This is a genomic window from Streptomyces sp. NRRL WC-3626 (assembly GCF_000718785.1).
Classification (GTDB): Bacteria; Actinomycetota; Actinomycetes; order Streptomycetales; family Streptomycetaceae; genus Streptomyces; species Streptomyces edwardsiae.
In genome coordinates this window covers 283827-335813 of record NZ_JOCA01000004.1, presented here as the reverse complement: position 1 = coordinate 335813, position 51987 = coordinate 283827, and the positions used below count along the sequence as shown (strand labels likewise).

Below are 51987 nucleotides of genomic sequence, written 5' to 3'. Positions count from 1 at the left end.
CTCGGGCTTTCCTCCGGGCGCTTCCCTTCGGTCTTGCGTTTCCGACTCTATCAGATCTTTCCGATCCGATTTCCTCGGTGCTTTCCAGGTTCTCGCTTTTGCGTTTCCCTTTCCGGCGGTTCCGACTTTATCAGAAGTTTCAGGGCGGACTGACCGGCCTTCGTTTTTCCGATTCATCGGGAGGGTGCTTCTTCGAAATCTGCGTCTCGATCAGAAGCCGACAGACACTCACTGTCGCCTTGCGGGTGAGAACCCGCCTCCAGGCAACTGTTCGAATCTACCTCCCCGCTTCGTCCGTGTCAACGGCTCCGGCGGGGCAAAGAGGAGACTAGCAGCTCAGCGGGCGCCCTCGCACATCAGGCGGCCACGGGTACGTCGGCGCTTCGTTCGGCTTCCTCCAGGTCACCGGTTTCGCCGTCGCGCGCCGCACGTCCGCCCACGACATAGACGTAGGCCAGGAAGGCCAGCTCCGCGACGACCCCGATGGTGATGCGGGCCCAGGTGGGAAGGCCCGACGGGGTGACGAAACCTTCGATGGCGCCGGAGATGAAGAGGACCAGGGCGAGGCCGATCGCCATGGCTAGGGCCGCCCGGCCTTCGGCGGCCAGGGCCGCGCGGCGGGTGCGGGGGCCCGGGTCGATGACGGTCCAGCCGAGACGCAGGCCGGTGCCGGCCGCGACGAAGACGGCGGTGAGTTCCAGGAGCCCGTGCGGCAGGACCAGGCCGAGGAAGGTGTCCAGACGGCCGGCGGAGGACATCAGGCCGAAACCGACACCCAGGTTGAGCATGTTCTGGAACAGGATCCAGAGAACCGGCAGGCCCAGGAAGACGCCCAGGATCAGGCAGAGGGCCGCGGCCCACGCGTTGTTCGTCCACACCTGGGCGGCGAAAGAGGCCGCGGGGTTGCTCGAGTAGTAGGTCTCGTACTGGCCGCCGGGACGGGTGAGCTCCCGCAGTTCGGCGGGGGCCGCTATGGACGCCTGAACGTCCGGGTGGGTGCCTATCCACCAGCCGAGCAGGGCCGCCACCGCCGTGGAGAGGAGTGCCGTCGGCACCCACCAGTGGCGGGACCGGTAGACGGCGGCCGGGAAGCTGTGGGTCAGGAAACGGGTGACGTCACGCCAGGAGGCGCGGCGGGCGCCCGTCACGGCCCCGCGCGCGCGGGCGACCAGCTGGCTGAGCCGGCCGGTCAGCTGCGGGTCGGGAGCGGCCGACTGGATCAGGGAGAGGTGGGTGGCGGTGCGCTGGTAGAGGACGACGAGTTCGTCGGTCTCCGCGCCGGTGAGCCGGCGCCGTCGGCGGAGGAGGGCGTCGAGGCGGTCCCACTCCGCGCGGTGGGCGGAGACGAAGACGTCGAGGTCCATCGGTGTGCCTGCTCCTCGGCTGCTCGTCGGCGGTCGGCCGGACCGGTGGAATGATGATCGGCTTGATCAGCTGGTCCTACTGCGGTGCGATGTGCCATCAGCTTGGCAGACTGGCGGTGTTCGGGGCAGGCCAGGGAAGGGCGGCGGGCGTGAGTGAGCTGGTGACGGGCGAGGCGGTGGCGTTGGAGCTGCGCCCCGCGAGGCTGCCCAGCAGGGCGCTGGCGGTGCTGCTCGATCTGGTGGTCGCCGTGGCCGTCTATGTCGCGGTGACCATCGCTCTGGTGGCTGCGACGGCCTCGCTGGACGAGGCGGCGCAGACCGCGATCTCGATCGCGTTGTTCGTTCTCGTGCTGGTGGGTGGGCCGATCCTGGTCGAGACGCTCAGCCATGGGCGGTCGCTCGGGAAGATGGCGTGCGGGTTGCGGGTGGTACGGGACGACGGGGGGCCGATCCGGTTCCGGCACGCGCTGGTGCGTGGCCTGATCGCGGTGATCGAGATCCTGATGACGTTCGGGGTGGTGGCCTGCATCGCCTCTCTGGTGTCGGCGCGCGGGCGGCGGCTCGGGGATGTCTTCGCGGGGACCCTGGTCGTGCGGGAGAGGGTGCCGGCCGGGCAGGCGGGGTTCGTGCCGCCCCCTCCGCCGTGGCTGTCCGGGCGCTTTTCGGGGCTGGATCTGTCAGCGGTGCCCGATGGGCTGTGGCTGGCCGTCAGGCAGTACCTGACACGGATGGGACAGCTGGATCCGCAGGTCGCCTGGTCGATGGCGGGACGGCTGGCCGCGGATCTGGCGGATCGCACGGGGGCCCCGGTGCCGCCGGGGGTGCCGCCGGCGGCATATCTCGCCGCGGTGCTGCAGGAACGGCAGGTCCGGGAGGCGCGGCGGGCGTTCGGTCAAGCGCAGGCCAGGGGCGGCGGGCGGGTGGCCGGTGCCGGGGGTACGGCCGGGTCACCGGGGGGTTATGCGCCGCCGGTGGATCCCGCCGCCGCTGTCGTGCCCGATGTGCGGCCCGTTGTCCATCCGGTCGCCGGTGCGGGCGGGGAGCAGGCTTCGCCGCCGCATGACGGACCGGGTGGCGGGCCTTCGACGGGGTTCGCGCCACCGGCGTGACCGGCTTCGGGCGGCGTGCCCGTCAGTCGAAGACCGACGGGGGTGATTCGAGGTCCTCCAGCTCGATGCCGGGGGCCGCGAGCACCACGTCGCCGGCGAGGTGCACGGAGTGCTGCTCGCCCGTGTCCAGGGCTGTGACCTGGTATTCGTCCACGGTCAGGGGGCCGTTGTCAGTGGGGTGTGCTTCGCTTCTCACCAGTGCCCAGGACTGGTCCAGGGTGCGCGGGGCGAGGACCGGGTCCGTGAAGGCGACGAGGCGTACGCGGGTGGCCGCGGCGGAGGGGGTGAGGCGCAGGAGCCGGGCGGTGGCGACGAGGAAGGCCGGGGACGAGCCGGTGAAGCTGTGGGCCTGCACATTGCCTTCGGTGGCGTGGGTCCCGGTGGGGTCCGTGCGGACCCAGGTGACGCCGTCGAGGGCGGCGCCGCGGACCTGCCAGCTCGCGGCGTGGAGTTCGAGGCGGATGGGGCGGCCGAGTTCGTCGAGGGCGAGGTCGACCGAGCCCAGGTGATCGCCGGACGGGGCGGTGAGCTGGGAGACGTAGCGCCAGCCGGAGGGGCCGGGGGCGCAGTGGAAGTGTTCTTCGGCGAGGGGGGTGTGATCGTGCGGATCGTGGAGCGAATAGCGGCCGCGGGGCATGGGGGTCCTGGGTCGTGACGGGCTGGGCCGGTCTCCGGTCCATCAATGGGGCAGGCCCCCGGCACGGGGGTGCGGGGGCCTGCCTCGATGGACCTGCTGCCGGGGAGCGCGTCCGCTGCTCGGGCGCGCTTCCCGCGGCGGGAGCGGGGCTCAGTAGCGGTAGTGGTCCGACTTGAACGGGCCCTCGACCTGCACGCCGATGTAATCGGCCTGCTCGGGGCGGAGCGTCGTCAGCTTCACGCCGAGCGCGTCGAGGTGGAGGCGGGCGACCTTCTCGTCGAGGTGCTTGGGCAGCACGTAGACGCCGGTCGGGTACTCGTCGGGCTTGGTGAACAGCTCGATCTGGGCCAGGGTCTGGTCCGCGAACGAGTTGGACATCACGAACGACGGGTGGCCGGTGGCGTTGCCCAGGTTCAGCAGGCGGCCCTCGGAGAGGACGATGAGCACCTTGCCGTCGGGGTACGTCCAGGTGTGAACCTGCGGCTTGACCTCGTCCTTGACGATGCCGGGGGTGTTGGCGAGGCCGGCCATGTCGATCTCGTTGTCGAAGTGGCCGATGTTGCCGACGATGGCCTGGTGCTTCATCTTGGCCATGTCCGAGGCCATGATGATGTCCTTGTTGCCGGTCGTGGTGACGAAGATGTCGGCCTTGTCGACGACCTCGTCCAGCGTCGTGACCTGGTAGCCGTCCATGGCCGCCTGCAGGGCGCAGATCGGGTCGATCTCGGTGATGATCACGCGGGCGCCCTGGCCGCGCAGGGACTCCGCGCAGCCCTTGCCCACATCGCCGTAGCCGCAGACGACGGCGGTCTTGCCGCCGATGAGGACGTCGGTGGCGCGGTTGATGCCGTCGATCAGGGAGTGACGGCAGCCGTACTTGTTGTCGAACTTCGACTTGGTGACCGCGTCGTTGACGTTGATCGCCGGGAACAGGAGGGTGCCGTCGCGGTGCATCTCGTACAGGCGGTGGACGCCGGTGGTGGTCTCCTCGGTCACGCCGCGGATCTCGGACGCCAGCTGGGTCCACTTCTGCGGGCTCTCGCCGACCGTGCGGGTGAGGAGTTCGAGGATGACGCGGTGCTCGTCGGACTCGGCGGTGTCGACGGAGGGGACCTTGCCGTCCTTCTCGTACTCGACGCCCTTGTGGACGAGGAGGGTGGCGTCACCACCGTCGTCCAGGATCATGTTCGGGCCGCCGGTGGGGGTGTTCGGCCAGGTCAGCGCCTGCTCCGTGCACCACCAGTACTCCTCGAGGGTCTCGCCCTTCCAGGCGAAGACCGGGACGCCCCGGGGGTCGTCCGGGGTGCCGTTCGGGCCGACGGCGATGGCGGCGGCCGCGTGGTCCTGGGTGGAGAAGATGTTGCAGGACGCCCAGCGGACCTCGGCGCCCAGGGCGACCAGGGTCTCGATGAGGACGGCGGTCTGCACCGTCATGTGCAGTGAGCCGGTGACCCGGGCGCCGGCCAGCGGCTGGGCCTCGGCGTACTCCTTGCGGATCGACATCAGGCCGGGCATCTCGTGCTCGGCGAGGGTGATCTCCTTGCGGCCGAACGCGGCCAGGGAGAGGTCGGCGACCTTGAAGTCCTGTCGGCTGTCGACAGTCGTCATTGCGAGCTGCTCCTCGGGGTGTGGGTCGAGGTGGGTACGGCTGGTCTGAGCGGCGGCGGACACAGGGGTGCCCTGAGGAGGACACAGGCATGCCCGCGTGCGCGCAGCGCAGTCCGTCGGAGGCCCTCTCTCCCTCGGCCGGTCCCGGTGGGACCGCCCGACCGCCATCAGCAGCGACGTCTGGCTCCGTCCCAAGCTACACCGCCGGGCCCGGCCGTCCCCAGTCCGGCCGCGTACACATCAGGCCGTTCTGGGCCGGTGACGGCGAAGGGCCCCGCCGGTCGTTCGGCGGGGCCCGGTGACCGGTGGGGGTCAGTGGCCGGCGTCCTGGGTGGTGGGGCCGCCGGGGGTGGCCTCGGAGTCGGCGCCCTTGGCGGCTTCGGTCTCGCTGTAGATGTCGGGCTCGAGGTAGATCACCCGGGCGATCGGCACGGCCTCGCGGATGCGGGTCTCGGCGGCGTCGATGGCGGCGGCGATCTCGGTGGCCGTGTCGTCGTGCCGGACGGCGATCTTCGCGGCGACCAGCAGTTCCTCGGGGCCGATGTGGAGGGTGCGCATGTGGATGATGCGGGGGACGGTGTCGCCGTCGACGACGGCGGCCTCGATCTTCCGGGTCTCCTCCGGGCCCGCGGCCTCGCCGAGGAGCAGCGACTTCGTCTCGACGGCGAGTACCAGGGCGATCACGATGAGGAGGACACCGATGCAGAGGGTGCCGATGCCGTCCCAGACGCTGTCGCCGGTGGCCAGGGCGAGGCCGACACCGCCGAGGGCGAGGACCAGACCGACGAGCGCGCCGAGGTCCTCCAGGAGGACGACCGGCAGCTCAGGCGCCTTGGCACGGCGCACGAACTCCTTCCAGGACTGCTGCCCGCGCAGGGGGTTGGACTCCTTGATGGCGGTGCGGAAGGAGAAGCTCTCGGCGATGATCGCGAAGACGAGGACGCCGACCGGCCAGTACCAGTGCTCCAGCTCGTGCGGGTTCTTGATCTTCTCGTAGCCCTCGTAGATGGCGAACATGCCACCGACGGAGAACAGCACGATGGAGACGAGGAAGGCGTAGATGTAGCGCTCACGCCCGTAGCCGAAGGGGTGCTGCGGGGTGGCCTGGCGCTGTGCCCTCTTGCCGCCGACCAGCAGCAGGGCCTGGTTGCCGGAGTCGGCGAGCGAGTGGACGGACTCGGCGAGCATCGACGAGGAGCCGCTGAAGAGGAACGCCACGAACTTCGCTACCGCGATCGCGAGATTGGCGCCCAGTGCCGCCACGATCGCCTTGGTGCCGCCTGACGCGCTCATGTGTTCGCGTTGTCCCTTCGTACGCCGTGTGGGGCCCGGGCAGGCGCGTGCGTGCGCCGCCCGGGACTTTGCCCGTCCTTTGACGGTGGGACATTGTTGCAGCCCCGTGCGGCGACGGTGTGTCAGGTGGCCGTCACCGGGTGGTCAGGCGACGACGGTGGACCTGAACAGCGTTCCGGTACCCGACACTTCGGCCTTCTCGCCGGCGGGGACGAACACGGACGTCCCCGGGGTCAGTTCGTGCTCGCCCGCGCGTACGGAACCGGCGGTGCAGAGCAGGATCTGCGGGGTGGCCAGGGTGAGGTCGCGGGTGGCGCCGCCCTCGGGGAGGACGTAGCGGGAGAGCCGGAACTCGTCGATGGGGGTCTCGTAGACCTCCTCGCCGTCCGGTCCTGCCTCCGGGCGCAGTACGCCGGCGTCGCGGGACTCGAAGCGGACGATGCGCAGGAGTTCGGGGACGTCGACGTGCTTGGGGGTCAGGCCGCAGCGCAGGACGTTGTCCGAGTTGGCCATGATCTCGACGCCGAGGCCGTCGAGGTAGGCGTGCGGGACGCCGGCGCCGAGGAAGAGGGCCTCGCCGGGCTGGAGCCGTACGTGGTTGAGGAGCATCGCTGCGATGACGCCGGGGTCGCCCGGGTAGTGGTGGGCGATGTCGGCGTACGGGGCGTAGGCGCCGCCGAGGCGGTCGCAGGCGGCGGCCGTCTCCGTGACGGTGCGGGCCATCTCGTCGGGGTCGGCGGTGAGGATCGCGGTGAGGACCTCGCGCAGGGCCGCCTCTTCGGGGTGGGCGTGCAGCAGATCGACGTACGGCTTCAGGGAGTCGACGCCGAGGCCGTCGAGGAGTTCGGCGGCGCGCAGCGGGTCGCGGAAGCCGCACAGGCCGTCGAACTCGGTGAGCGCGCAGACCAGTTCGGGCTTGTGGTTGGCGTCCTTGTAGTTGCGGTGCGGGGCCGTCACCGGGACGCCGCGGCGCTCCTCGTCCTCGTAGCCCTCCTGGGCCTGTGTCAGGTCGGGGTGGACCTGGAGGGAGAGCGGGGCTCCTGCGGCGAGGAGCTTGAGGAGGAAGGGCAGGCGGGGGCCGAACTTGGCGACCGAGTCCGCGCCGAGTTCCGTCTCGGGGTCGGCGTCGATGACCTCGACGAGCGTGCCCCGGCCGGTGCGTGAGGGTGCGCCGGGGTGGGCGCCCATCCACATCTCCGCCTGCGGCTCGCCGGTCGGCTCGGTGCCGAGCAGCCGCGGGATGGCGGTGGTGGAACCCCAGGCGTAGGGGCGGATGGTGTTGTCGAGGCGGTCCATGGGGTTCTCTGCGTCCTTCTGCCGGTTCTCGTGCGGGCGCGCGGTGCGGTGCGGGTCGGTCGTGCGCGTGCTGCGTGCCGTACGCGTGCCGTGCGTGCGTTGTACGTCGTGTGTCTGTGGGGAGGGTGGGTCAGGGGGTTCCGTGCATGATCAGGCTCCCGAGGCGAGCGCCAGGTAAACGGCGGCGAAATCCGTGACGGCGATCAGTTCCGCGAGGGTCTCCAGTTCGCCGCCCGCCTCCGGCTCCAGCTCGCTGATCGGTGTGTCGTGGGTGAGGGCGAGTTCGCGGGCGGCGGTGGCCGCGGTGAGGCCGCCGAGGGGACGGTCGCGGAGCAGCACCACGCGCGCGTGCATCGCGGGTTTCTCGGCGACGCGGTCGCGGAAGAAGTCGTCCGGGTCCGCGCCGGCGGCGAGCCGGCCGGCCAGCAGGGCGCTGTGGGCGGCGAGCGCCTCGGGGAGTTCGGCGACGACGGCGGGGGTGCCGGACAGTTCGGCGAGCGCGGCGGCGAACCGGCGGCCGGCCGGGCCCGCGGAGACGCCCTCGGTCCATACGACGGGGAGCGCGTCCGCGAGTTCGGCGGCCAGGGTCTTGGCGGGGTTGCTGTACGCCGCGATGGCGGGCCCGCAGCGTTCGGCGATCGTGTCGAGGCGGTCGGCGATCTTCTGCAGGGCGTCCGGCGGGGCGGTGAGCAGGCCGGTGCGGTCCAAGAGCGCGAGCAGCGGGGTGAGCAGTGCCCACAGGACGCCGGGCGCGGAGGCGGCGAGCGGTTCGTCCTGGTCGTAGGGCGCGGTGGCCATGGGGACGAACAGGCCGTGGGAGCCGGCGACCGCGTCGGCGAGCGGGGTGCGGGCGGGGGCCACGGCGACGACGCTGCAGCCGCGGCGGTACGCCTGCTCGGAGAGCAGGGACAGGCCCGGTTCGGTGCCGTCGGGGGTGGCGATGAGGAGCAGGTCCACGGAGCCGGCCCAGCCGGGGAGTTCCCAGCGCAGGGCGCCTGCGGCGGGGGCGACGCCGGTGGGGGCGAGGCGGGTGACGGGGCTGCCGGCGCCGGCCAGGGTGCCGAGGAGGTCGGCGGTCTGGGTGGCGGCGGCGCCGGGGCCCGCGATGAGTACGGCACGGGGGCGGCCGTCGGGCTTGAGGTCGTTGACGCCGGCCTCGACGGCGTGCCGTGCGGCGGTGCGGACGCGGGCGCCGGCTTCGGCGGCGCCGCGGAGGAGGGCTCGGCGGTCGGCCCGGGCGAGGCCGTCCGGTGAGTCGAGCAGCGATTCGTCGAGCATGGGCGGCAGGCTCCGATCTCCGATTCTGCGATCGGCGGGGCGGCGTCGCGGTGCGTGGGTGGTTGCGCGGATGCGTGGTTGCGCGGTTACGCCGGGCGGCGGGCCTCGTCGACGAGGAGTACGGGGATGCCGTCGCGGACGGGGTAGGCCAGGCCGCAGGTCTGGTTGGTGCAGGTCAGTTCCGTGTCCTGCTCCTTGAGGGGGGAGTGGCAGGCCGGGCAGGCGAGGATCTCCAGGAGGCCGGCTTCGAGAGGCATGGGGGTGGGATCCCTTCGCTGGGTGGATGTGCTGGTCAGGGTACCGCCGGTGGGGTGGGGCGTGCGGGTCGGCTGTGGTTGCGGGTTCGCCGCGCTGGAATCGGCCGGGGTTCGCGCGGGCCGGGGCTGACGGGGTGCCGTCGCGATCGGGGTGGGGCGGGGGTGGGTGGCGCGGCCCGGCGCTTGCGGGGTGCCGTCGCGCCCACCCGTGCCGCCCCAGCGGCACGACTGCCCGCGGGAGCGGAGGGAACGGCCCAACCGCGCGGGTGCCCGCGGAGTGCGGAGGGAACGGAAGGGCTGGGGGGGGGCTTGCCGGCCCAACCGCGCGGGTGCCCGCGGAGTGCGGAGGGAACGGAAGGATCAGGGTGGGTTTCGCCGCCCCCAGCGGCGCGGGTGCCCGTGGGGGGCCCGGGGGTGCGGGTGTGCGTGCCGGGCGGGGGGTGTGGCGCGGGGGCGGGGGCCGGGTGTCGGGGGACTGGGTTGCGGGGTCAGGATCTGATGAGGGTTAGGGCCTCGTCTCGGATTTTGGTCATGGTCGCGTTGTCGCGGGCCTCTGCGTTCAGGCGGAGGAGGGGTTCCGTGTTGGACGGGCGGACGTTGAACCACCAGTCGGCGGAGGTGACCGTGAGACCGTCCAGGTCGTCGAGGGTGATGCCGTCACGGCCCTCGTACGCGGCCCTGATCGCGGCGAGGCGGGCGGTCTGGTCGTCGACGGTGGAGTTGATCTCGCCCGAGCCGGTGTAGCGGTCGTACTGCGCGACCAGCGCGGACAGTGTGCCCTGCTGCCCGCCGAGGGCGGCGAGGACGTGCAGGGCTGCCAGCATGCCCGTGTCGGCGTTCCAGAAGTCGCGGAAGTAGTAGTGCGCGGAGTGCTCGCCGCCGAAGATCGCGCCGGTCCTGGCCATCTCGGCCTTGATGAAGGAGTGGCCGACGCGGGTGCGCTCGGGGGTGCCGCCGTGCTCCCGTACGACCTCGGGGACCGACCAGGACGTGATCAGGTTGTGGATGATCGTGCCCTTGCCGCCGTTGCGGGCGAGCTCGCGCGAGGCGACCAGGGCGGTGATCGCGGACGGGGAGACCGGTTCGCCCCGCTCGTCGACGACGAAGCAGCGGTCGGCGTCGCCGTCGAAGGCGAGGCCGAGGTCGGCGCCCTCCTCACGGACCCGCTTCCGCAGATCGACGAGGTTGGCCGGGTCGAGGGGGTTGGCCTCGTGGTTGGGGAAGGTGCCGTCGAGCTCGAAGTACATCGGGACGAGGGTGAGCGGCAGACCGTCGAAGACCGTCGGGACGGTGTGCCCGCCCATGCCGTTGCCCGCGTCGACGACGACCTTCAGGGGGCGGACGGAGGTCAGGTCGACGAGCGAGCGCAGGTATGCCGCGTAGTCCTCCAACGTGTCGCGCCGGGTGATCGTTCCCGGCGCGTCGGCCGTCGGCTCGGGGGCGCCCGACTCGCTCCACCGCTCGACGAGTTCCCGGATCTCCGCGAGGCCCGTTTCCTGGCCGACCGGTGCGGCGCCCGCGCGGCAGAGCTTGATGCCGTTGTACCGCGCGGGGTTGTGCGAGGCCGTGAACATCGCGCCGGGGAGCCCCAGCGCGCCGGAGGCGTAGTAGAGCTGGTCCGTGGAGCACAGCCCGATCTCGGTGACGTCCGCGCCCTGGGCCGCCGCCCCGCGTGCGAAGGCGCCCGACAGGCCGGGGGACGACGGCCGCATGTCGTGGCCGGTGACGACGGCGTCCGCGCCGGTCACCCGGACGAAGGCGGCGCCGAACAGCTCGGCCAGAGGCTCGTCCCACTGGTCGGGGACGACTCCGCGCACGTCGTACGCCTTCACGATCTGCGACAGATCAGCAGCCACGGCCAGCCTTTCCACAAGTCCCGTCGGTCACCACAAACTACCCGTAGCGGCCGGCGCGGACGTCGGGAGGCTCAGGGCAGCATCCAGCCGAGCGCCGCCGTGCTCTGGCCCACCACGATCAGGCACATCACGAGCAGCAGACCGAGGCTCCAGGGCAGCACCTTGCGCAGCAGGTCGCCCTCGCGGCCGGCCAGGCCGACGGCCGCGCAGGCGATGGTGAGGTTCTGCGGCGAGATCATCTTGCCGAGGACTCCGCCGGAGCTGTTGGCGGCGGCGAGCAGTTCGGGCGAGAGCCCGGACTGCTGGGCGGCGGTGACCTGGAGGGCGCCGAAGAGGGCGTTGGAGGAGGTGTCCGAGCCGGAGACGGCGACGCCGAACCACCCCAGCACGGGTGAGAGGAAGGCGAGTCCGGCTCCGGCGGCGGCGACGAAGTGGCCGATCGTCGCCGCCTGACCGGAGAGGTTCATGACGTAGGCGAGGGCCAGGACGGACGTCACCGTGAGGATCGCGAACCGCAGTTCGTGCACCGTCGCCAGCCACTCCTTCACCGCCGTACGCGCGTGCACCCCGATCACGGCCGCCGTGAGGACTCCGGCGATCAGGACGAGGGTGCCGCCGGTGGAGACGATCGGCCAGCTGAACACATTGCCGCCGACAGGGTCGCCGTCCGGGTTCGCGACGTCCAGGAAGGGCCAGTCGAACGTCCGGGTGGCACCGGCCAGCCAGTCCTTCACCGCCGGGATCTGCGCGATGGAGAAGATCACCACGATCAGCGCGTACGGGGCGTAGGCGCGTACCACCTCTCCGCGCGGGTCCTCCTCGTCCAGTTCCTCACTGCGCGCGCCGGTCAGCACGGAGGTCCGTACGGCCTCGGTGGCGGGCACACGCGCGTGCGGTACGGCGACCAGGGCGCCCGCTCCGGCCAGGGCGGCGCCGATGTCGGCGAGCTGCGCGGAGACGTAGTTGGAGGCGGCGAACTGGGCCACCGCGAAGGCGACTCCGCAGACCAGTGCGGGGATCCAGGTCTCGCGCAGGCCGCGGCGTCCGTCCACCAGCCAGACGAGTACGAGCGGGACGACGAGGGCGAGCAGCGGGGTCTGGCATCCGACCACCGACGCCACGGAGTCCAGCGGCAGTCCGGTGACCTGGGCGAGGGTGACGACCGGGGTGCCCATCGCACCGAACGCGACCGGGGCGGTGTTGGCGACCAGCGCGACGACGGCGGCGCGTACGGGGTCGAAGCCGAGGGCGACCAGCATCACGGCGGAGATCGCGACGGGGGCGCCGAACCCGGCGAGGGCCTCCAGCAGGGCGCCGAAGCAGAAGGCGACGACGAGGGCCTGGATGCGGGGGTCGTCGGAGAGCCGGCCGAAGGAGCGGCGGAGGATGTCGAAGTGCCGGGTGCGGACGGTCATGCGGTAGACCCACAGGGCGTTGATGACGATCCACATGATGGGGAACACGCCGAAGACGGCGCCCTGGACGCCGCTGGAGAGCGTCTGGTCCAGCGGCATCCCGTACGCCAGACAGGCCACCAGGACGGCCGTCAGCAGGCCGGTCAGGCCCGCGAGGTGCGCCTTCATCCGGACGCCGCCGAGCAGGACCAGGACGATCAGCAGGGGAAGGGCCGCCACCAGGGCGGAGAGGCCGAGCGAGCCGGCGACGGGTTCCAGTTCCTGGACGTACACGGGCGCCTCCCGGATTCCGCCATGCGAAAGCGATTTCTCGCCGCGTTCCAGGGAATGGTCGTGTCCGCGACAAGCGGGCGTCAATGGGCGTGCGGGGGTTTATGTGGTGCCTGAGCTGTGAAGAGGGTGCGATCCGGCTCAGTTGTCCGGGGAGCGGAGTACGCGCAGGTGGCCGCGGCGGGCGACCTCCATGGGGTCCGCCGCGCGGGAACCGCCGCCGGCTCCGGCCGCGCGCTCCTGGGGGCGGGCGGCCTCGCGCACCGCGTTCGCAAGCGCTTCCAGGTCGTCGCCGCTGGGCTGGGCCGGGGCCGAGCCGTCGAGCAGGCGGACGACCTCCCAGCCGCGCGGGGCGGTGAGGCGCTCGGAGTGCTCCGCGCACAGGTCGTAGCAGTGGGGTTCGGCGTAGGTGGCGAGCGGGCCGAGGACCGCGGTCGAGTCGGCGTAGACGTACGTCAGCGTCGCGACGGCGGGACGGCCGCAGGCGGTGCGCGAACAGCGACGTACAGGGCTCACGATGTTGGACGGTACCGCACTCTTGAGCGGGCCGCGACGACTCCCCACCACGTCACTCCACCGTGTCGCGGGGCGAAACGCCCCACATGCCCCCGTGTGAGCGCCTTGCTGACCTGCCTCGACGTGACCGTCGGGCGGCTGACTGGTTCTGATTTCGGTCACCAGTTGGTACAAACACCGTCAATTGCCTTGTGATCGGCGGTCCCACGGGGATACATAATCGAGCCCAACCTTGGCTGGAATGGTCATGTTGTGACATGCCGTGCGGGTCGGCCGGAAGGGGTGTGGGGATCGGGCGGGGTGGCGGCGCGACGACTACGCTTCGCGGTGATGGACAGCCCTGTAACGCCCCGTGCCGCCGGATCCGGCCCCGGGCCCCGACGTCGTGACCGCCATGGCCGGGGCATGCGTGGCCCTGTCGCCCCGCCTCAGGTGCCGTTGGCGGCGAGCAGGGCGGAGACGTTCGCGGATCTTGTGCAGGACTCCGTGGAGCGGTTGGAGCGGCGGTGGCCGCAGTTGGCGGACATCGATTTCCTGGTGCTGGATGTGCCGCGGCTGGACGGGGCGGCGTGGAGTGACGAGGCCGTGCCGCTGGGGGGGACCGTGGCCGCTGGTGAGGGGCGGGTGGCTCGGGTGGTGGTGTATCGGCGGCCGGTGGAGATTCGTACGAAGGGGCGGGACGAGCGGGCGGCGCTGGTGCATGAGGTGGTCGTCGAGCAGGTGGCGGAGTTGTTGGGGCTTACGCCGGAGACTGTGGATCCGCGGTACGGGGAGGACTGAGCCGGGGGTTGTCCGTCTGCGCGGCTTCGCTTGCGGCGTGCCCCGGCGGTTGGGGTGGGGCGGGGGGTGTTCGCGCGGCCCGGCGCTTACCGGGTGCCGTCGCGCCCACCCGTGCCGCCCTGGGGGTACCTCCCAGGCCCTTAAGGCACTGGGGGAGGCACGACTGCCCGCGGAGTGCGGGGTGTGGTTACTTTTGGAGGATGGACAGGTCCTCGTTCGAGTGGGGGACTGCGACCATTCCCCGGTCGTCCGGCAGGGGCTGGATCGTGAAGAACGGGACGCCGGAATCCGTCGTGGACAGCGTGCGGGAGGCGTAGACCGGGGTGGAGGACTCGGGTTCCAGCGTGAGGGCGTAGGTGCCCTTCGCGCCCGCCGGGGCCGGGAGCTCGATGTGCTGGGTCGTGCCCGCCTTGATCGTGTACGTCTTCGAGGCCGGCGTACCGCCCTCCGTGCCCGCCGACGCCGTGACCTTGATCTTCGCCGTGCCCTCGGGCGCCGTCACCGCGAGCGTCGTGCCCTTGGCCGTGTTGTCGACGGACGTCGCCCGCGTACCGACCGGCCGTGCCGCCGGGACGAACGCCGACTCCTGGCTGCCGTCCTTGCCGCGCAGCACCCGTGCCGCCGCCACGACCGGTACGGAGGCGTCCCCCGCCGTCAGGACCAGGGAACCCGCCTCGCCGCGCGTGATGTCCTCCAGGTCGACGGCCGTCGTCATGCCGCCCTTCACATGAAGGGTGTCGTGACCGGCCGGCGTGATCAGGCCGGACGGGGAGGCGAGGCGCACCTTCAGGTCGACGTCCGCGTCACCGGGGGTGAAGGCGACCAGGCGTACGGCGGTGGCGTCCTTCGGGATGCCGGGCAGGACCAGGTTGCCCGACGGGTCGGCCGACGCGGTCAGCCAGTCGCCGCCCAGCTGGTCGTCCAGGGCCTGGACGGCGGCGCCGACCCTGCCGCTGCGCACCACCACGTGCGCGGTCACGTCGGTCTGCTTCTCGTCGGTGAGCGTCGAGAGGAGGACCGGCTCCGCGGAGTGCGGCTGGACCGTGATGCCCTCCCCCACCGTCGTCTCGAGGGCGCCGTCCTTGCCGTAGAGCTCGATGTCCACGACCGCCGCCGAGTCGTCGGGGTTGGTCAGATGGACGTAGTCGGTGCGGCCGTCGCCGGTGCTGGTGCCGGGGAACCAGAACTCCGTGTCCGGTGCCGTGCAGGCGACGCCCTGCATGCCCCGTCCCGTGCCCGCGGCGACCGTGGTCGTCTGCTGCACGGTCCAGCCGGGGGCGAAGCGGCCCTCCGCGGTGCCGAGGAGGGCGGGCGAATCGCCGCCGGTCGCGTCCCCGGTGACCGGCTTGCCGGGCTCCTTCGGCTCCAGCACGGGCTTCTCGGACTTCTCCTCCTTGGCGTCCTCGTCGCCCTCGCCGTCCTCGGCCTTCTCGTCGCCCCGCTGCTGCGCGGTGGCCGGCCGGAGTTCGGCCCGGCCCTCGTTCTCCGTGCCCTCGGTGACCGGCGTGAAGGACGTGTAGGTCGTCTCGGCCAGGTCGGAGGTGCTGGGCTGGGGGCAGACCAGGCTGGTGCGCTCCACCGGAAGGTGGGCCGCCGCCTGTGCCGTCCCGTCCGTGGCCGTGGCGTCCGGTGTGGACACCACGGCGAAGCCGGTGACGGCGGCGAGCGCGGTCACGCCCACGATCAGGGACAGGGTGGTGCGGTTCACTGCTGGCTCCCGTCGGGACGCTCACTGCCCGTGCCGTTGGGGTCGTACGACGTGTCGTAGCCCTGCGTGTAGGTCTGGTCGTAGCCCTGCGTGTAGCCCTGGTCGTACGGCGTCTGCTGGTTGCCGTACGCGTACGGGTCGTACTCGCCGCCCTGCGGATAGCCCTCCGCCTGGTAGGGCTGCCCGTAGGCGTCCGTGGCGTACTGCTGCTGGTACTGCTCGTCCGGGTACGCGTTCGGGTACTGCCCCGATGTGTCCCAGTCGCCGTAGTCGGCCTGCTGCGGCACCGGGGCGGCGGAGGGCGGCTCGGGGAAGTCCTCGTCGGCGGCCGGCTCTTCGGCGGACTCCGCCTCCACGGCTTCCGCCTCCGCCTCCGCCTCGGCCTGGGCGCGCAGGCGGCGGGCGCGGCGGCCGTCGCCGGCCAGGGCCTCGGCGGGGACGTCCGGTTCCTCGGGCAGGTCGTCGTCGACGTCGCGGCGCCGGCCGGGCAGGGCCATGACGACGAGGACGACGGCGAGCAGGCCCTGGGCCCACAGCCAGGCGGTGTGGGTGACCGGTTCGTCGTAGGTGACGTCCAGGGTGCCGCCGGTGGCGGGGAGTTCGAAGCCCTGGGCCCAGTCGTCGACCGTGGTGCGGGTCAGCGGCTTGCCGTCGAGGGTGGCGGTCCAGCCCTCGGCGGCGGTGTCGGCGAGACGCAGGACGCGGCCCTCGGCGCCGTTCGGGATCTTGGTGTGGATCTCGACCGGGCCCGCCGCCACGGGTACGGCCTCGCCCTCGCCGTCCTTGGCGGGGACGATGCTCGCGCGGGAGACCTGGTGGTCCACCCGCCACAGCGCGCCGCCCGCCTGCTGGCTGAGCCGGGACAGGCCGGGAGTGGCGTCCAGGACGCGGGTGACCTCGCGGGGCGCGCCCGGGTGGACGAGGACGTAGCGGACGGCGAAGCCGCCGAGCTGGTCCGCCTGGTCGGCGCCGGAGCCGGCGACGAGGTTGGCGACGACCTTGCCGAGCGGCGCGTTCTCCCCGTCCACCGCGGCGGTCTCCGCGTCGCCCATGCGGGCACCGGAGCCGCGGACCAGGACGTAGCCGACCCGGTCCGGGGAGTCGCTGTCGAGGACGAGGGTGCGGGCCTGGTCGCGGGTGCCGCTCTCCTCGGCGACGAACGCGGGCACCTGAATGGGGTCGCGCCGCGCCACGGGGTCGTCGGCGCCGCGGATCATCCAGCCGGCGGCGGCGATCAGCGGCCCGACGGCGCAGGCGAGGGCGATCAGCGCGGCGACCGGCTGGCGCCAGCCGAAGCTCTGCTCGGCGACCCGGGAACGGGCCCCGTCCGCGCCGAGGGTGGCGGCGGCCAGGACGGCGAGGCCGTAGACGAGGGTCGCGGGGCCGGCCCAGGTGGAGCTGTTGGACAGGACCGCGAAGACGAGGCCCACCAGGGCGGCCGCCCACGCGGTGAGGATCGGTGTGCGGCGCTCGGAACGGAGCAGGGCCGCGAGCGCGGCGAGCACCAGGCCGATGAGCACCAGGCCGCCGACGGTGCCGGGGCCGCCCGGGCTCGCGCCCAGCAGGTCGAGGGCGGAGGCGGCGGAGGCGCCGTACTCCAGGCCCGCTTCCCGGAAGAAGCCGAAGGGGAGCAGGGACAGCGACCACGGGGCCAGGACCAGCAGGGGCGCGCCAAGTTGGGCCAGGAAGCGCAGCCCGTAGGCCGGGATGTCCGTTCTGCGTACGGCGAGCACGCCGACGCCGAGGACCAGGGCGATCGGCCACACGATCGGCGTGAACGCCGTGGTGACGGTGAGCAGCAGGGCGTACGCCCACGTGGCGCGCCAGCTTCCGCGCACACCCTCGGCGTTCGTGAGGCCGCTCGCGGCGACGCCCGCGCGGGCGATCAGCGGCAGCAGGATGGCGAGTACGGCGGTGCCGATGCGGCCGCCGGCCAGGGCGCCGGTCGCGGCGGGCAGGAAGGCGTAGGCGACGGCCGCCCACGCGCGCAGCAGCCGTGACTCGACGAGCGGGCGGGAGGCGAAGTACGCGGTGAAGCCGGCCAGCGGTACCGAGCAGACCAGCAGGATCGTGACGGCGAGGCCGGTGGATCCGAGCAGCAGCGAGGAGAAGGCCGCGACGATCGCCAGGTAGGGCGGTGCGGAGCCGGTGCCCCCGGCGCCCACGGTGTGCCAGGCGTCGGTGTAACGGGCCCACAGGTCGCCGGCGCCGGCGGGTGCGGGGAGCAGCGCGCCGCCCGCGAGGGCGCCGCCGCCGAGGAGCTGGCGGCAGGCCGCGAGGGAGACGAGCAGCAGCGCCAGGAAGAGCACCGGGCCGGGTTTGCGGGCGATGCGCTTGAGGCGGGCGAACTGCTCGATCTCGAGGAAGTCGGCGTCGTCGCCGCCGGGTCCGGACTCCACGGCGCTGCCGTGCCGTCCCGCGCCGGAGGCGGCTTCGGGGTCGGAGCGGCCGACGAGGCCGCTCGCGACCTGTTCCACGGTGACCCGGACGGTCGCGCCGGGCGGCGGGAACAGCGGCCGCATCTCGCCCTTGTCGGTCTGCGGGCTGCCGCGGTGGCGGCGTCCGGCGAGGATCCGCTCGGGCCGCAGCAGGGTGCCGACGAGGCCGCGGATCTCGTCGACGGCCTGCCCGGGGACCTTGCCCACGAGGTAGGCGAGGGTGCGCAGCAGGGTGCCGAGGACGACCCGGAGCAGCACCCACGGCAGGGCGGCCGTACGGGCGTTGACGAGCAGCGTGTAGACGGCGCCCGCCTTGTCCACCTTGTGCGGGGAGGCGGAGGTGCGGCCGACGCAGTCGACGGCGCGGCGCTCGCGGGAGGCTGCCTCCGCGTGCCGGACCACGGCGTCGGGGGCGACCAGGACGCGGTGTCCGGCGGAGTGCGCGCGCCAGCACAGGTCGACGTCGTCGCGCATCAGGGGCAGATGCCGGTCGAAGCCGCCGAGCCGGTCGAAGACGTCACGGCGGATCAGCATGCCGGCGGTGGACACCGACAGCACGGGCCGTACGTGGTCGTGCTGGCCCTGGTCCTGTTCGCGGCGGTCCAGGCCGGTCCAGCGGCGGCCGGAGTTGGCGATGGAGACGCCGACCTCCAGCAGCTGCCTGCGGTCGTACCAGCCGCGGAGTTTGGGTCCGACGACGGCGACGTCGTCCCGGCCGAGCTCGTACTCGTTCTCCACGACGCGCAGCAGCTGGGCCAAGGCGTCGGGTTCGGGCGCGCAGTCGTCGTGCAGCAGCCAGAGCCACTGCACCGGTTCGCCGTGCGGAAGGTCCGGCAGGTCGTAGGCGTCGTCGCGCCAGCTGCGGGTGACCGGGTCCCAGCCGCTCGGCCGCTTCAGGTACGGCAGATCGTCGGGCGTGAGGTCCGGGGCGGCGCGGTGGCACTCCTCGACGGCCTGGCCGAAGCCGGTGCGCCGGGCGAGGTGCAGCACGCGTTCGTCGCCGAGGGCCTCGGAGACCAGCCGGGCGGAGTCGTCCGCGCTGCCGGTGTCGGCGCCCATGGCGAACTGGACCGGGCGCTCCTGGCCGAGCAGCCCGGAGAGCGCGTCGGGCAGCCAGCGGGCGCCGTCGTGGGAGACGAGGACCGCGGTCACCACGTGACGCGGGAACTCTGGGGTGGCAGCGAGGTCTTGCCGGGCTGCCGTGTGGCTGTGCACGGACATCGAGGTACGGGCCCCGGTTCGGTGGTCTGTGGGGAACGCCCGTGCCCGGTGGGGGCGGCGGGGCGTCTCGGACGAGCGACCACACTATCGGCTGGGCACCACAGCGGCCCGCCGCCTGTGGACAACCACCTGCGACGGGCCTTAAGTGACGAATGTACGAAGTGGCACGCGCTCCGCGCGTACGCCGGTGATCTGCCGGTTCGTCAGACGGCGGCCTTCTTCAGCCGGCGGCGTTCCCGCTCGGACAGGCCGCCCCAGATGCCGAACCGCTCGTCGTTGGCGAGGGCGTACTCGAGGCACTCGGAGCGGACCTCGCACGCGAGGCAGACCTTCTTGGCCTCCCGGGTCGAGCCGCCCTTCTCGGGGAAGAAGGACTCGGGGTCGGTCTGGGCGCACAGTGCGCGCTCCTGCCAGCCGAGCTCCTCGTCCGCGTCGTCGACCAGCAGTTGCTGCACCAGCTCGGTCATGTGCGCCCCTCGTCCGTCTTTCGCGTCCCCGTGTGATCCAGCCGTTACCGTTCCCGGCTGAACGACACGAGTGAAATTACAAGTGTGCTGCTCCGGGCGAGTCAAGCCGAGATCTGCTATTGAGCCCCTTATTCACTCTGCGGAACCAAGCCCGAGCGGAAAGTGTTCAAATCACCCTAAACCTTGACACGCATGCGGACCCATGAGGGTGCGCGGTCCCCCACGGGGCCTCTCCCAGGAGGACGCCCAGGGGATCGTTCTCGTTCCGACACCCGCGCGGAAGCGAACCGGATCACAGTCGGATCACGGGATCGCAACGGTGCGCGGAGCGCCCGGCCGTGCGCACCTTGTGTCCCGGGAAACGAGTGAGCAAACCTTTCGTCTACGAGATGAACCGGATGGGGTGAACCCTGTCCCACATACCGGGTGCCGAGTTGACAGTGAAGGAGTGAACCGCTGTCCTAGTGGGCATGCTCGCGAATTCGGCACTCACCCCGACCCGCTCCGTCGGGTTCCTCGGTGCTGCCCGCGCTCGCTGTAGCTGTCGCTGTTCCGGCTGTTGAGCCCAACGCGCTCCGGCCCTTGCCGAGTCCCATAGGACCCGGCCGCTGTCTCCCTCGCTCCCACCGGGGCACCCCTCGCCGCCGCCCGTGACCCGGGCGCACGCGACGCGACACCCCCCACCGCTTCTCCGCCAAGGACCTCCGCATCCATGAACAGCGACAGCGACCTCCAGATCGCCGGCGACATCCTCGAAGTCCCGCATCTGCTGCAGCCCCCGCGCGAGCACCCGGCCACCGTCGCCGAGTTCGCCGGCCTGGCCCGCTCCATCGCCGCCGACCGCTCCCAGTGGGAGCACCTCGTCGAGTACGACGCCGTCAGCCGCTGGTACCACCGGCTGCGCACCGGCCCCGGCTACGAGGTGTGGCTGCTGTCCTGGGTGCCGGGACAAGGCAGCGGGCGGCACGACCACGGCCGCTCCTCGGGCGTGCTCACCGTCCTGGACGGCGCCCTGACCGAGCGCACCGGACGCGGCACACGCACGCTGACGGCCGGCGCCCAGCGCGTGTTCGCCCCCGGCTATGTGCACGACGTCGTCAACGACGCCCTCGAACCGGCCGTCAGTCTGCACATCTACTACCCGGGCCTGACCGAGATGCCCATGCTCCCCCAGTCCCGGCTTCGTACGGCCGGGGTGACCCCCGTCGCTCCGCACTGCGAGGCCCCCGCGGCGGCCGGTCCGGTAACTGCCTGACGCGATGTCGTAGCGGCCTGCGAGGATGGCCCCATGCGCATTGTGGTTCTGGCAGGCGGCATCGGCGGTGCCCGTTTCCTGCGCGGTCTGAAGCAGGCCGTGCCGGACGCGGACATCACGGTCATCGGCAACACCGGGGACGACATCCACCTCTTCGGGCTGAAAATCTGCCCGGACCTCGACACGGTGATGTACACCCTCGGCGGCGGTATCGACGAGGAGCAGGGCTGGGGGCGGACCGACGAGACCTTCCACCTGAAGGAGGAACTCGCGGCGTACGGCGTCGGCCCGGAGTGGTTCGGCCTCGGCGACCGGGACTTCGCCACGCACATCGTGCGGACCCAGATGCTCGGCGCCGGGTTCCCGCTCAGCGCGGTCACCGAGGCGCTCTGCGACCGCTGGCAGCCGGGCGTGCGCCTCATCCCGATGACGGACGACCGTGTGGAGACACACGTGGCCGTCACGCTGCCCGACAGCGGCTCCGCCACGGGGGCCGGCGAGCGCAAGGCGGTCCACTTCCAGGAGTACTGGGTGCGGCTGCGGGCCTCCGTCCCGGCCGAGGCGGTCGTACCCGTCGGCGCGGAGCAGGCGAAGCCGGCGCCGGGCGTCCTGGAGGCGATCGCCGAGGCCGACGTGATCCTCTTCCCGCCGTCCAACCCCGTGGTCTCCGTCGGCACCATCCTCGCCGTCCCCGGAATCCGGGAGGCGATCGCCGACGCGGGCGTGCCGGTGATCGGCCTGTCCCCGATCGTCGGGGACGCGCCCGTGCGCGGCATGGCCGACAAGGTGCTCGCGGCGGTCGGCGTGGAGTCCACGGCCCCGGCGGTGGCCGAGCACTACGGCTCGGGCCTGCTGGACGGCTGGCTGGTCGACACGGTCGACGCGGGCTGTGTGGAGCGCGTCGAGGCCGCCGGGATCCGCTGCCGTGCCGTACCGCTGATGATGACGGACGTCGACGCGGCCGCGCGGATGGCACGTGAGGCACTGACGCTGGCGGAGGAGGTGCGCGCGGTATGAGCGGTACGGGCTACCGGGTCCGGCCCGTGGCGGGCCTGCCCGAGATCCGGGAGGGCGACGATCTGGCCAAGCTGATCGCGGCCGCCGTACCGGATCTGTCCGACGGCGACGTCCTCCTCGTCACCTCGAAGATCGTCTCCAAGGCGGAGGGCCGGATCGCCGAGGCGGCGGACCGGGAGGCCGCGATCGACGCGGAGACCGTCCGTGTGGTGGCCCGGCGGGGCCCCCTGCGCATCGTCGAGAACCGGCAGGGCCTGGTCATGGCCGCGGCCGGGGTCGACGCCTCCAACACCCCCGCCGGGACGGTCCTGCTGCTGCCCGAGGATCCGGACGCCTCCGCGCGGGCGATCCGCGAGGGGCTGCGCGCCGCCCTCGGAGTCACGGTCGGTGTGATCGTCACCGACACCTTCGGCCGCCCGTGGCGGGCGGGGCTGACGGACGTGGCGATCGGCGCGGCCGGCGTCCGCGTGCTGGACGACCTGCGCGGCGGCACCGACACGCACGGCAACCCGCTCGGCGTCACCGTGGTCGCCACGGCCGACGAACTCGCCGCGGCGGGCGACCTGGTCAAGGGCAAGACGTCCGGCGTCCCGGTGGCCGTGGTCCGCGGGCTGGCCCATCTGGTGGCGGCCGACGACGGCGAGGGCGCGCGGGCGATGGTCCGCGGCGCGCGTGACGACATGTTCCGCCTGGGCACGTCCGAGGCGGTACGCCAGGCGGTGACCCAGCGCCGTACGGTGCGGGCGTTCACGGACGAGCCGGTCGACCCCGACGCCGTACGCCGCGCGGTGGCGGCGGCGGTGACGGCGCCGGCCCCGCACCACACCACGCCGTGGCGTTTCGTGCTGCTGGAGTCGTCCGGGTCCCGCACCCGCCTGCTGGACGCGATGCGTGAGGCCTGGATCGCGGACCTGCGCCGTGACGGCAAGTCGGAGGAGTCCATCGCCAAGCGCGTCCGCCGCGGTGACGTGCTGCGCAACGCGCCGTATCTGGCCGTGCCCTGCCTCGTCATGAACGGCTCGCACACCTACGGGGACGCGCGGCGGGACGCCGCGGAGCGGGAGATGTTCGTGGTCGCCACGGGCGCCGGTGTGCAGAACTTCCTGGTCGCGCTGGCCGGGGAGCGGCTGGGCTCGGCATGGGTGTCGTCGACGATGTTCTGCCGGGAGGTGGTCCGCGAGGTCCTGGACCTGCCCGGCGACTGGGACCCGATGGGCGCGGTGGCGATCGGCCACCCGGCGGAGGACCCGCGTCCGCGCCCGGAGCGGGACGCGGCGGGTTTCATCGAGGTGCGCTGAGCCGGGGGGCCCGGCGGGTGGGCCTACCCTCGTAGAGGCCCCCGTTCCACTTCCACCCCCGGGATCCCTCTTGGCAGGACGCTTCTCCCCGCGCCCGACCCGTACGACGGTACGCGGCGGCCATGTCGCCGTGCCCGCGGGTGTCCCCCGCCAGGCACCGGCTCCGGCACGCGTACGGACGTGGGTGCCGGAGGGGCCGCTGGACCTCGGGCTGGTGCTCGGGCCGCTGCGGCGCGGGCCCGGTGATCCGACGTTCCGGGCGCTGCCGGACGGGTCCGTGTGGCGGGCCAGTCTGACCCCGGCGGGGCCGGGGACGCTGCGGGTGACGGCGCGCGGCGGGGAGATCCGGGGGGAGGCGTGGGGGCCGGGCGCCGCATGGCTGCTGGACGGCCTCCCCGAGCTGCTCGGGGCCTCGGACGATCCGTCGGCCTTCGTGCCCCGGCACAAGCTGCTGGCGCTGACCAGTCATCGGCGTCCGGGGCTGCGGCTGACGCGGACCGGGCTGGTGCTGGAGTCGTTGATCCCGTCGGTGCTGGAGCAGAAGGTCACGACGGGTGAGGCGTACCGGGCGTGGCGGCTGCTGGTACGGAAGTACGGCGAGCCGGCGCCCGGGCCCGCGCCCGAGCGGATGTCGGTGATGCCGGCGCCCCGGACGTGGGCGCTGATTCCCTCCTGGGAGTGGCATCGGGCCGGGGTCGACGACAAGCGGGCGTCGACGGTCCTGCGGGCGGTACGGGTCGCCGCGCGGCTGGAGGAGGCGGTGGGGATGCCTGCCGCCGAGGCGCAGGCGCGGTTGGAGCTGGTGTCGGGGATCGGGCCGTGGACGTCGGCGGAGACGGTGCAGCGGAGTCATGGGGCGGTGGACGCGGTGACCGTGGGGGATCTGCATCTGCCGGGGATCGTGGGGTGGGCGCTCGCGGGGGACCGGGATGCGGACGACGACGTGATGCTGTCGCTGCTGGAGCCGTATGCGGGGCAGCGGCATCGGGCCGCGCGGTTGATTCTGCTGAGCGGGAGGGTGCCGGGGCGGCGGGGGCCGCGGATGGCGTACGGGGACATCGGGCGGCTGTGAGGTTCGGCGCGGTGCGTTGAGGTGGACCGGGGGTCCGCACGGGCTGACGCCGGTGAGGTGCCCTGCGTTGAGGTGGACCCGGGGGTGTTCGCGCAGCCCGGCGCTTGCGGGGTGCCGTCGCGCCCACCCGTGCCGCCCCAGCGGCAGGACTGCCCGCGGCTGGCGGGGGTGGGGTGGGTTTGCCGCCCCTGCGGCACTACCGCCGGGGTGGGGGCGGTCGTGCGGGCGCCGGGGGCGTTACTGGTCCGAGGAGAAGCGGAGCGCTCCTGCGGGGATTGTGGCGTCGCACCAGACCCGGGCGCCGGACCGGAGTTCGTTGTGGGGGCCGATCGTCGCGCCGTCGCCTATCACCGTGCCGGTGAGGACCGTGCGTTCGCCCACTCGGGCGCGTGTACCGATCAGCGAGTCCGTGACGACCGCGCCCGGTTCGATGACCGCCCCCGGCAGGATCGTGCTGCCGAAGACGCGCGCGCCCTCCGCCACGAACGCGCCCTCGCCCACCACCGTCCCGCCCGCCAGCTTCGCGTCGGGTGCCACGGTCGCCGTGGGCAGCACCAGCCGGTCCCCGCAGCGCCCCGGCACCGCCGGCGACGGCGCGCGGCCCAGCACCAGATCCGCCGACCCTCGTACGAACGCCGCCGGCGTCCCGAGGTCCAGCCAGTACGTCGAGTCGACCATGCCCTGCAGATGCGCTCCCGCCGCCAGCAGCCCGGGGAACGTCTCCCGCTCCACCGACACCACCCGCCCCGCCGGGATCGTGTCGATCACCGACCGGCGGAAGACGTACGCCCCCGCGTTGATCTGATCGGTGACGATCTCCTCCGGCGTCTGCGGCTTCTCCAGGAAGGCGAGCACCCTCCCCGACGCGTCCGTCGGCACCAGCCCGTACGCGCGGGGATCGGTCACCTGCGTCAGGTGCAGCGAGACGTCCGCGCCGATCGTCTCGTGCGTCCGCACCAGCGCCCGGATGTCCAGCCCCGTCAGGATGTCCCCGTTGAAGACCAGCACCGGCTCGTCCGGCCCCGACCGGAGCCGCGACGCGACGTTGCGGATCGCGCCGCCCGTGCCGAGCGGCTCCTCCTCCGTCACGTACTCGATGTGCAGCCCGAGCGCCGCCCCGTCGCCGAAGTACGGCTCGAAGACCTCGGCCAGATACGACGTGGCCAGGACGATGTGCTCGACGCCCGCCGCCCGCGCCCGCGCCAGCTGGTGCGTGAGGAAGGGCACCCCGGCCGCCGGGACCATGGGTTTGGGCGTGTGCACCGTGAGCGGTCGCAGCCGCGTGCCCTTGCCGCCGACCAGGAGAATCGCTTCTGTCACCTGTCGTCTCTGCTTCCTGCCGGGACCGGCCGAACTGTCTTTCGGCCGGCCAGTGTATGCAGACCGCCTCCGGCAGGAAGGAGCGCCCGGCCCGTCTCAGCGGCCCTGGTAGCGGGCCGCCGTGGTACGCGCCGTACCGAGCTTCTTGTACAGCTTCCCCCCGGGGCACGAGGTGTTGAACCCGTCCCGGTGACCGGAGATCACGTTCAGTCGCACCTTCTTGCCCTTTCGGTAGAGATTGCCACCGCCGGACGTCAGATATGTCTTGCCCCGCGGATTCATCCCGTACAGCCCGAGTTTCCACGCGGTGAGCCGGGCGACGGCCTTCACGGCGGAGGCCGACGGCTTCTTGGAGCCGTAGGAGCCGATGACCGCGATGCCCGTGGAGTTGGTGTTGAACCCGAGTGTGTGCGCGCCCTTGACGGCCTTCGCCACTCCCCCGGCCCGGCCCTCGTAGATCCGGCCGCACTTGTCGACGAGGAAGTTGTAGCCGATGTCCCGCCAGCCGAGGCTGCTCACGTGGTACCGGTAGAAGCCGCGGATGAGCGAAGGCGCCTGCGCGCAGGTGTAGTTGTTGCCGGAGGCGGTGTGGTGCACGAAGGCCGCCTTGACCTTGCTGGTGTAAACGAACCGCGTCTCCCGCAGGCTCTCGTCGGCTCCCCAGCCGCGCCGGGTGACGATGGCGGGGCGCGGTCCGATGTACGGCTTGGCCCGCTGCTGCTCGGTGAGCCGGGCTCCGCGCAGGGTGAGGAGTTCCTCGCGGGTCTGCTCGCCGTTCAGTGCGGGGATCTCCGTGGCGCCGAGCGGGGCGAGGGCGGAGTTGACGGCGGAGGCGGCGCTCGCCTCGGCGCTCATCGGGCCGCTGCGGGGGCTCTCCTGGGTGTCGTCCCCGGGGTCGACGAGTTCGAGCCGCAGCCCGGGGGGCAGGATCGAGTGATCACCCCCCTCGGGCTCCTCGGCCCCGGGCTCCTCCGTCCCGGGCCCCGGCTGGACCCGGACCTCCACTCCGTCCGACTCCCCCACCCACAGCGGCGCCGTGGCGCCGTGCACCCCGTCCGAGGAGCCTTCCGCGCTGTCCGGATCGGCGCCGTGGTCGCTGTAGTGCGTCTCGACGTCCTGCCAGCCGGTCCAGCCGCCGGTGCCGGCCGCCCGGGTGCGGACCTGGACGCGGCCGTGGAGTTCGTCGGCGGGGTCGTCCCAGATCACGCCGAGGAGGGAGAAGTGCCGTACGGCCCGGGGGGCGAGGCCGAGGACGGCGGTGCCCGAGGCACGGTCGCGGGTGAGGGGTCTCAGGGGCAGCGACTGGGTGCTGCCGGGTACGTCGTGCTGGGCCGTCACCGCTGCGCGCGTGGCCGCTTCTGCCGTCGGGGCCGGTCCCGGGTCCGCCGCGGTGGCGGGCGGGGCGAGCGGGAGGGCGAGGGCGGCGGCGCAGGTGACACCGATTGAGGAAGCAAGGATTCCACGCATGCTCCTGAGCTTGGACAGAGTCAGACAATTCTGTCCATCCGGGATGTGACGGGCTGTCGGGTCCCGTTCCGCCGAACCGGTGCCCCTCGGGCAGGGTGCGGGCGGACGGGTCCGCGTACGCTTGCGCGGGTGAACGCCACCGACCGCACCCCTGCCGACCTGCTGGGTTCCGCGCTCGCCGCGGACCCGGTGCGCCCCCTCGTGACCTTCTACGACGATGCCACGGGCGAACGTGTCGAATTGTCCGTGGCCACCTTCGCCAATTGGGTGGCCAAGACCGCCAACCTGCTCCAGGACGAGCTGTCCGTGGAACCCGGCGACCGGGTGGCCCTGCTGCTGCCGGCGCACTGGCAGACGGCGGTGTGGCTGCTGGCGTGCGCGTCGGTGGGAGTGGTCGCGGACGTGGCCGGGGATCCGGCGGCGGCGGACGTGGTGGTGAGCGGTCCGGATCCGGAGTCGCTGTCGGCGGCGCGGAGCTGTTCGGGGCCGCGGGTCGCGCTGGCGCTCAGGCCGCTCGGGGGGCGGTTTCCGCAGCCGCCGGAGGGCTTCGCCGATTACGCGGTCGAGGTGCCGGGGCAGGGGGACCGGTTCGTGCCGTACGGGCGGGTGGATCCGGAGGAGCCTGCGCTGATCGTGGCGGGGCGGGAGTTCAGCGGGGCGGAGGTCGTCGAGCGGGCTCGGGCGGAGGCGTCGGGGCTGGGGCTCACCGGGCCGGGGGCGCGGGTCCTTTCGGGGTTGTCCTACGACACGTGGGAGGGGCTGTGTGCGGGGCTGTACGGGCCGTTGGCGGTCGGGGGGTCCGTGGTGCTGTGCCGTCACCTGGGGCTGCTGGGGGAATCGGCGTTGGACACGCGGGTGGAGAGTGAACGGGTGAGTGTCATCGCGCGGTGACGCCCGCCGTTGTGTCTGGGGCCGGGGGTGTTGGCGTGGGCCGGCACTCGCGGGATTGAAGGGCCGGGGCCGCTTGAGGTTGGCGGGGCACGTTGTGCGGTGCCGCGCGTTGGGCGGACCCGGGGGTGTTCGCGCGGCCCGGCGCTCACGGGGTGCCGTCGCGCCCACCCGTGCCGCCCCAGCGGCACGACTGCCCGCGGCAGCGGAGGCGTGACGCGGCGGGCCGGGGTTGCCGACCCAACGGCAGCGACTGGGCGCGGATCGCGAGGGTGCCGCGGTGGTCGGTCGCTCGGGTGGCGTAGTAGCGGGGGGCTTGTAGCCGGCTTTCGGGGCATCGTCGTACGGGACCGTACGTGGTGAGGGATGGCGCTGGCATGAGTGAGTCCGCGGGCGTGCACGGGGCCTCGGCGAGTGGGCGTGGGCGGGCGCGGCGCCGGCGACGGCGGTGGGCGTTCGGGGCCGGGCTCGCGGCCGTCGTCGTCCTGCTCGGCGCCGCGGGCGCCGGGTGGGTGGTGTACATGAAGCTCGAGCGGAACATCACCCCGGACGAGGCCGCGGCGGCCGAACTCGCGCGGTACGAGAAGGAGCGGCCCGCCACGCTCACCGAGGGCGCCCGGAACATCCTGCTGATCGGCTCGGACACGCGCTCCGGGCAGGAGAACGCCCGCTACGGGCACGACGCGGGGACGGAACGGTCCGACACCGTGATCCTGCTGCATCTGTCGACCGGCCGGCGCAGCGCCACCGCGGTGTCCATCCCCCGGGATTTGATGGTGGACGTGCCCGACTGCCGCCGACCCGGCGGGTCGCGTTCCACGCCGGTGTTCACGATGTTCAACTCCGCTTTCTCCGTGGGCGGTTCGGCGTGCACCATCCGTACAGTGGAGAAGCTCACCGATATCCGGATCGACCATCACGTGGTCGTCGACTTCGCCGGGTTCAAGGACATGGTCGACGCGGTGGACGGCGTCGAGGTGTGTTTGCGCGAGCCCGTCGACGACAAGGACGCCGAGCTGAGGCTGCCGGCCGGCCGGGTGACGCTGAACGGGGAACAGGCGCTCGGTTACGTCCGCGCCCGCAAGACCCTCGGCGACGGCAGCGACACCAGCCGTATGGAACGGCAGCAGCGCTTCCTCGGCGCGCTCGTCAACAAGGTGAGCGGCAATGACGTACTGCTGAATCCGGTGAAGCTCTATCCCGTTCTGGACGCGGCCACCTCGTCCCTCACCACCGACCCGGGACTGGCCAGTCTGCGAAGTCTGTACGACCTTGTGCGCGGGCTGCGTGACGTCCCCACGGAAGGCGTGCAATTCCTGACCGTTCCCCGGGAGCCGTACAGCGGGGACGTGAATCGGGACCAGCTCGCGCAACCCGCCGCGGAGAATCTGTTCGAGCGGCTGCGCAAGGACGCGCCCGTGGTCGTCGACACGGACGGTGACCGAAAGGCCACGGAAAAGAAATCGGGGAAGCCGTCCGGCAACCCCTCTCCGGCACCGACGTTCTCGGGAAACACGGCCGCCGAGGACATCTGTGCGTAAAGCCTGCTCCAAGTCAACTCCAAGGCACCGCACCTTTGTCCGAGGAAATGGGTGGATTGCCCACTTGTGAGGAAGTGGAATTCGTCACCGCCGTCGCTTCCACTCGATCTGGACCGTTAGTGTGAGCGCTCCGGTGCGTCCGTTCCTTCAGGCCTGTCCTGAGAATCCCGCACTGTGTGACCGAGACCCGAGCGCCTTGGGAGGGGAAAGGCGCCGCGTGGGCCCGACGGAGGATTCAAGCGACGTGGACGCGCAAGGCCGTGGGCGGGCGGAGAACATCGATCCCGCAGACCAGTGGGTGCTCAACCCGGACACCGGCGAATACGAACTGCGACTGGGCCCTTCCGCACCGCAATCAGCGGTCCCGGGGCCGCGTAATCCACGCCCCCCGGGCGCGGGACGCGGCCGGCCGGCACCGTCGGGCCGCGCGCCCGAACGCGAGCGGGGGACACCGGACCGGGACGCACCGGACCGGGAGTCCCCGGACCGTGAGGTGCCGCCGCAGCGCAGACGCCGGGGCGCGCCGGAGGAGCCGCCCCCGGGGCGGCGCGGGCGCCGGCCGGCGAAGAAGAAGTCGAGGACGAAGAAGGTCCTGCTGTGGACCGGCGGCACGATGGCCTTCGTGGTGCTCGCCGCCGGTACGGCCGGTTACCTCTATCTGGAGCATCTGAACGACAACATCCAGTCCGTCTCCGACGACGGCGCCAGTACGGGTGGCTTCAGCAAGGACAAGGCGATCAACATCCTGCTGATCGGCACCGACAAGCGCACCGGCTCGGGCAACGACGGATACGGGGACGCGGGCAGCGAGGGTCACGCCGACACCACGCTCCTGCTGCATGTCTCCAAGGACCGCTCCAACGCGACCGCGTTGAGCATTCCGCGTGACCTGATAGTCGACGTCCCCGACTGCCCGACGCAGCAGGAGGACGGCAGCGAGAAGATCATCCCGGGCTCCACCGGCGCCCGCTTCAACACCAGCCTCGGCCAGGACGGCCGTACGCCCAGCTGCACCATGCGGACGGTGACGGAGCTGACCGGCATCACGCCGGACAACTTCATGGTGGCCGACTTCAACGCGGTGAAGACGCTGACGTCGGCCGTCGGCGGCGTCGACGTCTGCCTGGCCAAGGACATCGACGACCCGGACTCGCATCTGAAGCTGCCCAAGGGCACACACACCATCGAGGGCGAGGAGGCGCTGGCGTTCGTACGGACCCGGCACTCCGTCGGTCTGGGTGGCGACCTGAGCCGGATCGAGCTGCAGCAGCAGTTCCTGAGCTCGCTGATGCGGAAGCTGAAGTCGAACGACACGCTCACCAGCCCGACGAAGATGATCAAGCTGGCGGAGGCGGGGACCAAGGCACTGACCGTCGACTCCCAGCTGGACAGCATCAACAAGCTCAAGGACCTCGGTCTGGAGCTGGGCAAGCTCGACACCAAGAACCTGTCCTTCACCACGATTCCGGTGTTGGACAACCCCGCCGAGAAGGTGAAGGCGACCGTCGTCCTCAACGAGGCGAAGGCCCCGGCGATCTTCGACCTGATCAGGAACGACGTCTCCTTCACCGAGGTCAAGCAGCAGAAGAAGAAGGAGAAGGCCGCCGTCGCCGCCCGGCTGAAGGGCGAGAAGGCACCGGCCTCCGAGGTGCGGGTGCAGATCCTCAACGGCGGCGCCAAGTCCGGCAGTGCCCAGGAGACCCTCAGCTGGCTGCAGGTGGAGCAGGGCGTCGACAAGTCGGAGAACGCCGGCAACGCGCCGGAGGAACTGAGTAAAACGACGCTGGAGTACGCCCCCGACCAGGCCGCCCAGGCACGCCGTCTGGCCGACATCCTGGGGCTGTCCGGGTCGGCGATGAAGCCCGGCGAGAGCGTCACCAACTCGCAGGGCGTGCCCGCGATGACGCTGACGCTCGGCAAGGACTTCAAGGGTGCCGGCATCCCGCTCACGACTCCGGACAAGGCGCCCGACGACATCGAGAAGTCCACGGCGGACAAGGTCGAGTGCGCCAAGTGACCTGACGGGCCTGTTCCGCGTCCTACAGGGCGCGGGGCAGGCCCGTTGCGTGGTGCGAGGGGGAGACGGTGACGGTGACGCGGAGCGGTGTGCAGGAGGAGCCCGGACCCGGTCTGCCGGACGGCGGGCCGCAGGCCCCGGACGGCACCGACGGCCCGCCGGAAGGCAGACGGGGACCGTCCGCCGGGCGGGGCCGGCGCGCGCTGCGCTGGTCGGCGACGACCCTGGCCGTACTGATACTCGGGACGGCCGGCGCCGGTTACCTGTACTACGAGCATCTGAACGGCAACATTGAGAAGGGTGAGCGCAGCAGCGGTGACTCCAAGGCGCACCGGACCGGGCCCAACGCGGCCGGGCAGACGCCGCTGAACATCCTGCTGATCGGCTCCGACAGCCGCGCCTCCGCCAAGAACGTCGCGCTCGGCGGCGGCCGGGACACCCGCGGCAATCCGCCGCTGGGCGATGTGCAGATGCTGATCCACCTCTCCGCCGACCGCGAGAGCGCGGCCGTGGTCAGCATCCCGCGCGACACCCGGGTCGACATCCCCGCGTGCACCGACCCGAAGACCGGGGACCGCTACCCGGCGACCAACGACATCATCAACACCTCGCTGGCCCGCGGCGGCCCCGGCTGCACCCTGGCCACCTGGGAGAACCTCACCGGTGTCTACATCGACCACTGGATGACGATCGACTTCGCCGGCGTCGTGTCGATGGCCGACGCCATCGGCGGCGTCGAGGTGTGCGTCAACCAGAACGTGTGGGACCGTCCGCTGCCCGGCGTGCCCGGCGGTTCGGGCCTGAAGATGAAGGCCGGGTCGGAGAAGGTCGAGGGCGAGCGGGCGCTGCAGTGGCTGCGCACCCGGCACGCCTGGGGCAGTGACCTGCTGCGGGCGCGGGCCCAGCACATGTACATGAACTCGATGATCCGCACCCTGCGGGACCAGAACGTGTTCACCGACACGGGCAGGCTGATGGACCTGGCCGAGGCGGCGACCAGTTCGCTGACGGTCTCGGAGGAGATCGGCACGGTGAAGAAGCTGTACGACCTGGGGATGCAGCTGAAGACGGTGCCGCCGGACCGGATCACCATGACGACGCTGCCCACGGTCGAGGACCCGCAGAACGGCAACCATCTGCTCGCGGCCGGCGACGAGGCCGAGCGGGTGTGGACCATGCTCCGCGACGACGTGTCCTTCGACGACAAGGGCGGCAAGGGCGGCAAGGACACGGCGAGCGGCAGGGACGAGAAGGACGAGGACAAGGCTTCCGCCGACCCCGCCGCCCCGGACGCCGAGATCGGTGTCCTCGTGCAGAACGCCACCCGCTCCGCGACCCTCGGCCCCGTCGGCGGGCGGGCCAAGGAGATCGCCCAGTCCCTGGTGACGCGGGGCTTCACCCGCGCCGCGCCGGACACCTCCCGCGCGCTCGCCGAGGAGCGGACCGCCGTACGGTATCCGGCCGCGGACTCGCGGGGGGACGCCCGGCGGGTCGCCGAGTCGCTCGGCATCCCGGCGAGTTCCGTCAGGCAGTCCGCCGATGTCTCCGGTGTCACGGTCGTGATCGGCGCGGACTGGCGTGAGGGCACGGACTATCCGGAGCAGGCTCCGCCCGCCGCCGGTGACCTGCCGGACGACGCCGACGCCCTCAACGGCGCGGAGACGGGCACGTGCATGGACGTGTACAAGCCCTACCGCTGGTAGCGCCCTCCCGAAGCCTCCCGCGCTCCCGCGTAACTTGTTGAAGTCGGTTGGATTACCGGGGCAACTGACGGGCCCGTCGTGCGTCTAACAGGACGCAGGACGGGCCTGCTTCACGAGGCGAGGGGTTGCCAGGAGTGGGGAGAACGGCGGCAGTGACGCGGAACGCCGCACCGGAGACGCTCGGTGACGGCGAGCGTGAGGTGGACCCGGACGAAAGTCCGACCGAGGGCGAGGACGAGGGCGGCCCCCGCCCGCGGCGCGCGCGCCGGCTGCTCAAATGGTTCGCGGCGGTCCTCGCCCTGCTCATAGTCGGTGCGGCCGGGGCCGGTTACCTCTACTACCGGCAGCTGAACCACAACATCAAGAAGGACGCCCTGAACCTGGGCGACACCAAGGTCGCCCAGCCGACGCCGAACGCGGCCGGACAGACCCCGCTGAACATCCTGCTCATCGGCAGCGACGCGCGGGACACCGAGAAGAACCAGCAACTCGGCGGCGCCCGCGAGACGTTCGGCTCGACCCCGCTCGCCGATGTGCAGATGCTGGTGCATCTGTCCGCCGACCGGTCCAACATGTCCGTGGTCAGCATGCCGCGCGACACCCTGCTCGAGATCCCCAAGTGCACGGACCCGGACGACGGGACGGTGTACCCGGCGAGCAACGGGCGGACGATGACCAACCAGAGCCTCGGACACGGCGGCCCCGGCTGCACGGTGGCGACCTGGCAGGAGCTCACCGGCATCCACATCGACCACTTCGTCATGGTCGACTTCGCTGGCGTGGTCTCCATGGCGGACGCGGTCGGCGGCGTCCCGGTGTGCGTCGACGCCAACATCCACTCGCGCGACAGCCAGGGCCACGGTTCCGGTCTGAAGATGGAGAAGGGCACCCACCCGGTGAAGGGCGAGCAGGCCCTGCAATGGCTGCGCACGCGCTACGGCTTCGAGGACGGCAGCGACCTCGCCCGCGCCAAGGCGCAGCACATGTACATGAACTCACTGGTCCGCGAGCTGCGTGAGAACGCCACGCTGAGCAACCCCAACAAGCTGCGCAGGCTGGCCGAGAAGGCCACCGAGGCGCTCACCGTCGACCCTGGGCTCGACACGGTGAAGAAGCTGTACGACCTGAGCACCGAGCTGCGCAAGGTGGAGCCGAAGCGCATCACCATGACGACGATGCCCAACCGGTACGTGGGCGCCCGCGTGGAGCCGACCGAGGACGCGGAGCAGCTGTTCCGTCTCGTGCGCGACGACATCGCCCTCGACGGCAAGGACGCCGAGCCGGTGGAGGCCGAGGAGAAGGCGCCGTCGGACCCGGCCGCCGACGACGCCGACATCGCCGTACAGGTCCGCAACGGCACCCGCACGGACACCCTCGCCGCCGCCTCCGGGCGCACCAGCACGGTCGTGGCGGCGCTGAAGGAGCAGGGCTTCACCGCGGCGACCGCCGACACCACCAGCGCCCTCAGCGAGAAGCGGACGATGGTGCGGTATCCGAGCGCCGACCTGGAGGGCGACGCCCGCCGCGTCGCCGACGCCCTCGGCGTCCCGGCGAGCGCGGTGAAGCGCTCCACCGAGGTGTCCGGCGTCACCCTCGTGGTCGGCGCCGACTGGCGCGAGGGCACGACCTACGAGGCGCCGGAGGAGGACAACACCACCCCCGAGTCGGCACAGGCGCTCAACGGCGCCGACGACAAGGCGTGCATGCACGTCAGCCCGGGCTTCACCTGGTGAACCGAACGCGCGTGAGCCCCTTCCCGGCGTCCGGGAAGGGGCTCACGCACGACGGGAACGTCAGGTGGCCGGCGCGTCCGCGGTGACGGCGGGGCGGCGTGAGGCGATGACCTTCTTCGCCAGGGACTTCGGGCTGGTCAGGAAGCCCCAGCCCCACGACATGTGCATGGTCGCCAGCGCCACCGGAATCTGCAGCCGTGCCTTCAGCGGCAGCCCCTTGCCGGCCGGTACGGACCCCAGGGCGATCGCCGCGAGATAGCCGCCGGGCACCAGGAAGCCCCACGGGGTCAGTGCCGCGCCCACCACGATCCCGGCCGCTATCGCGCACACCGCCGTCGGCGGGGCGAGATAGCGCAGGTTGATGGAACCGGAGTGGTAGCGGGCCACCACGTGCCGCCAACGGCCGTAGTCCTTGTACTGCTTGGCCAGCGCCCGCACGCTCGGCCGGGGCCGGTACGACACCTTCAGCTCCGGCGAGAACCAGATCAGCCCGCCGGCCTCACGGATGCGGAAGTTCAGCTCCCAGTCCTGGGCGCGGATGAACTCCACGTTGTAACCGCCCTGCCGCTCCAGCGCCTCCCGCCGGAACACGCCCAGGTACACCGTCTCGGCGGGCGCGGCCTCGCCACCGGTGTGGAAGGCGGCGTTGCCCACGCCTATCCGCGACGTCATGGCGGCGGCGACGGCGTGCTCCCAGTCGTTCTCCCCCTCGGCGTGCATGATGCCGCCGACGTTCTGCGCGCCGGTCTCCTCCAGGAGCCGTACGGCGGTCGCGATGTAGTTCGGGGAGAGCATCCCGTGCCCGTCCACGCGGACCACGACCGGATGGCGCGAGGCCTTGATCGCCGCGTTGAGGGCGGCCGGGGTGCGGCCGGTCGGATTGGGCACGGTGTGCACCCGCGGGTCCTCGGCCACGAGCTCGGCGGCGATCTCGTCCGTGCGGTCCGCGGACGGACCGAGGGCGATCACGACCTCCATCTCGCCGGCGTACTCCTGGGCGAGGATCGCGCGTACGGCACCACGCAGGTGCCGCTCCTCGTTGAGGACGGGCATGATCACGGAAACGGCGGGGAGCCGCACGTCGGGATTGGCGTTCATAGGGGGCTCACGTTACCGCGAACGGGGGACACCGCCGCGCGTGCCGGGGGCGATCCGGCGGGCCGCAGATCGTATCGGCCTACCGTGCTCACGATCCCACGTACGGCCGTCGTCCGGAGGTGTCCCCCCTTGCCCACGCCGCCGCGGTCCCCCCGGCCCCGCACCGCACCCCAGCACCGCCCGCGGCCGCCCCGCCGGACCCCGCGGCCACCGGCGCCGGCCCGCGGGAAGCCGCGCTGGGTGATGCGCACCGTCACCTCGCTGTCGGTCGTGGTGCTGGCCTCCGCCGGGATCGGGCACGCGGTGATGAGCGGCCTCGACGACGACATCGCCCGCGTCGACCCGTTCCGCGACATGAAGAACCGCCCCGAGGCCGGTCACGGCATGAACATCCTGCTCGTCGGCACCGACGGCCGGGAGAAGATCGGCAGGGCGGAGCGCGAGAGGTACCGGCTCGGCGGGGCGCCCTGCAACTGCACCGACACGATCATGATCGTGCACATCTCGGCGGACCGGGACCACGCCAGCGTCGTCAGCCTGCCCCGTGACTCGTACGCCATGACGCCCCCGCACACCGACCGGGTGAGCGGGGAGCGGCACAAGGGGCACCCGGTCAAGCTGAACGCGGCGTACGCGGAGGGCGGGCCGCGGCTGACCGTGCGCACGGTCGAGAAGATGACCCGGGTGAAGATCGACCACTATCTGGAGGTCGACTTCACCAGCTTCATGAAGACCGTGGACGTCGTCGGCGGTGTCGAGATCTGCACCGACAAGGCACTCAAGGACGACCACACCGGCCTCGATCTGCGCCCCGGCCGGCACACCCTCAAGGGCGGCCAGGCGCTGCAGTACGTCCGCGCACGGCATGTCGACGGCGCCTCCGACCTGAGCAGGATGAAGCGTCAGCAGCACTTCATGGCGGCGCTGGTGGAGCGGGCCACGTCCTCCGGGATCCTGCTGAACCCGATGAGGTTCCGGGACGTGACGCGGGCGGTACTCGGGTCCGTGCGGGCCGACGAGGGTTTCGGCACCGGTGAACTCCTCGATCTCGGGCGGGCGATGCGGAACTTCTCGCCGGCCTCGTCCGAGTTCACCACCGTGCCGATCGGGCGGATGGGGTACGCGGTGAAGGGGGTCGGCTCGACGTTGAAGTGGGATGCGGAGAAGGCGGCGCGGATCTTCGACGCCTTGCGGCGGGACGAGCCGCTGTCCGTGCGGCGTACGGCCGATGCGGCGGTCCGGGTTCCGGTGGACCCCCGGCAGATCCGGGTGCGGGTGGAGAACGGCACGCGTACGGCGGGGCTGGCGCGGCGGGTGGACGCCGCGCTGGCGGCTACCGGGTTCCGTACGACCCGGGCGCCGGTCAACGCGGCGGAGCGCGACGTGCGGCGGACGGTCGTCGCCTACGACCCGCGGTGGGACCGGTCCGCGAAGTCGCTCGCGGCGGCTCTTCCCGGTAGTGAGCTGCGGGCGGTCAAGGGCCAGGGGGCCCTGCTCAAGGTGATCGCGGGGGCCGATTTCGAGAAGGTGCGGAAGGTGCGGGCGCAGGATCCCGGGCAGGGGGAGTTCGGGGTGGTGCGGGGGGACGAGGTGGGGTGCTCGTGAGTGGGTTTTTTCGCCCCCGCCGCCCCTTCCCGTCCCGTCCCTGGGGGCTGCGCCCCCAGACCCCCGTCCGCGCCCCTAGGCGTCGAAGCCCTCCGCCGCTCGTTTCTCGCGCAGGGCCATGATGGCCCTGCGGCGGGACAGGCGGTGGGTGCGGCGGATCTGGGCTTCCTGGTAGCGGCGTTCGTCCCGTTCCGTCTCCGGGACGACCGGGGGGACCCTGCGGGGCTTGCCGTCCGCGTCGACCGCTGCGAAGACCAGGTAGGCCGAGCCGACCTGGGTGGCCGGGGCGGACTCGTTCCAGCGTTCGGCCAGGACCCGGACGCCTACCTCCATCGAGGTCCGGCCGGTCCAGTTGACCTGGGCCTTCACATGGACCAGGTCGCCGACCCTGACCGGCTCCAGAAAGGCCATCTCGTCCATGGAGGCGGTGACCGCAGGCCCCCCGGAGTGCCGCCCGGCGACGGCGCCCGCCGCGTCGTCGACCAGCTTCATGATCACCCCGCCGTGCACCGTACCCAGCAGATTGGTGTCGTTGTGGGTCATGATGTGGCTGAGGGTCGTACGGGAGGCCGAGGTGGGCTTGCCCGGGATGTCCGGACCGTCCAGTGCTGCGGCGGGGGCCTGATCTGTCATGGCCTCCACCTTATGCCGTGGTCGGATCTGCGGAATTTGTGTCAGCTTCGCAACAGCGGTGCCCTGATTTTCCGACGACCCTTGTATGGCGCACTGCGCGGACCTGCACACTGTCTTCCATGACTGATTGGCCCGAGGCACGGCCCGACGACAACCGCGGCGGACGCTACGGACGCGGCAGCGCGAGCGCACAGCCCGAGGGCGCCCGTGTCATGCGGCAGGTCCGCCGTGGCCCGGCGGCCCCTCCCGGGCAGGGCGCCTACGGCGGTGTCCCGCAGCAGCCGTCGTACGTGGACGGACACGACAGCGGCTACAACACCGGCCAGGTGTACGGCGGCGGGAGCGGCGGTGACGGAGGTCACGGCCCGCAGCGTCCCGCGCCGGACTGGCGCCGCCGTATCAAGTGGACGGCGATCACCCTGGTCACGGTGCTGGTCGTGACGACCGTGGGCACGTACTTCTGGGCCGACTCCAAGCTCAACCGGGACGTCGACCTGTCGAAGGTGATCGAGCGGCCGGAGAAGGGCGAGGGCACCAACTACCTCATCGTCGGCTCCGACAGCCGCGAGGGCATGACCGCCGAGGACAAGAAGAAGCTGCACACCGGGTCCGCCGACGGCAAGCGCACGGACTCGATGATGATCCTGCACACCGGCGACAACGCCCCCACCCTGATCTCGCTGCCCCGTGACTCCAACGTGGAGATCCCGTCGTTCGTGGGCTCCGAGTCGGGCAAGACCTACCCCGGCACCGGCCGCCAGGTGAAGCTGAACGCCGCGTACGCCGAGGACGGGCCCGAACTGCTCGTCCGTACCGTCGAGTTCAACACCGGCCTGCACATCGACCACTACGTGGAGATCGGCTTCGGCGGCTTCGCGAGCATCGTGGACGCGGTCGGCGGCGTGGAGATGGACATCCCGCAGGACATCAAGGACACCAAGTCCGGCGCCGACTTCAAGAAGGGCAAGCAGACCCTGAACGGCGAGGAGGCCCTCGCCTTCGTCCGCACCCGGTACGCGCTGGCGGGCTCCGACCTGGACCGTACGAAGAACCAGCAGAAGTTCCTCTCGGCCCTCGCCAACCAGGTGGCCACGCCGGGCACGATCCTCAACCCCTTCACGCTCTACCCGACGATGGGCGCCGGCCTGGACTCCCTGATCGTCGACGAGGACATGGGCCTGTTCGACCTGGCCGACATGTTCTGGTCGATGAAGGGTGTCAGCGGCGGTGACGGCACGTCCATGAACATGCCGATCGCGGGCTCCACCGGCGGCAACCTGCTCTGGGACAAGGCCAAGGTGAAGCAGCTGGTGAACGAGCTGAACAACGACGAGAAGGTCACCGTCAAGGGCAACTGAGACACCCGAGCACGGCTGTGGGCACCCCGGGCGGGGTGCCCACGGCCATGTCCGGCGTCACATGGTGGCGCCCGCCATCGCACGGCACATCTCGGAACAGCGGCGACAGGACTCGGCGCAGCGCGCCAGCCGCTCGTCGTCCGGCACCGACATGCAGGCCTCGGCGCACATGTCGCAGGCCTGCGCGCACATCATGCACATCTCGTTCGCCAGCGGCGAGCGGCGCATCATCATGTCCGCGCACATACGGGTCGTCTCGGAGCAGTCCATGAGCGCCCGCATGATCGGCATCCGGGCCCGGTCGCCCTGCCGCAGACAGGAACTCATGGTCTCCTCGCACACGCCGTGGCAGGCCATACAGGCGTCGATGCAGTCCCGCATGTCCTGGCTCATCGGTTCCACGGTGGCCGGCTGCTGCTGCGTCATGGTTCCTCCCGGGGGAGCGGGGGACGAAGGAGGGCCGGGGCCCGGCCCCCGCTCTCCGTCCTACGCCTGCGCCCCCATGACCACCACAGGGGACGGGACGCCCGCCCGCCCCGTGTCGGGCAGGACACACAGAACGCCCGCGTGGAACCCCCGGAAGCGGCAAAGAGAGGAGAGGCGGCCGGGACGACAACGACCGCGCCATGGGGCGGGACGAGCACAAAGGGGAAGGCACACGTGACCACGCAGCAGGAGCGACAACGGCTGCGCAGACGACTGGAACGGCTCATCGGCATCGCCGCGACCGAGGGCAACGAGCTCGTTCCGCTGCGCAACGGCGACCGGATCTTCCCCGCGATGCTGGAGGCCATCCACGCCGCGGAACACACCGTCGACATGATGACGTTCGTGTACTGGCGCGGCGACATAGCGCGGAAGTTCGCCGACGCCCTGGCCGAGCGGGCGCGCTCGGGGGTCCGGGTGCGGCTGCTGCTGGACGGTTTCGGCGCCAAGGAGATCGAGCCGGAGTTGCTGGACGCCATGGGCGACGCCGGCGTCCGGGTGGCCTGGTTCCGCAAGCCCACCCGGCTGTCGCCGATGCGGCAGAACCACCGCTGCCACCGCAAAGTCCTGGTGACCGACGAGCACACCGCCTTCACCGGGGGTGTCGGCATCGCGGAGGAGTGGTGCGGTGACGCCCGCAACCCCGGCGAGTGGCGCGACACCCACGTGAAGGTCAGGGGACCCGCCGTGGACGGTATAGCCGCGGCCTTCGCCCAGAACTGGGCCGAGTGCCACGACGATCTGTACGACGAGCACGACCGCTTCACCTCCCAGGAGCAGCCGGGGAACGCCACGGTGCAGGTGGTGCGGGGTTCGGCCAGCTTCGGCTGGCAGGACATGCAGACACTGCTGCGCGTGGTGATCACCTCGGCGCGGGAGCGTTTCCGGCTCTCCACCGCCTACTTCGCGCCCGATCCCTATTTCATCGGCCTGCTGGCCGACGCCGCCCGCCGGGGAGTGCGGGTCGAGATCCTGCTGCCCGGCCCGCACACCGACCAGCGGGCCTGTCTCCTGGCCGGACGGCAGCACTACCAGACCCTCGTCGACGCGGGCGTGGAGGTGCGGGAGTACCAGCCGACCATGCTGCACACGAAGGTCATCACCGTGGACGGCGTCTGTTCCCTCATCGGCTCCACCAACTTCAACCGCCGCTCCCTGGAGCACGACGAGGAGGTCATGCTGGCCGTCCTCGACGAGGGTTTCACCGCCGTGCTGGACGACGACTTCGACGCCGACCGCAAGCTGAGCGAGCCCGTCGACCCGGCCCGCTGGCGGCGCCGCCCCCTGTCCGCACGCCTCGCCGAGGCCGCGGTCACCCCGATCCGCCGCTTCCTGTGACGGCGCGCGACGGCCGGACGGAACGAAGGGCGCCCGGCCCGCGGACGCCCTTCCCCCGTCGGCCCGCCGGTCCTTACGGCAGGTTGCGGGCCATCACGATGCGCTGGACCTGGTTCGTGCCCTCGTAGATCTGGGTGATCTTCGCGTCGCGCATCATGCGCTCGACCGGGTAGTCGCGGGTGTAGCCGTAGCCGCCGAGGAGCTGGACGGCGTCCGTGGTGACCTCCATGGCGACGTCGGAGGCGAAGCACTTGGCGGCGGCGCCCTGGAAGGTCAGGTCGCTGTCGCCGCGCTCGGACTTGGCCGCGGCCGCGTACGTGAGCTGGCGGGCGGCCTCGATCTTCATGGCCATGTCGGCGAGCATGAACTGGACGCCCTGGAAGTCGGCGATCGGCTTGCCGAACTGCTTGCGCTCCTTGACGTAGCCCTTGGCGTAGTCGAGGGCGCCCTGGGCGATGCCGAGGGCCTGGGCGGCGATGGTGATGCGGGTGTGGTCCAGCGTCTTCATCGCCGTGGCGAAGCCGGTGCCCTCCTCGCCGATCATGCGGTCGGCGGGGATGCGCACGTTGTCGAGGTAGACCTCGCGGGTCGGGGAGCCCTTGATGCCGAGCTTCTTCTCCGGGGCGCCGAAGGAGACACCCTCGTCGGACTTCTCGACGACGAAGGCGGAGATGCCCTTCGAGCGCTTCGCCGGATCCGTGACGGCCATCACCGTGTAGTACTCGGACTCGCCGGCGTTGGTGATCCAGCGCTTCACGCCGTTCAGCACCCAGAAGTCGCCGTCGCGGACGGCCTTCGTCTTCATGCCGGCCGCGTCGGAGCCGGCGTCCGGCTCCGAGAGGCAGTACGAGAACATGCCGTCGCCCTTGGCGAGCGGGGTCATGTACTTCTTCTTCAGCGCCTCGGAGCCGGAGAGGATCACCGGCAGCGAGCCCAGCTTGTTCACGGCCGGGATGAGGGAGGAGGACGCGCAGACGCGGGCCACCTCCTCGATCACGATGACCGTGGCGAGCGCGTCGGCGCCCGCGCCGCCGTACTCCTCGGGGACGTGCACCGCGTGCAGGTCGTTCGCGGTGAGGGCGTCCAGGGCCTCCTGCGGGAAGCGGGCCTCCTCGTCCACCGCTGCGGCGTACGGCGCGATCTTCGCCTCGGCCAGCGAGCGGACGGCGTCGCGAAGCATGTCGTGCTCTTCGGACGGGCGGTACAGGTCGAAGTCAGCCGATCCGGCCAAGGTCTCTCACGCTCCAAAACGCTGCGATGCTGATCACGCTAACTACCGTTAAGTAACTCAAATTTTAGAGCGTCATCCACGGTTGTGGATAGGTGAGCTGGGCGACAGCCCCGCGCGGGCCCTCCCGGGCCCCCGGTTATGCTCGGGCCCGCACTGCTCGCCGTATACCCCTGGAGCACCCATGGCCCTCAAGATCACCGTGATCGGGACCGGTTATCTCGGCGCGACCCACGCGGCGGCCCTGGCGGAGCTCGGGTTCGAGGTACTGGGCCTCGATGTCGTACCGGAGAAGATCGACAAGCTCCGGCGCGGTGAGGTCCCCATGTACGAGCCGGGGCTGGAAGAGCTGCTGCGCAGGCATGTCGCCGGGATCGAGGGGTCCAGCGGGCGGCTGCGCTTCACCATGGACTGGGCCGAGCTCGGCGAGTTCGGCGACATCCACTTCGTCTGCGTGAACACCCCGCAGCGGCACGGCGAGTACGCCTGCGACATGTCGTACGTCGACTCCGCGATCGCCTCGCTCGCCCCGCATCTCAAAGGTCCCGCGCTGGTCGTGGGCAAGTCGACGGTGCCGGTGGGCTCGGCGGACCGGCTGGCCGCGTATCTGGCCGAGCACGCCCCGGCCGGTGCGGACGCGGAGCTGGCCTGGAACCCGGAGTTCCTGCGCGAGGGCTTCGCCGTGCAGGACACCCTGCACCCGGACCGGCTCGTGGTGGGCGTGCGCAGTGAGCGGGCGGAGAAACTGCTGCGGGAGGTGTACGCCACCCCGATCGAGGAGGGCTCGCCGTTCGTGGTGACCGACTTCGCGACCGCGGAGCTGGTGAAGACCTCGGCGAACTCCTTCCTCGCCACCAAGATCTCGTTCATCAACGCGATGGCCGAGGTGTGCGAGGCCGCGGACGGTGACGTCGCCAAGCTGGCGGAGGCCATCGGCTACGACGACCGGATCGGCGCGAAGTTCCTGCGGGCCGGGATCGGCTTCGGCGGCGGCTGTCTGCCGAAGGACATCCGGGCGTTCATGGCGCGCGCCGGCGAACTGGGCGCGGACCAGGCGCTGACGTTCCTGCGGGAGATCGACTCGATCAACATGCGCCAGCGCGGCCGGATGGTGGAGCTCACCCGGCAGGCGCTGGACGGCGGGGCGTTCCTCGGCAGGCGGGTGGCGGTGCTGGGCGCGACGTTCAAGCCCGACTCGGACGACGTCCGGGACTCCCCCGCGCTGAACGTGGCCGGGCAGATCCATCTGCAGGGCGGCCAGGTCACGGTGTACGACCCCAAGGGCATGGACAACGCCCGCCGCCTCTTCCCGACCCTCGGGTACGCCGACTCGGCGCTGGAGGCGGTGCGGGGCGCGGACGTCGTCCTGCATCTGACGGAGTGGCGGGAGTTCCGCGAGCTGGACGCGGCGGCGCTGGGCGAGGTCGCCGCGGACCGGCTGATCCTGGACGGCCGCAACGCGCTCGACCCGGAGGTGTGGCGCCGGGCCGGCTGGCGCTACCGCGCGATGGGCCGCCCCACCGCCTGACGGAACGGGTGGCGCCGGTTCGGCCGAGGCTCAGTCGGCCGAACCGGCGCACCGCCCCATTCTGCCCCACCCGACCGGACCCCGGTGGACCGGCGGGCCAAAGACACCGGGAGCACAGCACCCCGAAGGGACACAGCGGGCGGCGCTCGTCCCCTCAGCGGTCCAGTTCCCCGACGGTCGCCGTCGACGGAGCCCGCCGCTGCTGGACCGCGTGCGCGGCGAACGCGGCCCCCCGCAGCACCCGCTGAACATTGCCCCAGGTCAGCAGGGCCACGTCCGATTCCTCCCAGCCCCGCCGCAGCAGCTCCGCGATCAGCCTCGGATAGCAGGAGGGGTCCGCCAGCTCCTGCGTACACGCACCGCCGGTGTCGTAGGTGCCGGACAGTCCGACACACTCCGGCCCGGCGACCCCACGGATGTGGTCGAGCTGGTCGGCGACGTCGCGGACGGTCGGCCCGGACTGCTCCGCGGCCAACGGCACCATGCACAGACTCCTGGTCCTCGCCATGTCCCCGAGCAGATCGTCGGGAAGGTTCGCGGGGTGCGGGCGCAGCTCACGCGAGGCGGAGCGGCTGAACAGCACGGGCGCCTTGGAAAGGGTGAGGACGCGGCGGATCGTCGGCTCCGAGGCGTACGAGAGGTCGGCGATCATGCCGAGCCGGTTCATCTCCCGGACGGTCTCCTCACCGAACCGGGTCAGTCCCGCCGGGCCCGCCCAGGAGACGCCGGTGAGGGTGAGGACGCGCAGGCCGAGGGTGTACAGCGAGCGCAGCACGCCGAGGGAGTCTCCGAGGGCGGCGGCTCCCGCGGGGCCGAACAGGACGGCCACCCGGCCGCGGTTGCGTGCGTCGGCGACCTCGCCGGCGGTGCGGGCGGGGTACAGGCCCTCGCCGTGGGCGGCGACGACCGTCTTGGCGAGGTCGAGGTGGTCGAGGGTGGCGGCCACGGCCCTGTCGGGGGCGAGTCCGTCGGGGAGGTGGAGGGACCAGAACATCGCGCCCACCTTGCCCGCGCGCAGGCGGGGTACGTCCGTCTCGACCGCGCTCTCGCCGAGGGCGAGGTCGCACCAGGAGAGGCGGCGCAGTGTCTGGGGCAGGCCGTTGTAGCCGTCGGCCACGGGGTGGGCCGCCAGGACGGCGTGGGCGCGGGTGAGGGGGTCGGCGTCCGGGTCGGAGACGGGTGCGAAGGTCGCCGGTTCCACGAGGACGGCTTCCTCGGGGTACGGGACGTCCGCGCGGCCGATCTCGGCGGCGGTGTGCAGGTCGTCCTGGAGATCGGCCATGGCGGGCTCCGTACGGTCGTGACCTTGGCGGTACGGTCACGTTCGCACGGAGCGGGGACAGGTTTCCTGGTGGACGGGGCGTTCGGGGGTACGGGGGACGTCCCTCGGTTCGGTTCGCCCGCGCCGCCCCTTCCCTTCCCGTCACCGGGGCACCGCCCCGGACCCCGCTCCTCGAACGCCGGAGGGGCTCTGTCTCAGGCGTCCGGGGAGTCCAGGGACTCCAGGGTCGCGTTCGACGGGCTCCTCTTGGATTGGAGGTCCCTCGCCACGTCCTCCGCCGCGGACAGGACCCGTACCGCGTTCTGCCAGGTGAGCTTGGCCAGGTCGGGCTTCGACCAGCCCCGGTCCAGGAGTTCCGCTATGAGGTTCGGGTAGCCGGAGACGTCGTTCAGGCCGTCGGGGGTGAAGGCCGTGCCGTCGTAGTCGCCGCCGATGCCTATGTGGTCGACGCCGGCGGCCTCGCGCATGTGGTCCAGATGGTCGGCGACCGTGGAGACGGTGGCGACCGGGCGCGGGTGGGTCTCCTCGAAGGCGCGGTGCACCCTCATGCCCTCGGCGGTGGTGTCGAGGTGGTGGAAGCCGCGCGCGCGCATGTTCTCGTCCGCCGCGGCCGTCCAGTCGACGGCCGCCTGCAGCACGAACTTCGGCACGAACGTCACCATCGCGACGCCCCCGTTGGCGGGCAGCCGCTCCAGCACGTCGTCGGGGATGTTGCGCGGGTGGTCGCAGACCGCGCGGGCGGAGGAGTGCGAGAAGATCACCGGCGCGGACGTGGCGTCCAGCGCGTCCCGCATGGTCGTCGCGGCGACATGGGAGAGGTCGACCAGCATGCCCAGCCGGTTCATCTCCCGGACCACCTCACGGCCGAAGGCCGACAGTCCGCCCACCCCGGGCTCGTCGGTCGCCGAATCCGCCCACGCCACGTTGTAGTTGTGGGTGAGGGTCAGATAGCGGACGCCGAGGTCGTACAACCCCCGCAGTGTGCCGAGGGAGTTGGCTATGGAGTGGCCGCCCTCGGCACCCATGAGGGAGGCGATACGGCCCTGGGCGCGCGCCGCCTCCATGTCGGCGGCGGTCAGCGCCGGCGCCAGCTCCTGCGGATGACGGGCCAGCAACTGCCGTACGCAGTCGATCTGTTCCAGCGTGGACGGCACCGCGTCGGGCAGGTCCGCGCGGACGTACACCGACCAGAACTGCGCGCCGACCCCGCCGGCCCGCAGCCGGGGTATGTCGGTGTGCAGATGGGCGGACTGGTCGGCGGCGATGTCGCGGGAGCCGAGGTCGTAGCGGACCTGTTCGCGCAGGGCCCACGGCAGGTCGTTGTGCCCGTCGACGACGGGGAACTCCCGCAGCAGTTCCCGGGCCCGGTCCAGTGAGGAGGTCATCCGTGTCACTTCCCGAAGCCGAAGCCGGCGGCCGAACCCTCGGCCTTGGCCCGCAGCCGCTTGCCCTTCTCCGTGGCCTGGTCGTTCAGCTCCTGCTGGAACTCCCGCATCCGGCCGAGGAGTTCCTCGTCGTGTGCGGCGAGCATCCGGGCCGCGAGGAGGCCCGCGTTGCGCGCCCCGGCGACGGAGACGGTGGCGACCGGGACACCGGCCGGCATCTGCACGATGGAGAGCAGCGAGTCCATGCCGTCGAGGTACTTCAGCGGTACGGGCACACCGATGACCGGCAGCGGGGTCACCGAGGCGAGCATGCCGGGGAGATGGGCGGCGCCGCCCGCGCCGGCGATGATCGCCTTGAGGCCCCGGTCCGCGGCCTGCTCGCCGTACGCGATCATCTCGCGGGGCATGCGGTGCGCGGAGACGACGTCGACCTCGTAGGCGATCTCGAACTCGTCGAGGGCCTTGGCCGCCGCTTCCATGACGGGCCAGTCGGAGTCCGACCCCATGACGATGCCGACAACTGGGCTCATTCGGTGATCGTGCCTCTCAGGTAGCCGGCTGCGTGACGGGCGCGCTCCAGCACGTCGTCCAGGTCGTCGCCGTAGGTGTTGACATGGCCCACCTTGCGGCCGGGCTTCACGTCCTTGCCGTACATGTGGATCTTCAGCTGAGGGTCGCGGGCCATGCAGTGCAGGTACGCGGAGTACATGTCCGGGTAGTCGCCGCCGAGGACGTTGACCATGACCGTCCACTTCGCGCGCGGGCGGGGGTCGCCGAGCGGGAGGTCGAGGACGGCGCGGACGTGGTTGGCGAACTGGGAGGTGATCGCGCCGTCCATGGACCAGTGGCCGGAGTTGTGCGGGCGCATCGCGAGTTCGTTGACGAGGATGCGGCCGTCGCGGGTCTGGAACAGCTCCACCGCGAGATGTCCGACGACGCCGAGTTCCTTGGCGATGTTCAGCGCCATCTCCTCGGCCCGCAGCGCGAGCTCCTCCTCGAGGCCGGGGGCGGGCGCGATCACCGTGTCGCAGACGCCGTTCACCTGCCGCGACTCCACGACCGGGTAGGCGACGGCCTGGCCGTGCGGGGAGCGGACCACGTTGGCGGCGAGCTCGCGCACGAAGTCGACCTTCTCCTCGGCGAGGACGGCGACACCCGCCTTGAACGGCTCGGCGGCCTCCTTCACCGAGTCGACGACCCACACGCCCTTGCCGTCGTAGCCGCCGCGGACCGTCTTGAGGACGACGGGGAAGCCCTCCCCCTCGGCCGCGAACGCGGCCACGTCCTCGGGGTCGGCGACGATGCGGTGCCGTGGACAGGGCACACCGATCGCGTCGAGCTTCGCGCGCATCACGCCCTTGTCCTGGGCGTGCACCAGCGCGTCCGGGCCCGGGCGGACGGGGATGCCGTCCGCCTCCAGGGCCCGCAGGTGCTCGGTGGGCACATGCTCGTGGTCGAAGGTGATCACGTCGCAGCCGCGCGCGAACGCGCGCAGCGTCTCCAGGTCGCGGTAGTCGCCGACGACGACCTCGCCGACGACCTGCGCCGCGGAATCCTGCGGAGTGTCACTGAGAAGCTTGAATCTGATGCCGAGCGGGATGCCCGCCTCGTGTGTCATACGAGCGAGCTGGCCACCGCCGACCATGCCGACTACCGGGAACGTCACGTCCCCCAGGGTATCGGCCCGCGCCACGGTGGCCGATTCCGCACCCGCCGGGCGGGAAGTACCGCGCACCGTCGCCGGCGTCGCCAGGAAGATCGCGCGCGCGGGTGGTTAGCATGATTGAGTTGACGCATTTCGACGGACAGGAGCCGGCAGACGATGGAACGTGGTTCCTCGGGGCTTCGACGGTTCTTCCGGGAAGTGGCCAAGTTCGGCGCCGTGGGCGGTGCCGGGGTGCTGGTCAACCTGGGTGTGTTCAACCTGGTCCGGCACTGGACCGACCTCCAGGTGGTGCGGGCGAGCGTCATCGCCACCATCGTGGCGATCGTCTTCAACTACATCGGCTTCCGCTACTTCGCCTACCGGGACCGCGACAAGTCCGGGCGCACCCGGGAGATGACGCTGTTCCTGCTGTTCAGCGCGGTCGGCCTGGTGATCGAGAACGGCGTGCTGTACACGGCGACGTACGGTTTCGGCTGGGACACCCCGCTGCAGAGCAACATCTTCAAGTTCGTCGGCATCGGGGTGGCGACCCTGTTCCGCTTCTGGTCGTACCGCACCTGGGTCTTCCGCGCGCTGCCTTCGGCCCGCGAACCGGAGCCGCCGGCCGCGGCGCCCGAGGGCTCCCGCGCGGCACAGCGCGTGCCGTAGGCGTCAGCGCACCGTGCGGCGGTACTCGTCGTCCGGGGACTTCTGCGGCGGGGTGCGGGACAGGAACAGGCCGAAGACGGCGGGAGTGGCCTGCAGCATCTCCAGGCGGCCGCCGTCCGCCTCCGCCAGGTCCCGGGCGACGGCGAGGCCGATGCCGGTGGAGTTGTGGCCGCTGATCGCCCGTTCGAAGATCCTCGCGCCCAGTTCGGCGGAGACGCCCGGGCCCTCGTCGGTGACCTCGACGACGACCTGGTTGCCGGTGACGCGGGTGCGCAGGGCGACCGTGCCGCCGCCGTGCATCAGCGAGTTCTCGATCAGCGCCGCCAGCACCTGGGCGACCGCGCCCGGCGTGCCCACCGCCCGCAGCTGTCGCTTGCCCGAGGTGACGATGGCGCGGCCCGCGCTGCGGTAGGCGGGGCGCCATTCGGCGAGCTGCTGCTGGATCACCTCGTCGAGGTCGAAGGTGACCGCGGAGCCGGTGCGCGGGTCACGGGAATTGGTCAGCAGCCGCTCCACCACGTCCGTCAGCCGCTCGACCTGCGTCAGCGCGATCGTCGCCTCCTCCTTCACCGTGTCCGGGTCGTCGGTGAGGGTGATCTCCTCGAGGCGCATCGACAGCGCGGTGAGAGGGGTGCGCAGTTGGTGGGAGGCGTCGGCGGCGAGGCGCCGTTCGGCGGTCAGCATGCGGGCGATGCGCTCGGCGGAGCGGTCCAGTACGTCCGCGACCCGGTCCAGTTCGGGCACGCCGTAGCGGCGGTGGCGGGGGCGGGGGTCGCCGGAGCCCAGCCGCTCGGCGGTCTCCGCGAGATCGGTCAGCGGGGAGGCCAGTCTGCTGGCCTGGCGGATCGCCAGCAGCACCGCCGCGATCACCGCGAGCAGCGCCACCAGGCCGATGATCAGCAGCGTACGGCCGACCTCCCGGGTCACCGAGGAGCGCGGCTCCTGGACGGTGACCGTCTCGCCCTCCTCGCCGGGGGCCGTCGCGCTGATGACGTCGCCGTCCGGCTTGGTGCCGACCTCGATGGGCGGCTTGCCGGGGATCCGGATGACGGCGTACCGGTCACCGGTGACCTGGTCGCTGATGATCTCGGCGGTGACCTTGTCCTCGACCAGCAGCCGACTGTCGACGATGCTGGCCAGCCGCACCGCCTCGGACTCCACCCGCTCGCGGGCGCTGTCGCTGATGGTGCGGGTCTCGACGAGCACCAGGGAGACGCCGAAGACGGCGATCACGACAAGCACCACGGCGAGCGTGGACTGGATCAGACGGCGGCGCATGTCCTCTTCATCGTCCGGACGGGAACCCCGTGGGGATTCGGCTAGCTCTTCTCGAAGCGGAATCCCACGCCGCGCACCGTGGCGATGTAGCGGGGGTTGGCCGCGTCGTCGCCCAGCTTCTTGCGCAGCCACGAGATGTGCATGTCGAGGGTCTTGGTGGAGGACCACCAGGTGGTGTCCCAGACCTCGCGCATCAGCTGGTCGCGGGTGACGACCCGGCCCGCGTCCCGCACCAGGACCCGCAGCAGGTCGAACTCCTTGGCGGTGAGCTGGAGCTCCTCCTCGCCCATCCAGGCCCGGTGCGACTCGACGTCGATGCGCACGCCGTGGGTGGCGGGCGGCTGCTGGGGCTCGGCGGCGCCGCGCCGCAGCAGGGCCCGGACCCGGGCCAGCAGTTCGGCGAGCCGGAACGGCTTGGTGACGTAGTCGTCGGCGCCCGCGTCGAGGCCGACGACCGTGTCCACCTCGTCGGCGCGGGCGGTCAGGATCAGCAGGGGAACCGTGTGCCCCTCGGCGCGGAGCCGGCGGGCGACCTCCAGGCCGTCCATGCCGGGCAGCCCGAGATCCAGCACCACCAGGTCGACGCCGCCCTGCATTCCGGCGTCGAGCGCGGCGGGTCCGTCCTCACGGACCTCGACTTCGTAGCCCTCCCGGCGCAGGGCGCGGGCCAGCGGCTCCGAGATGGACGCGTCGTCCTCGGCGAGCAGTACACGGGTCATGTCAGTGATGGTAGACCCGCCGTCGAGGGGCCCGGGGTGTGATCGCGGGCGTTGACTCTTACCTCCGGCATACCCGTTTCTCACCCTGCGGCGGCCCGCGGTGCCCTTGGTGCGTACCTGCGGCTGTGGGGTGCGATCCTGGGACAGACCTTCGAATGAGTGATCACGGTTCCACCAAAGCCTGTGATCCGCGTCTCAAGTCCTTCCATATCCGGCACTGTCCTGCCGTATGGTGAATCAACGCCTGTTGCACCACGGGGACCTTTGGCGCAGTCGACGCCGAGGGTCTCCTTTGTGTGCGGGCCGGCTTCTTCGCCGGCCCCGGAAGGAATGACCTGTGGCCGGGCCTCCTCGCGCACTGACGCGCGTAGAGGCGTGGATCCCGGTGGTCGCCGTCCGCCGCTCCCCGACCCGGAGCGGCCCCCCTCGGGCGTGGGGTGGACGGTACGGCCCTGCCGGTGCCGGCCTCCCCCCACCGGGCGCGTACACGCTCGCGCGACGCGTCCCGACCAGCAAGGAACGACCATGGCGTCCAGCCTGACGAAGGACTCGGTCACTCCGGGCACCCCCGGATCCGAGAAGACCTTCTTCGGCCACCCCCGCGGACTGGCCACTCTCTTCATGACCGAGATGTGGGAGCGTTTCTCCTACTACGGCATGAGGGCCCTCCTCCCGCTGTACCTCGTCGCTCCGGGCGGCCTGGGGCTGAGCGCGGGCACCGCGACCGCGATCTACTCGGTGTACCTCTCGCTGGTGTACCTGCTGACGATGCCGGGCGGCTGGTTCGGCGACCGTGTCTGGGGTCCCCGCAAGACCGTGGCCATCGCGGGCGGCATCATCATGCTGGGCCACCTGACGCTGGCCCTGCCGTCCTCCGGGACCTTCTACGCGGGCCTCGGTCTGGTGGCCAT

At 71.7% G+C, this 51987-nt stretch carries 42 protein-coding genes (1 of these 42 cut by a window edge); 17 read left to right on the top strand and 25 right to left on the bottom strand.

Annotated elements, in window-relative coordinates:
• Window positions 1-356: 356 nt before the first annotated feature.
• Window positions 357-1364 carry a stage II sporulation protein M gene (locus IF28_RS0109215; protein WP_030216430.1) on the bottom strand — a complete coding sequence of 336 codons (1008 nt, stop codon included), beginning with the start codon at window positions 1362-1364 and terminating at the stop codon, window positions 357-359.
• Between the two features lie 149 nt (window positions 1365-1513).
• Here IF28_RS0109215 and IF28_RS0109210 point away from each other — a divergent pair, with 149 nt between their 5' ends.
• Window positions 1514-2473: an RDD family protein gene (locus tag IF28_RS0109210; RefSeq protein ID WP_030216429.1), complete on the top strand. Its 960-nt coding sequence runs from the start codon at window positions 1514-1516 to the stop codon at window positions 2471-2473.
• A gap of 22 nt (window positions 2474-2495) precedes the next feature.
• Here IF28_RS0109210 and IF28_RS0109205 read toward each other — a convergent pair whose 3' ends face one another.
• The 9 genes from IF28_RS0109205 to IF28_RS0109165 all read right to left on the bottom strand — a co-directional run bounded on the left by IF28_RS0109205 (window position 2496) and on the right by IF28_RS0109165 (window position 12947).
• A complete protein-coding gene (locus tag IF28_RS0109205; RefSeq protein ID WP_030216424.1) occupies window positions 2496-3110 on the bottom strand; it encodes a hypothetical protein in 615 nt (204 codons plus the stop codon).
• Window positions 3111-3260: 150 nt separating this feature from the next.
• Window positions 3261-4718 carry an adenosylhomocysteinase gene (ahcY, locus tag IF28_RS0109200; protein WP_030216421.1) on the bottom strand — a complete coding sequence of 486 codons (1458 nt, stop codon included), beginning with the start codon at window positions 4716-4718 and terminating at the stop codon, window positions 3261-3263.
• Window positions 4719-5030: 312 nt separating this feature from the next.
• Entirely contained in the window at window positions 5031-6011 is a 981-nt protein-coding gene (locus IF28_RS0109195; protein ID WP_030216419.1) for a cation diffusion facilitator family transporter, read from the bottom strand.
• Between the two features lie 144 nt (window positions 6012-6155).
• Entirely contained in the window at window positions 6156-7307 is a 1152-nt protein-coding gene (manA, locus tag IF28_RS0109190; protein ID WP_030216417.1) for a mannose-6-phosphate isomerase, class I, read from the bottom strand.
• 150 nt (window positions 7308-7457) lie between these two features.
• On the bottom strand, window positions 7458-8585 hold the full coding sequence (locus IF28_RS0109185; RefSeq protein ID WP_030216415.1) for an SIS domain-containing protein: 1128 nt from the start codon (window positions 8583-8585) through the stop codon (window positions 7458-7460).
• A gap of 86 nt (window positions 8586-8671) precedes the next feature.
• Window positions 8672-8842, bottom strand: coding sequence for a Trm112 family protein (locus IF28_RS37625; protein ID WP_078620999.1), 171 nt, complete (start codon window positions 8840-8842; stop codon window positions 8672-8674).
• Window positions 8843-9330: 488 nt separating this feature from the next.
• Window positions 9331-10698, bottom strand: coding sequence for a phosphomannomutase/phosphoglucomutase (locus IF28_RS0109175; RefSeq protein WP_030216414.1), 1368 nt, complete (start codon window positions 10696-10698; stop codon window positions 9331-9333).
• A gap of 71 nt (window positions 10699-10769) precedes the next feature.
• The gene (locus IF28_RS0109170) at window positions 10770-12386 is read right to left on the bottom strand and encodes an L-lactate permease (RefSeq protein WP_030216413.1); all 1617 of its coding nucleotides are present in this window, start codon (window positions 12384-12386) and stop codon (window positions 10770-10772) included.
• 138 nt (window positions 12387-12524) lie between these two features.
• Entirely contained in the window at window positions 12525-12947 is a 423-nt protein-coding gene (locus IF28_RS0109165; RefSeq protein WP_030216411.1) for a DUF3499 domain-containing protein, read from the bottom strand.
• A gap of 282 nt (window positions 12948-13229) precedes the next feature.
• Between IF28_RS0109165 and IF28_RS0109160 the strand changes: the two genes are divergently transcribed.
• Complete coding sequence (locus IF28_RS0109160) at window positions 13230-13679, top strand: metallopeptidase family protein (RefSeq protein WP_199808970.1); 450 nt, start codon at window positions 13230-13232, stop codon at window positions 13677-13679.
• Window positions 13680-13866: 187 nt separating this feature from the next.
• Here IF28_RS0109160 and IF28_RS0109155 read toward each other — a convergent pair whose 3' ends face one another.
• The 3 genes from IF28_RS0109155 to IF28_RS0109145 form a co-directional block, all read right to left on the bottom strand.
• Window positions 13867-15387 (bottom strand): DUF5719 family protein, encoded by a 1521-nt coding sequence (locus IF28_RS0109155; protein WP_030216409.1) that lies wholly within the window; start codon window positions 15385-15387, stop codon window positions 13867-13869.
• Window positions 15384-18980 (bottom strand): glycosyltransferase, encoded by a 3597-nt coding sequence (locus IF28_RS0109150; RefSeq protein ID WP_030216408.1) that lies wholly within the window; start codon window positions 18978-18980, stop codon window positions 15384-15386. The genes IF28_RS0109155 and IF28_RS0109150 overlap by 4 nt, the downstream gene beginning before the upstream one ends.
• 269 nt (window positions 18981-19249) lie before the next feature.
• Window positions 19250-19513 (bottom strand): WhiB family transcriptional regulator, encoded by a 264-nt coding sequence (locus tag IF28_RS0109145; RefSeq protein WP_003975777.1) that lies wholly within the window; start codon window positions 19511-19513, stop codon window positions 19250-19252.
• Window positions 19514-20225: 712 nt separating this feature from the next.
• Here IF28_RS0109145 and IF28_RS0109140 point away from each other — a divergent pair.
• From IF28_RS0109140 to IF28_RS0109125, 4 genes are all read left to right on the top strand, one after another.
• A complete protein-coding gene (locus IF28_RS0109140) occupies window positions 20226-20768 on the top strand; it encodes a cysteine dioxygenase (protein WP_030216407.1) in 543 nt (180 codons plus the stop codon).
• A gap of 33 nt (window positions 20769-20801) precedes the next feature.
• The gene (gene cofD / locus IF28_RS0109135) at window positions 20802-21785 is read left to right on the top strand and encodes a 2-phospho-L-lactate transferase (protein WP_030216402.1); all 984 of its coding nucleotides are present in this window, start codon (window positions 20802-20804) and stop codon (window positions 21783-21785) included.
• On the top strand, window positions 21782-23083 hold the full coding sequence (locus IF28_RS0109130; RefSeq protein WP_030216400.1) for a coenzyme F420-0:L-glutamate ligase: 1302 nt from the start codon (window positions 21782-21784) through the stop codon (window positions 23081-23083). The genes cofD and IF28_RS0109130 overlap by 4 nt, the downstream gene beginning before the upstream one ends.
• A gap of 70 nt (window positions 23084-23153) precedes the next feature.
• Complete coding sequence (locus IF28_RS0109125; protein ID WP_030216398.1) at window positions 23154-24155, top strand: DNA-3-methyladenine glycosylase family protein; 1002 nt, start codon at window positions 23154-23156, stop codon at window positions 24153-24155.
• Between the two features lie 237 nt (window positions 24156-24392).
• Here the strand turns inward: IF28_RS0109125 and IF28_RS0109120 are convergent, their stop codons facing one another.
• On the bottom strand, window positions 24393-25475 hold the full coding sequence (locus IF28_RS0109120; RefSeq protein WP_030216397.1) for a nucleotidyltransferase family protein: 1083 nt from the start codon (window positions 25473-25475) through the stop codon (window positions 24393-24395).
• Between the two features lie 96 nt (window positions 25476-25571).
• The gene (locus IF28_RS0109115) at window positions 25572-26942 is read right to left on the bottom strand and encodes a peptidoglycan recognition protein (RefSeq protein ID WP_030216396.1); all 1371 of its coding nucleotides are present in this window, start codon (window positions 26940-26942) and stop codon (window positions 25572-25574) included.
• Window positions 26943-27071: 129 nt separating this feature from the next.
• On the opposite strand from IF28_RS0109115, the gene IF28_RS0109110 reads away from it, so the two are divergent.
• The 5 genes from IF28_RS0109110 (at window position 27072) to IF28_RS0109090 (ending at window position 34824) form a co-directional block, all read left to right on the top strand.
• Window positions 27072-27833: a TIGR03089 family protein gene (locus IF28_RS0109110; protein WP_030216395.1), complete on the top strand. Its 762-nt coding sequence runs from the start codon at window positions 27072-27074 to the stop codon at window positions 27831-27833.
• 374 nt (window positions 27834-28207) lie between these two features.
• Window positions 28208-29371, top strand: a complete 1164-nt coding sequence (locus IF28_RS0109105; RefSeq protein WP_078620991.1) for an LCP family protein — start codon at window positions 28208-28210, stop codon at window positions 29369-29371.
• Between the two features lie 244 nt (window positions 29372-29615).
• Entirely contained in the window at window positions 29616-31388 is a 1773-nt protein-coding gene (locus tag IF28_RS0109100) for an LCP family protein (protein WP_078620969.1), read from the top strand.
• 74 nt (window positions 31389-31462) lie between these two features.
• On the top strand, window positions 31463-33091 hold the full coding sequence (locus IF28_RS0109095) for an LCP family protein (protein ID WP_199808972.1): 1629 nt from the start codon (window positions 31463-31465) through the stop codon (window positions 33089-33091).
• A 152-nt stretch (window positions 33092-33243) separates the two neighbouring features.
• Window positions 33244-34824, top strand: coding sequence for an LCP family protein (locus tag IF28_RS0109090; protein WP_030216389.1), 1581 nt, complete (start codon window positions 33244-33246; stop codon window positions 34822-34824).
• A 60-nt stretch (window positions 34825-34884) separates the two neighbouring features.
• Here the strand turns inward: IF28_RS0109090 and IF28_RS0109085 are convergent, their stop codons facing one another.
• Window positions 34885-35922: a glycosyltransferase family 2 protein gene (locus IF28_RS0109085; RefSeq protein ID WP_030216387.1), complete on the bottom strand. Its 1038-nt coding sequence runs from the start codon at window positions 35920-35922 to the stop codon at window positions 34885-34887.
• A 243-nt stretch (window positions 35923-36165) separates the two neighbouring features.
• On the opposite strand from IF28_RS0109085, the gene IF28_RS0109080 reads away from it, so the two are divergent.
• Window positions 36166-37527, top strand: a complete 1362-nt coding sequence (locus tag IF28_RS0109080; RefSeq protein ID WP_030216385.1) for an LCP family protein — start codon at window positions 36166-36168, stop codon at window positions 37525-37527.
• A 75-nt stretch (window positions 37528-37602) separates the two neighbouring features.
• On the opposite strand, the gene IF28_RS0109075 is transcribed toward IF28_RS0109080, so the two are convergent.
• Window positions 37603-38160, bottom strand: coding sequence for an acyl-CoA thioesterase (locus IF28_RS0109075; RefSeq protein WP_030216382.1), 558 nt, complete (start codon window positions 38158-38160; stop codon window positions 37603-37605).
• Window positions 38161-38279: 119 nt separating this feature from the next.
• Here IF28_RS0109075 and IF28_RS0109070 point away from each other — a divergent pair, with 119 nt between their 5' ends.
• Entirely contained in the window at window positions 38280-39518 is a 1239-nt protein-coding gene (locus tag IF28_RS0109070; protein WP_030216380.1) for an LCP family protein, read from the top strand.
• Window positions 39519-39575: 57 nt separating this feature from the next.
• On the opposite strand, the gene IF28_RS0109065 is transcribed toward IF28_RS0109070, so the two are convergent.
• Entirely contained in the window at window positions 39576-39944 is a 369-nt protein-coding gene (locus IF28_RS0109065; protein ID WP_030216379.1) for a four-helix bundle copper-binding protein, read from the bottom strand.
• A gap of 234 nt (window positions 39945-40178) precedes the next feature.
• Between IF28_RS0109065 and IF28_RS0109060 the strand changes: the two genes are divergently transcribed.
• The gene (locus IF28_RS0109060; protein WP_030216378.1) at window positions 40179-41342 is read left to right on the top strand and encodes a phospholipase D-like domain-containing protein; all 1164 of its coding nucleotides are present in this window, start codon (window positions 40179-40181) and stop codon (window positions 41340-41342) included.
• A gap of 73 nt (window positions 41343-41415) precedes the next feature.
• Here the strand turns inward: IF28_RS0109060 and IF28_RS0109055 are convergent, their stop codons facing one another.
• Window positions 41416-42573 carry an acyl-CoA dehydrogenase gene (locus tag IF28_RS0109055; RefSeq protein ID WP_030216376.1) on the bottom strand — a complete coding sequence of 386 codons (1158 nt, stop codon included), beginning with the start codon at window positions 42571-42573 and terminating at the stop codon, window positions 41416-41418.
• Window positions 42574-42754: 181 nt separating this feature from the next.
• Here IF28_RS0109055 and IF28_RS0109050 point away from each other — a divergent pair, with 181 nt between their 5' ends.
• On the top strand, window positions 42755-44098 hold the full coding sequence (locus tag IF28_RS0109050) for a UDP-glucose dehydrogenase family protein (RefSeq protein ID WP_030216373.1): 1344 nt from the start codon (window positions 42755-42757) through the stop codon (window positions 44096-44098).
• Between the two features lie 154 nt (window positions 44099-44252).
• On the opposite strand, the gene IF28_RS0109045 is transcribed toward IF28_RS0109050, so the two are convergent.
• From IF28_RS0109045 to IF28_RS0109030, 4 genes are all read right to left on the bottom strand, one after another.
• Window positions 44253-45380: a dipeptidase gene (locus IF28_RS0109045; RefSeq protein WP_030216368.1), complete on the bottom strand. Its 1128-nt coding sequence runs from the start codon at window positions 45378-45380 to the stop codon at window positions 44253-44255.
• 194 nt (window positions 45381-45574) lie between these two features.
• Window positions 45575-46765: a dipeptidase gene (locus IF28_RS0109040; RefSeq protein WP_030216366.1), complete on the bottom strand. Its 1191-nt coding sequence runs from the start codon at window positions 46763-46765 to the stop codon at window positions 45575-45577.
• A 5-nt stretch (window positions 46766-46770) separates the two neighbouring features.
• Window positions 46771-47295: a 5-(carboxyamino)imidazole ribonucleotide mutase gene (gene purE, locus IF28_RS0109035; protein ID WP_078620967.1), complete on the bottom strand. Its 525-nt coding sequence runs from the start codon at window positions 47293-47295 to the stop codon at window positions 46771-46773.
• Complete coding sequence (locus IF28_RS0109030) at window positions 47292-48431, bottom strand: 5-(carboxyamino)imidazole ribonucleotide synthase (RefSeq protein ID WP_030216362.1); 1140 nt, start codon at window positions 48429-48431, stop codon at window positions 47292-47294. The genes purE and IF28_RS0109030 overlap by 4 nt, the downstream gene beginning before the upstream one ends.
• 156 nt (window positions 48432-48587) lie before the next feature.
• Between IF28_RS0109030 and IF28_RS0109025 the strand changes: the two genes are divergently transcribed.
• Window positions 48588-49079 (top strand): GtrA family protein, encoded by a 492-nt coding sequence (locus IF28_RS0109025; RefSeq protein ID WP_037892871.1) that lies wholly within the window; start codon window positions 48588-48590, stop codon window positions 49077-49079.
• 3 nt (window positions 49080-49082) lie between these two features.
• On the opposite strand, the gene IF28_RS0109020 is transcribed toward IF28_RS0109025, so the two are convergent.
• Window positions 49083-50357 (bottom strand): ATP-binding protein, encoded by a 1275-nt coding sequence (locus IF28_RS0109020; protein ID WP_030216358.1) that lies wholly within the window; start codon window positions 50355-50357, stop codon window positions 49083-49085.
• A gap of 41 nt (window positions 50358-50398) precedes the next feature.
• Window positions 50399-51076 carry a response regulator transcription factor gene (locus tag IF28_RS0109015; protein WP_030216356.1) on the bottom strand — a complete coding sequence of 226 codons (678 nt, stop codon included), beginning with the start codon at window positions 51074-51076 and terminating at the stop codon, window positions 50399-50401.
• A 525-nt stretch (window positions 51077-51601) separates the two neighbouring features.
• Here IF28_RS0109015 and IF28_RS0109010 point away from each other — a divergent pair.
• On the top strand, window positions 51602-51987 hold the 5' portion of the coding sequence (locus tag IF28_RS0109010) for an oligopeptide:H+ symporter (RefSeq protein ID WP_030216354.1). It continues 1111 nt past the right edge of the window; only the first 386 of its 1497 coding nucleotides appear in the window; it begins with the start codon at window positions 51602-51604; its stop codon lies beyond the right edge, outside the window.

Bases quoted from the DNA above. Each gene is read 5' to 3' on its own strand.
- manA (WP_030216417.1), bottom strand. From the start codon at position 7,307: ATGGACCGCCTCGACAACACCATCCGCCCCTACGCCTGGGGTTCCACC.
- IF28_RS0109075 (WP_030216382.1), bottom strand. From the start codon at position 38,160: ATGACAGATCAGGCCCCCGCCGCAGCACTGGACGGTCCGGACATCCCG.
- IF28_RS0109140 (WP_030216407.1), top strand. From the start codon at position 20,226: ATGAACAGCGACAGCGACCTCCAGATCGCCGGCGACATCCTCGAAGTC.
- IF28_RS0109215 (WP_030216430.1), bottom strand. From the start codon at position 1,364: ATGGACCTCGACGTCTTCGTCTCCGCCCACCGCGCGGAGTGGGACCGC.
- ahcY (WP_030216421.1), bottom strand. From the start codon at position 4,718: ATGACGACTGTCGACAGCCGACAGGACTTCAAGGTCGCCGACCTCTCC.
- IF28_RS0109085 (WP_030216387.1), bottom strand. From the start codon at position 35,922: ATGAACGCCAATCCCGACGTGCGGCTCCCCGCCGTTTCCGTGATCATG.
- IF28_RS37625 (WP_078620999.1), bottom strand. From the start codon at position 8,842: ATGCCTCTCGAAGCCGGCCTCCTGGAGATCCTCGCCTGCCCGGCCTGC.
- IF28_RS0109020 (WP_030216358.1), bottom strand. From the start codon at position 50,357: ATGCGCCGCCGTCTGATCCAGTCCACGCTCGCCGTGGTGCTTGTCGTG.
- IF28_RS0109185 (WP_030216415.1), bottom strand. From the start codon at position 8,585: ATGCTCGACGAATCGCTGCTCGACTCACCGGACGGCCTCGCCCGGGCC.
- IF28_RS0109115 (WP_030216396.1), bottom strand. From the start codon at position 26,942: ATGCGTGGAATCCTTGCTTCCTCAATCGGTGTCACCTGCGCCGCCGCC.
- IF28_RS0109065 (WP_030216379.1), bottom strand. From the start codon at position 39,944: ATGACGCAGCAGCAGCCGGCCACCGTGGAACCGATGAGCCAGGACATG.
- IF28_RS0109160 (WP_199808970.1), top strand. From the start codon at position 13,230: ATGGACAGCCCTGTAACGCCCCGTGCCGCCGGATCCGGCCCCGGGCCC.
- IF28_RS0109070 (WP_030216380.1), top strand. From the start codon at position 38,280: ATGACTGATTGGCCCGAGGCACGGCCCGACGACAACCGCGGCGGACGC.
- IF28_RS0109145 (WP_003975777.1), bottom strand. From the start codon at position 19,513: ATGACCGAGCTGGTGCAGCAACTGCTGGTCGACGACGCGGACGAGGAG.
- IF28_RS0109130 (WP_030216400.1), top strand. From the start codon at position 21,782: ATGAGCGGTACGGGCTACCGGGTCCGGCCCGTGGCGGGCCTGCCCGAG.
- IF28_RS0109025 (WP_037892871.1), top strand. From the start codon at position 48,588: ATGGAACGTGGTTCCTCGGGGCTTCGACGGTTCTTCCGGGAAGTGGCC.
- purE (WP_078620967.1), bottom strand. From the start codon at position 47,295: ATGAGCCCAGTTGTCGGCATCGTCATGGGGTCGGACTCCGACTGGCCC.
- IF28_RS0109045 (WP_030216368.1), bottom strand. From the start codon at position 45,380: ATGGCCGATCTCCAGGACGACCTGCACACCGCCGCCGAGATCGGCCGC.
- IF28_RS0109195 (WP_030216419.1), bottom strand. From the start codon at position 6,011: ATGAGCGCGTCAGGCGGCACCAAGGCGATCGTGGCGGCACTGGGCGCC.
- IF28_RS0109105 (WP_078620991.1), top strand. From the start codon at position 28,208: ATGAGTGAGTCCGCGGGCGTGCACGGGGCCTCGGCGAGTGGGCGTGGG.
- IF28_RS0109050 (WP_030216373.1), top strand. From the start codon at position 42,755: ATGGCCCTCAAGATCACCGTGATCGGGACCGGTTATCTCGGCGCGACC.
- IF28_RS0109040 (WP_030216366.1), bottom strand. From the start codon at position 46,765: ATGACCTCCTCACTGGACCGGGCCCGGGAACTGCTGCGGGAGTTCCCC.
- IF28_RS0109080 (WP_030216385.1), top strand. From the start codon at position 36,166: ATGCGCACCGTCACCTCGCTGTCGGTCGTGGTGCTGGCCTCCGCCGGG.
- IF28_RS0109205 (WP_030216424.1), bottom strand. From the start codon at position 3,110: ATGCCCCGCGGCCGCTATTCGCTCCACGATCCGCACGATCACACCCCC.
- IF28_RS0109015 (WP_030216356.1), bottom strand. From the start codon at position 51,076: ATGACCCGTGTACTGCTCGCCGAGGACGACGCGTCCATCTCGGAGCCG.
- cofD (WP_030216402.1), top strand. From the start codon at position 20,802: ATGCGCATTGTGGTTCTGGCAGGCGGCATCGGCGGTGCCCGTTTCCTG.